Below are 57,439 nucleotides of genomic sequence, written 5' to 3'. Positions count from 1 at the left end.
ATAATCTGCTACATTTTTTAAGTCTTTTTTGTGAACGACCTGTGTTTTTTCTTGAAAACTATGGCGGGACAGCCGCACACAGAGCCATTGTCCCCCGCCGAGGGGATATTCGGCCTGTTTTTCGGGGCAGAAGGGCACGGCTTCCAGAGGGGACGCCGGCGGGGCCGGGGCGTCCTCCTGCCAGAAAAAGCCCTGACCGGCCCGCAGCCGCACCCCGGGGCGCAGCTGGACCGCGCCGGTCCCCTTTTCCACCAGCTGGCACAAAAGGCGGATATACAGCTCCTCCGGGTCCCGATGGGGGGCCACCAGGGCGTGGGCCGCTGCCTCCAGAATCAGAGGGTCGGCCTGCTGGAGCACCTCCAGCCGCCAGACCGGTCCCCCGCTTTCCAGAACTCGGCGGACCGCCGGGGGGCAGTCCTGGGGCTCGACCCGGGCGGCCCGGTCCAGCAGGCCGGCGGCGGCCCGGGCAAAATAGGCGTCGGCCTGGGCGGCCTTTTCGCAGAAGCGGGCCAGATTCCGCTCGGCGCCGGCATTGGCCTGGCGCAGGGCGGGCAGGGCGTCGTGGCGGAGGCGGTTGCGGGCGTAGGCGTCCGAGAGGTTGGTCTCATCGGTGACCCAGCTCTGGCCCCAGGCGGCGCAGCAGGCCTCCACCTCTGCCCGCGTTAAGCAGAGCAGGGGCCGGACATAGAAATCCCGCACCGGGCGGATGCCCCCCGCCCCATGCAGCCCGGTGCCCCGGGCCAGCCGGAACAGCAGGGTTTCCGCCTGATCTGTAACAGTATGGGCCGTGGCCACCCGGTCTATCCCTTCCCGGCGAAGCCGTTCAAAACAGGCATAGCGGAGATTACGGGCTCCCGCCTCCCCGCCATCGGCCAGGGGCAGGCCCTCCTCCCCTGCCCGGAACACCCGCAGCTCCACCTCCAGCCGGGCGCACTGGTCCCGGACAAAGGCTTCGTCTGCGTCGGCCGCAGGGCCCCGCAGCCGGTGGTTCACATGGCAGGCGGTAACGGTGATCCCCAGCGGTTCCGCCAGGACCAGAAGCATCCGCAGCAGGGCCATACTGTCGGCCCCGCCCGACACAGCCGCCGCCACCCGCTGTCCATGCACAAAAAGCCCGGCCTGCCCACAATGGGCAAGCACCCGGGCTTGGGTTGTCTGGAGGATTTCGGCGTCGTTCTGGCTCATATCAGTGCTGGAAATCCACATCCATAAACCGGGTGTGGGCGCCGTCCCAGCCCAGCGGGACGGTACTGGTCTCGCCGTGGCGGTTTTTGGCCACAATACACTCGGCGGTGTCGGCGTCCACCTCTGCGCCGTCGGGCTGCTGGCTGGCGTAGTAGGAGTCGCGGTAGAGGAACAGGACGCAGTCGGCGTCCTGCTCGATGGAACCCGAATCACGCAGGTCGGACAGCTGGGGGCGGTGGCTGGAATTGCTGCCCTGTTTTTCCACCGCACGGGACAGCTGGCTCAGGGCGATGATGGGGACATTCATCTCCTTGGCCATGATCTTGAGGTTTCGGGTGATGGTGCTGATCTCCTGGACCCGGTTTTCGGTCCGCAGACCGGAGGTCATCAGCTGCAGATAGTCAATGACGATCAGGCCGATGTTGGGCCGGCTGGGGTCCTGGTTGATCCGGCGGATCTTGGCTTTCATCTCGGTGATGGTGATGGACGAGGTGTCGTCCATGTAAATGGGGGCATCGTGGAGCTTTTCGGTGGCCAGAGCCAGATACTCCCAGTCCGAGGCGGTCAGAGCGCCGGTGCGGAAGGCCTGGCTGTCGATGCCGGCCTCGGCCGAGAGAATGCGGTTGGTCAGCTGCTCCTTGGTCATTTCCAGGCTGAAAATGGCCACCGGGATGTGCTGTTTCATGGCCACGCGGGTGGCGATGTTCAGCGCAAAGCTGGATTTGCCCATGCCGGGACGGGCCGCCAGGATAATCAGGTCACCCCGGCCCAGGCCGGTGAGGACGGTGTCCAGCAGCCGGAACCCGGTGGGGATGCCCTTGTACTTGTCGGCGTCGGGGCCGCTGATCTTCTGCAGGTTGGTCAGGGTCTCCACCATGCTGGAGGACAGGGGCGTCAACGCGCTGGAATCCCGGCCGGAGCGGATCTCATACAGCCGCTGCTCGGCGGTTTCCAGCAGCATGGAGGCGTCCGGCTCATCGCCGGCATCCTGCAGAATGTCGGTGGCCACCCCCATCAGCTGGCGGACCAGGTACTTCTCCTGGACGATCTCGGCGTAGGCCTTGACGTTGGAGATGCTGGGCACCGTCTCGGCCAGGCCGGTCAGGTAGACCTTGGCCTCGTCGGGGCTGGCGAAAATATTGTCCGAGACCACCGCGTCCAGCAGGGTGACAAAGTCGATGGTCTGGTCGCCGGTGAACAGCCGGATCATCTCGGAATAAATCCGGCCGTTCTGGGTGGCGTAGAACATCTCGGGGCGGACGATTTCCACCAGGTCGGTCAAAACGTCCGGCTTGAGCAGGACGGCGCCCAGCACGCTCTGCTCTGCCTGCATACTGTAGGGCGGCTGGATGCCCATGCTCTCCAGATTCAGCTCACTGCCATAGCGGGAACGGCGGCGTTCCTCCGGCATGGGTACTCCCCCTTTCTACCATAAATGGGCATAAATGGGCCAAACGGGCTGCAGCCCTCTTTCAGCCAAAAAAGCGCCCCCTTTTTGCAGGGAGCGCAGCGGCAGCCGTCGCAGCTTTTACGCCTGCTCGACCTCCACGTTCACTTTAAAGCTGGCCACAACGCCCGGATACAGCCGGACCTTGCCATTGAACACGCCGGCATCCCGGATGTCCTTGATCTCCAGCTCGATTTTCTTCTTGTCCACCGTCTCGCCGGTAGCCTCCGACAGGGCAGCGGCAATTTCCTTGCTGGTGACCTTGCCGAACAGGCGGCCCGATGCGCCGCCCTTGGCCTTGACGGTGACGATGCGGCTGTTGATCTTGGCAGCCAGAGCCTGGGCAGCGGCCACATTCTCCGCCTCATGGAAGTCGGCGGCGGCCTCCTTGCTGCGGGCGATGTTCAGGGCGCTGGCATCGGCCACAGCCGCCAGCTTGCGGGGGAACAGGTAGTTGCGGGCGTAGCCGTCCGAAACCTCATGGATTTCGTCCTTCTTGCCGATTCCCTTGATGTCCTGCTTCAAAATAACCTTCATGGCTGATCCCTCATTTCCGGCCCGGCATCTGCACACCAGGCCCATTTTCTTCCTTTAGTATACCGCATCCCGGCCGTTTCGGCAAGGGCGCGGCGCTTTCTTTGTGACCGGGTGACAAACTGAAACCCGGTCCGCAGCCCCTCAGCCCAGTTCCTTCCGGACGGCCTCCAGGGCGCTCTCGATGACCTTGTCCATATCGTAGTAGCGGTACTCGCCCAGGCGTCCGCCGAACAGGACGTTCTTCTCCCCGTCGGCCAGGGCCCGGTACTGGGCATACAGGGCGCCGTTTTTGTCGTCGTTGACAGGATAGTAGGGCTCATCCCCCACCTTCCACTCGGCGCTGTACTCCCGGCTGATGACCGTCTTGGGCTGGGTGCCGAACTCAAAGTGCTTGTGCTCGATGATCCGGGTGTAGGGGGTCTCGGCGTCGGTGTAGTTCACCACCGCGTTGCCCTGGTAGTTGTCAGTGTCCAGCACCTCGGTCTCAAACCGGACGCTGCGGTATTCCAGCGCGCCCAGGCGATAGCCGAAATAGGCGTCGATGGGGCCGGTATAGACCACGCGGTCGGCCAGGGCGTCCAGAGACTCCTTTTCCTGGAGGTAATCCACCCCCAGGCGGACCTCGGTGCCCTCCAGCATCCCCTCCACCATGGCGGTATAACCGCCGTTGGGGATGCCCTGATAGAGGGCGTTGAAATAGTTGTTGTCGTAGGTGAAGCGGACCGGCAGCCGCTTGATGATGAAGGCCGGCAGCTGGTCGCAGGGGCGGCCCCACTGTTTGCTGGTATAGCCCTTCACCAGTTTCTCATAGATATCGGTGCCCACCAGGCTGATGGCCTGCTCCTCCAGGTTTTTGGGCTCGGTGATGCCGGCGGCAGCCCGCTGGCGCTCGATCTCGGCCTTGGCCTCGGCAGGAGTCACCACGCCCCACATCCGGTTGAAGGTGTTCATGTTGAAGGGCATGTTGTAGATTTCGCCGTGGTAGTTGGCGATGGGGCTGTTGGTGTAGCGGTTGAAGGTGGCAAAGCGGCCCACATAATCCCACACTTCCTTGGAGTTGGTGTGGAAAATATGGGCGCCGTAGCGGTGGACGTTGATGCCCTCCACCTGTTCGGTGTAGATGTTGCCTGCAATGTGGCTGCGCCGGTCGATGACCAGGCAGCGCTTGCCGGCCCGGCGGGCCTCCTGGGCGAAAACCGCGCCGAACAGGCCGGCGCCCACGATCAGATAATCATACTGCTTCATTCCGCTTCTCCTTTGTTCGGGGACGGGCCGGACAGGCCAGCCCGTTGTGCTGAAAAGGCGCGTCTGCTCTGCAGCCGCACCCGTTCAGCGGATGATGGAGGCGCGCCGGGACATCAGTCCTTGGCGCTGCCCTTCTTCTGGGACGCACGGTAGCCGTCGATGGCGGCGTGGAGGCGCTCCCGGGCCTGGTCCAGGGAGGTGTGCTTGAGGACGGTGGCCGCCATGGTCTGATGGCCGCCGCCGCCCAGGCTCTCCATAATGACCTGGACATTGACCTGGCCCATGCTGCGGGCCGAAATCTTGACCATACTGCCGGTCTGAACCGCCACAAAGCTGGCCTGCACTCCCTCGATGCTCAGCAGGTCGTTGGCTGCCTGGGGAACGGCCACCTGGGCCTCCGCCGGCAGTTCGCCGCTGAGAACCACGGCGCAGCCCTTGTACATCTGCGCCTTGGAGACAAGGCCCGCCTTGGAGTTGTACTCGGTCAGGCTGACGTCAAACAGGGACCAGGCGCGCTCGGTTTCGGCTCCGTAGCGGCGCAGGGCCGCGGCCGCCTCAAAGGTGCGCACGCCGGTGTGAAGGCTGAAGTTCCGGGTATCCAGCATGATGCCGGACAGCAGGCCCTCGGCCTCCACCCGGGTGGGCTTGTCGTCCCGGCCGCCCACATACTGGAGCAGCTCGGTGACCAGCTCACTGGCCGAGGAGGCGTAGGGCTCATGGCAGACCAGAACGGCGTTCTCGATATAGCCCACGCCCTTGCGGTGGTGGTCAATGACCGCGACTTTGCCGCACTTGTCCAGAATTTCCTTGCTCTCCACCTGGCCAACCTGGTATGTATCGACCACGATGCAGAGGGTCTCTTTGGTGATGATGGCCAGGGCGCTGCGGGGATCAATGAAGTCGCTCTCCTGGCCGGCGTCCTCAATGGCATGGATCAGGCTGGTGGCCAAAGTGGCCTCCCGCCGGACGGCAATGACCGCCGGCACGTCGCAGATCTTGCAGATCCGCAGCACGCCCTCGGCTGAGCCAATGGCGTCCAGATCGCTCATCCGGTGGCCCATGATGACCACATGGTCCGCCGCCTTGATGAGTTCCACCAGGGCCTCGGCCACAATACGGCTGCGGACCTTGCTGCGCTTTTCCACGCCGTGGCTGACGCCGCCGTAGAAAGTGAAGCCGTCGGGGGTCATCTCGGCGGCCTGGTCGCCGCCGCGGCCCTGGGCCATGTCCAGAGCCTGCACCGCCATCTCCTGGGCCTCATGCAGCGTGGGGGCCCGCCGGCCGATGCCGATGGAAATGGACAGGTTGACGCTGGGCTCCAGGGCGCGGATTTTATCCAGCACGTCGTAGCCCTGCTGGGCAAACTGCTCCAGCTGACGCTCCTCCACCACCGCGATATAGCGGCCATTGGCCACGCGGCGGAGGAAGCCGGTGCCCCGGGCGATCATCCCCTCAATGGTGCGGTTGATTCGCTCCAGCAGGCGGGCGCTCTCGCTGTCCAGCATATCGCTGAACACGTCGTCGTAGCCGTCCACCGAGAAAATCATATAGCCGGGGCGGCTGGCCTTGTATTCGTTCTCGATTTTGCGCAGGGCGGTCTCGTCGTTGAGGACCAGAATGCTGGTTTTCTCCTTCCCCTCGCCGTCCACGGTGGAGGCGTGAATCCGCCACACACCGCTGGCGCAGGCCAGAACCTGGCCGTTGGGGGTGCCGCACTGGGCCAGTTCCAGGCCCGGCAGCAGTTTGTTGACCCGGCCGGCCAGCTGGTCGGCACCGTTCAGCACATAATCCCGGAAGGGGATGTTATACCAGACCACCGTGTCCCCGCTGAGCAGGGCTGCCGGCTGGGACAGGGATGCCAGGCTGTACTGGGTCTTGGAGTTCTCAAAGCTGGTGCCGGTCACCCAGCGCGCCGCCCAGCGGCGCACGCGATACCGGGACACCACCACCAGCACCCCGCACAAAACGACGAGTACCAGCAGCACAGGCCAGACAGCCGGCTGCACCATCAGCAGCAGCAACATCAGCACAGCTGCCAGCAGCGCAAAGCCCGCCGTAAACATTTCCAGCGTCCATCTGGGTTTTTGCTTCATGGCGGATGCCTCTCTTCCCTTCCTCCCGGGGAGGAAAAACTATGCCCGCAGGTCTTGCTCAGACCTCCATCAGAACGGGCAGAATCATCGGGCTGCGCTTGGTACGCCGGTAGATATAGCTGCTGAGAGCCTCGCGCATCCGGGTCTTGACGCTGTTCCAGTCGCGGACGTGCTCCTCGACACAGCGGTTCAGAGCCATCTCGACGGTGCTCTGGGCGCCGTCCATCAGGCTTTCGTTTTCACGCACATAGACAAAGCCGCGGCTCACCAGGTCGGGCCCGGCCAGGACTTTGCCGGTCTTGCTGTCCACGGTGGCCACAATGATGACCAGGCCGTCCTCGGACAGGTGCTTGCGGTCCCGCAGGACCACATTGCCCACGTCGCCCACGCCCAGGCCGTCCACCATCACGGCGCCGGCGGTCACCGGGTCGCCCAGTTTGATCTCGTCCTGGGTCAGGATGACGTTGGAGCCGTTCTCGGCGATGAGGATATTGCTGTGGGGGATGCCCAGGCTGGCCGCCGTCAGGGCATGCTTTTTCAGCTGCTTGTACTCGCCGTGGACCGGCAGGAAGTACTTGGGCTTGGTCAGGGTGAGCATCAGTTTCTGCTCTTCCTGGCAGGCGTGGCCCGAGACGTGCACGTCGTACATGCTCTCGTAGATGACCTCGGCGCCCAGCATCAGCAGGCCGTTGACAATCTTGGTGACGCTCTTTTCGTTGCCGGGGATGGGGTTGGCCGAGATGATGATGAAGTCGCCCGGGCCCACCCGCACCTGGCGGTGGCTGCAGGAAGCCATCCGGGACAGAGCGCTCAAAGGCTCGCCCTGGCTGCCGGTGGTGATCAGCACCACTTCCTCGGGGGCGTAGCGGTTCAGCTCCTCAATGTTGATGAGGGTGCCGTCGGGGATGTGCATATAGCCCAGCTCCTGGGCCATGGCGGTATTATTCACCATGCTGCGGCCGCTGAAAGCCACCTTGCGGCCCTCCTGGACCGCCAGGTCGATGATCTGCTGGATGCGGTAGATATTGGACGCAAAGGTGGCAATGATGATCCGCTTGTTCCGGGCCTGGGTGAACAGGTTGTGGACGCCGGCGGCCACCTTCTGTTCGGTGGCGGTGAAGCCGGGGCGCTCGGCGTTGGTGGAATCACTCAGCAGGGCCAGCACGCCGCGGCGGCCGTATTCAGCCAGGGTAGTCAGATCAGTAGGGCCGCAGGCCAGCGGGGTGTAGTCGATCTTGAAGTCGCCGGTCTGGATGATGACGCCCGCCGGGCTGTCGATGGCAAAGCCCACCGAATCGGGGATGGAGTGGTTGACGTGGATGGGCTCCACTGTGAAGCAGCCCAGACGCAGCTTCTGCTTGGGGGTGATCTCCACAAAGTGGGTGCGGCCCGCCAGGTTGAACTCTTCCAGCTTGTTGCGGATGAGGCCCAGGGTCAGCTTGGTGCCGTACACCGGCAGGTCCATCTTCTGCAGCAGGTAGGGAATGCTGCCGATGTGGTCCTCATGGCCGTGGGTAATCAGCAGGCCCTTGATCTTGTCCTTATTCTGCAGCACAAAGGTGAAGTCGGGGATGACCATATCCACGCCGTACATCTCGCTGTCGGGGAAAACCAGGCCGCAGTCCACGATAATCATATCGCCGCAGCACTCGTAGAGGGTCATATTCTTGCCCACTTCTCCCAGGCCGCCCAGAGGATAAATGTGGATGGGCACGCGGGCGCCGCCCTTCTGGACGTTCTGAGGACGCCGGGGGCGCCGGGTATACATGGGGCGGCGGGGGCGCTGGGTCCGGCCCTCACCGCTGGAATTGTTCCGTCTTGCGTTGCTGGACGGGCTGCCCGTATTCTCTTTTGCCTGTGCCATTTGTACCTCCAAAACAAATGCGGCAGGGTATCTTACCCATGCCGACGGGGAGGCCGCGGCGTTCTGCCCGGTCTCCGGTAAACAATCGTATTATAAAAAGCCGGTCTCCGGCTCTATGATCTTTTTTGTGATCGATGAGATCTTTTTTGCCCCCGGGGCCTTGGGTCAGCCTGCACGGTCCATCTGCTCAATGCGACCGCGGCCAGCCCCCGGGATGGCAGGCGCATGCTGTACATGCACCCTTCCGCGCGTTCTATTTGGAACAATTATAGTATCTGCACCCGCTTTTGTCAATTCAAGCTTGGGCGACGCAGTCACCAAATATACCACCCCCGGGAGCATACAGGGCGGCCCGGGAGGCAAAATGCATCGTATGTGCGACAAAGCCCCGGGGCGGGCGGATGTTTTTTCCAAAAATGCCCAGCGGCTCCCCTGCCCCCTGCTGCGGCCCCGGCCCGCGGCCTGTGCATTTGGGCTTGACAGAACGGGTCCGGTGCCTCTAATATAAGAGGTAGAATGCTCTTTACGTTTTGCAGGAGAACAGGATGAAAAAGGTTGAGATCTACACCGACGGCGCCTGCAGCGGCAACCCCGGCCCGGGCGGCTGGGGAGCGGTTCTGCGGTACCGCAGCGGCGAAAAAGTCTATGAAAAGGAACTGAGCGGCGGGGATGCCGCCACCACCAACAACCGGATGGAGCTGACAGCCTTCATCGAGGCGCTGGGCCTGCTGAAAGAGCCCTGCGAGGTGCGCTACTGTTCCGACAGCCAGTATGTCATCAACGGGCTGGAAAAGGGCTGGGCCAAATCCTGGCGGGCCCGGGGCTGGAAAAAGGCCGACAAGTCCCCCGCGCTGAACGCCGACCTGTGGGCCAAGGCGCTGGAGCTGGCTGAAAAACACACCATCACCTACATCTGGGTGAAGGGCCACGCGGGGCACCCCGAAAACGAGCGGTGCGACCAGCTGGCCGTAGCCCAGAGCAAAGCACATGGCGGGAGGCAGAATTGACATGAACGACGCATTTTTGCCCGGCAACGGGTTCGACACCTACGAGGAGCAGGACAAGGTCCTGGTGGGGATGAGCGGAGGGGTGGACTCCAGCGTGACGGTGCGGGTGCTGCAGCAGCAGGGCTTCGCAGTGACCGGCGCGGTGATCCGCTTCTCCGACGCCCACGCCGGGGCGGTGGAGGCAGCCCAGCGGGCCGCCCAGCAGATGGGCATCGAATGCCTGGTGCTGGACGCCCAGGAGCTGTTTGAGCGAGAAGTGGTGACCCCCTTCTGCGCCGACTACTGCGCCGGCCGCACCCCCAATCCCTGCGTCCGCTGCAATCCGGCGGTAAAATTCACCGCCCTGCTGGCGGCCGCCGACCGTCTGGGCATCCAGTACATCGCCACCGGCCATTATGCCCGGGTGGAGGTGGACGCCGACGGCGTCAGCCGGATTCACCTGCCCGAAAGCATTGCCCGGGACCAGAGCTACATGCTCAGCCGGCTGGACCAGGCGGTCCTCAGCCGTCTGATTCTGCCTCTGGGCGAATTTGAAAAGGACGACGTCCGGGAAATGGCCCGGGACTTCGGCCTGGACTGTGCCGACGCTCCCGACAGTATGGAGATCTGTTTCATTCCCAGCGGGGACTACGCCGCCTACATTGAGGAGCGGGGCCTGTCCGGCAAGGCCGGACGGTTCATCTCCCCCGACGGGGAGGACCTGGGCCCCCACAAGGGCGTCCTCCACTACACGGTGGGCCAGCGCAAGGGCCTGGGCATCGCCCTGGGCGAGCCGGTGTTCATCCGCTCCATCCTGGACAATGGCGACATTCAGCTGGCTCGGGCCGGAGAGGAATATTTCACCACCGTAACGGTGGCCGACCTGGTCACTCCCGACGGCGCTCCCCTGCCTGCCGGAACCTATCAGGTCAAGGTCCGCAGCGCCGCCAAGGCCCAGCCCGCCCGCTTCGACGGGGAGACTGTCCTGGTCTTTGAGGAGCCGGTGCGGGCCCCTGCGCCCGGCCAGACCGCCGCCTTCTATCAGGACGGCGCCGTGGTGGGCAGCGGCTTCATCCTGCGGGCCGAATAATCCGCCGGCATCCAAAACACATCAAAAAAGAACCCCGCCGCTTCCGGACCGAACCGGGCGGCGGGGTTCTTTTCACACTTTCTTATTCCTGCGATCAGGCCTGGGGCGGGTTCACAATACTCCGCCAGTCGAGGTCACCGCGCTCCAGACCGTGGATCAGCACCTCGGCGGTAGCGATATTGGTCGCCATCGGAATATTATGTACGTCGCACAGACGCAGCAGGGTCATTTCATTGGGTTCACTGGGCTTGGCATTGATCGGGTCCCGGAAGAAGATGAGCAGGTCAATCTCATTGCATGCAATGCGGGCCGCGATCTGTTGGTCACCGCCCTGTTTGCCCGACAGAAACCGCTTGACCGGCAGACCGGTGGACTCGGCAATCAATTTGCCGGTTGTTCCGGTGGCCACAAGCTGGTTCTGGCTGAGGATACGGCAATACGCCGTACAGAACTGCACCATCAATTCCTTTTTAGAGTCATGTGCGATCAGCGCAATCGTCATCCGTATCCATCTCCTTTGCCTAGACTCAAAATCAATACCAATCAAATATGCTGCCATTCCAATCATAATGTTACCACATTTTTCTCAGAATAGCAACCGTTTTTATACAGAACCTTCAATTTTTTTAGAATGAGACGAGATTTTTCCTACAGATACGAAAAATTCTTTTATTTTTGTATCCATCACTCCAGCAGCTGACCCTCCTGAACAGGGGTCATTCCGTTGGAACGCTCGAAGAAATAGGCGTTGAAAATATCCGCCACCAGCTCGCCGGTACGGGAACCGCCGCCGCCGTATTCCACCACGATGCCCACCGCAATCTGGGGGTCCTCCACCGGGCCATAGGCGATGATGGTGGAGTTGGTGTAGTAGCTGCCCGAAGGGGTCTTTTCGCTGCGCTGGGGGGTACCGGTTTTACAGGCGATGGTGTAGGGGTAGTTGGCCAGGCCGGCGACGGTCTGGGCCGCGCCCACCATGCCCTCTTCCACGATATCAAAAGCGCCCACGTCGTCCTCGATGATCTCCACAATCTCGGGCTCCACCTCTTCCAGAACCTCGCCGGTGTTGGTGTCCAGCAGGGCCTTCACAAAATGGGTCCGGTACCGGACGCCCTTGTTGGCGATGGTGGCGGCATAGGTTGCCAGCTGCACCGGAGTGACCACCGTATTGCCCTGGCCGATGGCGGCCTGGACTTCCAGAGAGGCGGTGTAGTTGGAGTCCTCCTTGGTGGTCAGGCGGCCGGTGGACTCGCTGACCTCCACGCCGGTAGGCGTGCCCAGGCCCAGGCGATAGGCGTAATCATCGTACACATCGCTGGTGAGCCGGCGGCCCACGTCGTAGAAGAAGATATTGCAGCTCCACTTGATGGCGGTCACCACATCGATGTTGCCGCTGTGGCCGTGACGGGTGCAGCGGGGGTGGTAATCGCTGAAGTAATTGTAAACGCCGTTGCAGTAGACGGTGCTGTTGCGGTCAATGAGCCCGCTGATGAGTGCAGCCACCGCCACCGAGGGCTTATAGGTGGAACCGGGGGTATACAGGCCCTGCAGCGCCCGGTTGTACAGGGGCAGGCCGGGGTCGGCGCTGTACGCGCTGTACTGGGTGCTATAGAGATTCTGGTCGTAGCTGGGATAGTTGGAGCAGGCCAGGATTCCGCCGGTCTTGACGTCGATGACCACCACTGCGCCGGCGCTGGCGTCCACGTTGTAGGTGGCGGCAATCTGCTGGACGTTGCGGGCCAGAGCGTCGTCCACCGCCTTCTGGAACTCGCTGTTGACGGTGAGCATCACCGTCTTGCCGGGCTCCGGCTCGGTGGTGATGCTGGTGTCGATGATGACGCCGTCGCTGTCCCGGGTAATGGTCTCAACGCCGTCCTGGCCCCGGAGCTGATCCTCATAGGCCGATTCCAGGCCCGAGATGCCGATGACGTCGTTCATGGCGTAGCCCTTATCCCGCAGAGGATAGGTCACCTGGCCGTTTTCATCGGTGACGCGCCACATTTCGGCGGTGATTTTGCCCACCCGGCCCAGCACATGGGGCAGAATGGTGCCGTCGGTGTAGCTGCGGACGCTGGTCTCGGCAATCTCCACACCCGGCAGGGTCAGGCTGTGTTCCTTGACGGTGGCCACGGTTTTGTCCGAGACGTTCTCGGCCAGGGTGAAGTTGTTCACGTTGGAAAAAGCTTCCTGCTCCATCTGGTAATGGATTCCTCCCAGAATCCGCTGCCAGGTGGGGTCGTAGCTTTCCAGCTCGTATTTTTCAATCAGGCGGTCCATCACGTCGTTGGCGGTGGCGTACTGCTGGAGGCCCAGGGCCTCCTTCACCGCGGCAATGGCGTTCTGGTCGCTCTGGCTGGCGGGATCTCCGGTAAAGTCGTAGTTCCCCGCCCCGTCGGCGTAGCTGATCAGGAGGCCGTCGTTCCAGCTTTCGCCGTTGGCCTGCAGGATTTCCACCGCCTTGCGGATGGTCTCGTTCAGGTCATTGTCCCCGATCAGCAGCTTGCTCAGCTCCACATTGTAGCAGGTGGTGCTGGTGGCAATCCGGCGGCCGGCGCTGTCCACAATGTCGCCCCGGGCCGCTGTGACGTTGAAGCGGTATTCGGTGGTGCTGGTGGCGCGGGCGGCAAACTCATCCCCATGGACCAGCTGCAAAAAGATCAGCCGCAAAACATACAGCGCAAAGACCGCCAGGGCGACAGCTATCAGCATCGCCAGGCGCCGGGTCACGATTTTATGTTCATCCATGGTGAGGGTCCCCCCTTTCGGCGTTTGGCCGGCCGCGGGCCGGGCGCTAGATGACGCCGTTGTCGATTTTAAACGTCTCGCTGGTCCACCGGACGGCCCGGTAGAGCGGCACCGACAGCACAGCGCTCATCAGGACGGTCAGCGGCACATAGCCCACAAAGCGCTCCAGCATATTGCTGTAGCCCGGCATGGCGTAATAGAACAGAAAGTCACTGCACAGCACCAGCGCCAGCGCCCCGGCAGTCACCAGGGCAAAGTTGGTCTGGGTCAGTTTGAGGTAGAGCTGGCTGGCCACCGACACCCCGAAACTCAGCATCATCAGGGCCAGGGCCAGCAGTCCCACCGTCCGGCCGGCGGTATAATCCCACATCAGGCCGCAGACTGCGCCGAACAGTGCCCCGGAGAACTCATCCTCCCAGACGGCCACGGCCAGGGCCAGCGGCAGCAGAAAGACCGGCTTGGCCTGCCCGAACTGCAAAAACCCCGGCACAGTCTGCAGCACAGTGCAGGCCAGGAGCAGCAGAACATACAGGCCCCACTTATAAAACTGGGAGCGCCTGCGCTTGCGGCGTGATTCCATCAAAGTCCCGCCTTTCTAACGGTGATCCAAAACGGTTGGAAGCTCAGTAGTCGGTGATGATGAAGGCCTGCTTGACCCCCAGCACGTCGGCGTCGGGCTGAATCACCGCGATGACCGATGTGCCGCTGGCCTCCGGCTCGATGCTGACGATCCGGCCCACCAGGATATCCGGCGGATAGACGCCGCCCAGGCCGGTGGTGATGATCTCATCCCCCACCGACGCCATGGACTCGCGGGACAGGTCGGTGAAGACGCACTGCCCCTTGGCGGCGTAGGCCGCGTCGCCGGTGAGGATGCCGTTGTCCCGGGTGCGGGACACCACGCCCGCCGCGTTGAAGCTGGGGTGCAGAATGGTCAGCACCCGGCAGCTGGTCAGGTCGGCTTCAATGACGGTGCCCAGCAGCTGGCCCTCGTCGTCGATGACGGTGTCGCCCCGCTCCACCCCGTGGGCGGTGCCCTTGTCCAGGGTGAAGCCTCCAAAGGCGTCCAGAGCGTCCCGGCCGATGACAAAGGCCGAAACAAAGCTCATCTCGGGGTTATCCTCCTGGATGCCGGCCAGGTTTTTGAAGGCCTCGTTCTCGGCCTTGAGCTGGTCATAGTCCACCAGCTGGCGGCGCAGCTCGGCGTTTTCGGCCCGGAGAGCCTCGTTTTCTTCCATGGTCTCGTCGATGGAGGTGTATTTTTCCCACACCGACGACACCCCGCCGCCCACCAGGGAGGCCACCTTCTGGAAGGGCGCCACCGCCACGCTCAGCAGCTCCTGCGGAGCGGCCGTCAGCCGGCCATTGGCCGCGGCATACGCCATCAGCCCGGCCAGAAAGACCGCCACCGCGATCAGAATCCTGAATTTCCAGGTCTCAAAAAAATCTTTCACGGCCCGCCTCCCCTTCACTGGGTGAAAAAGCGCGGACAGCCGGTGCCATCCGCGCTCTTGTTTTCGCTTTTATGGTTATGCCGGTTTTGGGGCCGGAATATACATCCCGGGCGCTCCGTCCGGCCCAAATGTCTTACATATGATCCCCGTCGGTGTCCAGCACGTCGTGCAGCACATCCACATGGTCCAGCACCGCGCCGGCGCCGGTGGCCACACAATCCAGGGGGTCCTCGGCCACATGGACATCGATACCGGTCTCGCTCTGGATCAGCTTATCCAGGCCGCGCAGCAGGGCGCCGCCGCCGGTCAGGGTGATGCCGCGGTCGATGATATCGGCGCTCAGCTCGGGCGGGGTGCGCTCCAGGGTCTCCTTGATGGCGTCGGTGATCTTGACCAGGCACTCCAGCAGGGCTTCGCGGACGTCCTCGGAGTGAACCACAATGTTCTTGGGCAGGCCGTCCACCAGGTTGCGGCCCTTGATCTCCATGGTCATCTCCTCCTCCAGCTTGTAGGCGGAGCCGATGTCGATCTTGATCTGCTCGGCGGTGCGCTCACCGATCAGCAGGTTATACTTGCGCTTGATGAAGGCGATGATGGCCTGGTCGAACATATCGCCGGCCATGCGGACGCTGCGGGAAGCCACGATGCCGCCCAGAGAGATGACGGCGATCTCGGCGGTGCCGCCGCCGATGTCCACGATCATGCTGCCGGTGGGCTCGCTGATGGGCAGCCCTGCGCCGATGGCGGCGGCCATGGGCTCCTCGATCACCGACACCTGACGGGCGCCGGCCTTGAGGGTTGCCTCACGGACAGCGCGGCGCTCCACCTCGGTGACGCCCGAGGGAATGCAGATGACCACCCGGGGCCGGGCAAACAGGCTGTTGCCGCAGGCCTTCTTGAGGAAGTTCTCCAGCATGTTGGCGGTGATATCAAAATCGGCGATGACGCCGTCCTTCAGGGGACGGACCGCCACGATGCTGCCAGGGGTACGGCCGATGACCGCCTTGGCCTCGGCGCCCACGCAACGAACCTCATCGTTGCGGGTATCCACCGCCACCACCGACGGCTCCCGCATGATGATCCCCTTGCCCTTCATATACACCAGGGTATTGGCGGTGCCCAGGTCAATCCCGATATCCTTAGACAAAAAACTCATAGCGCAGCTAACTCCTTCTAAACTCCAGTTGCCTCAATCTCCCGGCCCAGCCCGGGCCCTGCCCGCGCCTGCCGTTATCTTGGAAGATCCCTCCCGCCACAGGCGGCCGGAGGGTCCAGATGCTTTCCCTTTCCGGCGGTCTGCCCTGCTTTCAGCCCCAGGGCAGGCCAGTCCTCTCATTATTATAGTCACAAAGCCCCGTTTTCACAAGTGCTTTGACAATTTTTCCCCCTTTTTTCATCTTTGAACTGCAAGATTTTTCCCCGAAACCCGTTCCAGCAGCCGGGCCGTCCGGCTGACGGGCAGGCCCATGATGGTGTAATAGTCCCCTTCCAGCCGGTCCAGCCAGAGGGCTGCCTGGCCCTGGATGGCGTAGGCCCCGGCCTTATCAAAGGGTTCCCCGCTGGCAATGCAGCGTTCCATCTCCTCCTCGGAGATGGGGAAAAAAGTCACCTTGCAGGTATCCACAAAGCTCTCGGCGGTTGTGCCGTCCGAGACGCAGACCCCGGTGTGGACCTGATGGGTCCGGCCCGACAGGGCCCGCAGCATCCGGCGGGCGTCGTCGGCGTCTTTGGGTTTGCCGAACACTTCCCCGTCCAGCTCCACCACCGTGTCGCTGCCCACCACCAGGCAGCCGGGGTTCTGGCCCGACACCGCCAGGCACTTGCCCCGGGCCAGAGCTTCGGCCAGGGCGGCGGGGGATTCGGCCTGAATCGCCCGCTCGTCAAAATCGCTGGCGCAGACCTCAAAGTCGGTGGTATACAGGCTCAGCAGTTCCCTGCGGCGGGGACTGCCGGAGGCTAAAATCAGTTTCATGATCCCGCCTCCTCACTTGCCGGTGGAGCCAAAGCCGCCCTCGCCCCGGGCGGTATCCCCCAGGGTCTCGGCCGGAACAAAGGCCGCCGTATACACCGGTGCAATGCACAGCTGGGCCACCCGCTCCCCGGGCTGGATGGTATAGCTCTCCTGGCCCAGGTTCACCATGGGGACCTTCAGTTCGCCGCGGTAGTCGCTGTCGATGACCCCCACGCCATTGGCCATGCACAGGCCATGCTTGATGGACAGGCCGCTGCGGGCATACACCAGGGCCACCGTCTCGGGGCCGGGCAGTTCGATGGCCAGGCCGGTGGGAACCAGGGCCCGCTCCATGGGGGCCAGGGTCATGGGTGCATCCAGCACCGCGCACAGATCGGCGGCGGCCGCTCCGGCGGTGGCATAGGCGGGCACATGGGCCCGGGCGTCCAGTACTTTATATTTTACAGTGACTTGCTGCATGGCAGAACATTCCTTTTCTTCTTGATATTATATAATGTAAGGGCTGCGCCCGCCCGGCCTTTTTCGGGCGGGGCCCAGCGTCTCAGTTGGTGCCTTTGAAATACAGGCCCCGGGTGAACTCCCCGTCAAAGGGTGCAGCCTGGAGAATCTGGTCCAGAACCGTCCCGGCCTCTTCCCGGCTCTCAATGGTGAAATAGGCCACGCCGTAATCCACCGGCAGCAGGCCCGGCTTATCCCCCATATACAGGGGCACCGGGTTATAGACTGTCCGGACGCCGCCTCCGCACCGCACCGGGAACTTCTTGGCTTTCCGGTCGGTGAGGACGCCCTCCCGGCTGCAATGGGCGCAGTCGTGGATATTCTGGAGGGGGCAGGCCCGGGTGAGCATCAGGGGCATATGGCCATAGATCAGGGCCCCGGTGGGCACCGGTTTTCCCCCATGGGTGGGGGCGATAAAGGCCATTTCGCTGTCCTTCACCTCGGGCAGCACCAGCATGGCCGACAGGCCCTGATCCGCATAGAACTGGGCCGCCAGCGGGTTGGTGAGGTTCAGGCCGATGCCGCCGGTGAGGGGCAGGCCCTGACAAATCCGCAGATGGGCAATATTATTGGCCTCAAAGCCGGCAAATCCCATCTCTCTGACCTCGGCCACCCGGCGCAGGGTGTCGGTTTCCATCGCGCCGAACATGGCCCGGGGCAGCTCCAGGATGGTCTTGCCCCGCAGTTCCTCGGGAATCCGGCCCGCCTCGGCGATGGGAAGAATCAGCCGCACCGGCCCATCCGAATCCAGAGCCCGCTGGGGCACCTGCTCCCACTTTTCAAACCGGGCCCAGAGCTGGGGCCGGCCGGGAGCGTTCCGCCGGGTCAGGGGCGGCAATGCCACCGCTTCCACCGTCCAGGGACGGAGGACCTCCCGCTTCTGGAGCAGGCTGTCCAGGGCTGCACGGCGCAGCTCGTTGACGGCGCTGCCCGGCAGATACCAGGGGCCGTCGTCCATCTCAATCTGGATGTCCCCCGCCTCAAAGGGGGTGCCGCCGGTCTTGGACAGGCTGCGGCGCAGGGCGTCGGCGGGGTCGGTGCGGGCCGGCTGGGGCTCGGCCTCCCCGTAGGCAATGCCCCGGTTGCCCTCCGGGTCGGTGACGGTCAGCTTTTCCCCGTCGGGGCTGACCTCAAGCTTCATCTGAACCGGTACCCGGGGCCGTTCCCGGCGGTAAAGTTCCCGCAGGGCCGGCAGGGTCCGGCGGGTCTGTTCAGCATCCGCCTCGCTGCGGGTACCGAACATGGTGCCGTCGATCTTTCCATCCAGATAGCCCGAAGTGAAGCCCGAGCGGCTGAAGGCGTTCTGCAGGACTTCCTGGTCGTAGGCCAGGCCGTCCCGACCCGCCAGGCAGGCGTTGACCGCCGCCGCCACATATTCCGGCGTCCGCAGGCGGCCCTCAATCTTGGCCGAAGCCACGCCTGCCGCCTCCAGCTTGTCCAACTGGTCGATGACCGAATTGTCCTTCAGGGACAGGTGATGCGCCCTGCCGGGGCGGCCCTCGGGCAGGGGGTTGGCGTCAAAAGGCAGACGGCAGGGGCCCGCACAGGAGCCCCGGTTGCCGCTGCGGCCCCCCAGAAAGGCGGACATATAGCACTGGCCGCTCATGCTCATGCAGAGAGCGCCATGGACAAAGCACTCGGTCTCAATGCCGCAGCCCCGGGTGATCTTTTCCATCTCGGGCAGGCTCAGTTCCCGGGCCAGAATCACCCGGCTGAACCCCAGCTCGGCCATCTTGAGGGCGCCCTCCAGGGTGTGGACGCTCATCTGGGTGGAGGCGTGGCGGGGCAGGTCCGGGGCAATCCGGCGGCACAGCTCGGCCACCGCCATGTCCTGGCAGATCACCGCGTCGGCGCCACTGGCCGCCACCGCCCGCACCGCACCGGCCAGGTTGTCCAGCTCGCCGGCATAGACGGTAGTGTTCATCGCCACGTGCACCCGCACCCCGCGGGCATGACAAAAACGGACTGCCTCGCACAGGCTGGCGGCGTCAAAATTCCCCGCGCCGCTCCGTGCGTTGAAGCCCGCAAATCCCAGATAAACCGCGTCGGCGCCGCTGTACACGGCGGCGCGGAGCATTTCTTCACTGCCCACAGGGGCCAGGATCTCAATTCGTGCCATAGTTCTCCTCTGCTTGTGTATGGTGTGCCGCCCGGCTGCCCATCCTCTGGTTACGGCTGGCGGTCCTTGTCTTTCTCTTTGTCCTTGTCGTGGCGGCGCAGGCGGTCCAGCTGTTCCCGCAGGGCCGCCGCCTCCCGGCGCAGGGCCTCGTTCTCGGCCCGGAGCTTGTCCTCCGCCGAGCGGGCCCGGGCCGCGTCGGCAATATAATCCTGAATCTGGCTGCGCATATTCTCCGCGCTGCCGGTGCTCTTCTGATATTCGTCCAGATAATCCATGGCGCAGAACACCGCCGCCTTGGTCACAGGCAGGCTGGGATTGGCCTCCATCAGCTTGCCGATGTCCCGGTCCAGCTTCTCGGCCAGGGAGGTAATGTATTTTTCGGAATCAGTGGTGGCGAAGGCGTACTGCGCCCCCGCAATGTTGACACGTACTTTGTTTACCATAGCAGCCTCGCTTTCCGTTCCTTGCAAACACCGGCCCGGTTCCCGGTTGTGCCGGTCATTTCCCACTCAAAGCGGGGATCTTTCGGGCCAAAAAGGCAGGTTTTTACCGCCTTATTCCCGTTTCTTGTTCAGACAAGATGCGTGCATGGGAGTTTCTCCTGCCATTTCTCCCCGAGTTTCCCTTCTGAACGGGGCGCCCCGGCACGGCAGAAGCCCTTTTGTTTGACCCTATTATAATATAATTGGCCCGCAAGAGAAAGAGCCAATTTGAAATTCCTGCACTTTCAGCACAAACTTTTTCTTGAAAATATGGCGGATACGGAAAAAATACCGCTTTTCCTTGCATTCAACACGGGAAGTGATTATAATAACATTGTTGTGTTATGAACGCGGAATGAACACGGCAAGTTACCGCGGTATTTCCGTTGTTTTTTACTACAGTGTATCTGAAACGGCCATGACGCCGGAAGGCCATCTGTCGTTCCACCAGCTACAGGCTGCAGCGCCGACGCACCGCAAACTGCGGTGTGGCTGCCGCCCGGGGGAAGTCAGGCAGGCTGGAGGGCGCATAGGGCCTTTCAGCCGCACCGAAGGGCGTGCAGCTGGACATCCAGCGCCCGCAACAGGCTCTGAATGCCGCCTTTTTCATCGGCTGCGCCACCTATCTCATATGGACAGGAGATTACACGTATGACAACCAAGGAATTCTCTACCCTTCTGCAGAACAAGCTGACCAGTGAGTACGGCGTGGATCTGTCGGTTGCCTCCAACCAGCAGATTTATCGTGCTCTGGCCCTGATCTGCCGTCAGATGATGAGCGACAACTACAAGAAGTTCCAGTCGAAGGTGATCGGCACGGGCTCCAAGCAGGTGTACTATCTGTGCATGGAGTTCCTGATGGGCCGCAGCCTGAAGGTCAGCCTGCTCAATCTCGGCCTGGACAAGGTCTGCAAGGATGCACTGGCCGCCGCCGACATCAACGTCGACACCATCTATGAGGAAGAACCCGATGCAGGTCTGGGCAACGGCGGTCTGGGCCGTCTGGCTGCCTGCTATCTGGACGGCATGGCCACCACCGGCATCGGCGGCACCGGCTACTCCATCCTGTACGAGTACGGCATCTTCAAGCAGAAGATCGTGGACGGCTGGCAGCAGGAGCGCGCCGACAACTGGCTGCCCGGCGGCCAGGTCTGGCTCAAGAGCCATCCCGAGCAGGCCATCGAGGTCCGCTTTGACGGCGAAATCCGTGAGAACTGGGACCACGGCTTCCACTACGTCCAGCACATGAACTACAACAGCGTCATGGCTGTCCCCTCGGACATGTACGTCCAGGGCTACGACGGATCCGGCGTGGCCAAGCTGCGTCTGTGGCAGGCCAAGGCTCCCGATTTCGATATGTCCAGCTTCTCGCTGGGCAACTACAGCACCGCCATGAGCAAGAGCGCATCAGCTGAGCTGATTTCCAAGGTTCTGTACCCCAACGACAACCACGTGGAGGGCAAGATTCTCCGTCTGCGCCAGCAGTACTTCCTGTCGGCTGCCTCCATCGGCGACATCGTCCAGAACCATCTGTCCACCTACGGCACCCTGGAGAACCTGCCCGACATGGTGGCCATCCAGCTGAACGACACCCATCCCACCCTGGCCATCCCCGAGATGATGCGCATCCTGCTGGATGAGTGCGGCTTTGACTGGGACAAGAGCTTCGAGATCTGCCAGAAGGTCTTCTCCTACACCAACCACACCGTCATGGCCGAGGCTCTGGAGAAGTGGAATGTGGACATCTTCAAGATGACCCTGCCCCGCATCTACCAGATCGTCTGCGAGATGGACCGCCGCTGCCGCATCGACCTGAACAAGGCATTCCCCGGCGACAAGGGCAAGATCGACTATATGGCCCTGATCGGCGACAACCAGATCCGCATGGCCAACATCTGCGCCTACACCTCCAACAGCATCAACGGCGTGTCCAAGCTGCACAGCGAGATCATCAAGCAGAGCGTCTTCCACGACTACTACCTGTACAAGCCGGCCGCCTTCAAGAACGTCACCAACGGCATCGCTTACCGCCGCTGGCTGCTGGGCGCCAACCCCGGCCTGTGCAAGCTGCTGGATGAGACCATCGGCACCGAGTACAAGCACGACGCCTCGGCTCTGAGCAAGCTGAACGCCTATGCCGGCGACAAGACCGTTCTGACCGAGCTGAACAAGATCAAGCTGGCCAACAAGCAGGAGTTCGCCAACTACCTGGCCAAGAGCACCGGCCAGGTCATCGATCCCAACTCCATCTTTGACTGCCAGGTCAAGCGGATGCACGAATACAAGCGCCAGCACCTGAATGCGCTGAACATCGCTGCCCAGTACCTGTACCTGAAGGCCAACCCCAACGCCGACTTCATCCCCAAGACCTATATCTTCGGCGCCAAGGCAGCCCCCGGCTACTATATGGCCAAGCAGATGATCCGCATGATCTGCAAGCTGGGCGACCTGATCAACAACGATCCCGACGTCAACCAGAAGCTGCGCATTGTCTACCTGGAAGAGTACTGCGTCTCCCTGAGCGAGCACCTGATGCCCGCCTCTGAGGTTTCGGAGCAGATCTCCCTGGCCGGCACCGAGGCTTCCGGCACCGGCAACATGAAGTTCATGCTGAACGGCGCCATCACCCTGGGCACCCTGGACGGCGCCAACGTGGAGATTGCCAACGCCGCAGGCAGCGAGAACGAGATCATCTTCGGCATGCTGACCCAGGAGGTGGAGAACCTCAAGCGTGTAGGCTATCACCCCAGCTCCTTCATCACCGGCGACGACATCGCCAACGAAGTGCTAAACTTCCTGGAGCGCGGCTGGAACGGCGAGAACTTCCACGAGGTCACCTCCAACCTGTTCACCAATGACCCCTACATGGTCATGGCTGACTTCAAGGATTACCGCCGCGCCCAGAGCGACCTGCAGAAGCTCTACGCCAACCGCGAGGGCTGGGCCAAGATGAGCCTGAAGAACATCGCCAACAGCGGCATCTTCAGCGCCGACCGTTCCGTCCTGGATTACGCTCGGGACATCTGGCACGCACCCACCGTCAAGTAATCGCATTTTGAACCTTTTTGGGGGAAGTGGTCCCGCGCCCGCGCGCACATGGGGTCTGCTTCCCCCATTTCTGGTTTCTGGCGTCACGCCGGAGACCGGGACTTGATTTTGAAAGGAACGACCGACTTTGGATTGCCTGTTCAACAGCTGCGATACCTATTACAAGCGCCCCTTCGGCGCTCTGCCCGCCGGGCAGACCTTGCATCTGGCCCTCACCATCCCGGAGAATCTGGGTTATGTGGACCCCCATCTGGTCCTCCAGAAGGAAGGACCCGGGGACCAGCCCGTCTACTACCGGATGCAGTTCGACGGCCAGACCCCCGGCCTGAACCACTTTTCGGTGGACGTCCGGGTGGAGGACGTGGGCCTGTACTTCTACTACTTTGACCTGTACACCGACTTCCGCCGGATTTTCCGGGGGAAGATGGGCGAAGGCGTCCTGTCCTGGCAGGACGGCGAGCGCTGGCAGCTCACCGTCTACGACCCGGACTTTGAGACCCCCGACTGCGTCAAGGGCGGCGTCTTTTACCAGATCTTCCCCGACCGGTTCTGCGAGGCGGTGGAGAACAAGCATATGCCCTTCTCGGACCGGATTTACCGGGCCGACAAGCACGCCGAGCCCTTCTGGCAGCCCAACGAGACCGGCGGCCACCTGAACCACGACTATTTCGGCGGCGACCTGAAGGGCATCCAGCTCAAGCTGCCCTATCTGCATCAGCTGGGGGTCACCTATATCTATCTGAATCCCATTTTTGAGGCCCACTCCAACCACCGCTACAACACCGCCAACTATCTGAACGTGGATCCCCTGCTGGGCTCCAACAAGGATTTTGAGGAGCTGTGCCAGGCCGCCGCCCGGTTCGGGATCCGCATCATCCTGGACGGCGTGTTCAGCCACACCGGCTCCGACAGCCTCTATTTCAACAAAGAGGGCCGCTACGGCAGCGGCGGCGCCTATCGGGACCCCAACTCCCCCTATCGCCCCTGGTACGATTTCTCCCCCCAGTACAACGGCGGCTACCGCAGCTGGTGGGGCTTTGACACCCTGCCCGAGGTAAACGAGGAGGACCCCTCCTACGTCGCATTCATCACCGGCAAGGGCGGCGTCATCGACACCTGGCTGCGCCGGGGTGCGGCAGGCTTCCGGCTGGACGTGGCCGACGAGCTGCCTGACGCCTTCATTGAGAAGATCCGCGCCGCCGTCAAGCGGGCCGGCCCCGACAAGCTGCTGATCGGCGAGGTGTGGGAGGACGCCACCACCAAATACGGTTTTGGCCACCGCCGCACCTACCTGCTGGGCAAGGGGCTGGACAGCGTCATGAATTATCCCTTCAAAAACGCTGTGCTGGACTTCGTCTGCGGCAAGCCCGCCGAGGACGCCGCCGACGAGATCCTCTCCATCTGCGAGCACTACCCTGCCCCGGCCCTCCACACCGCGCTGAACTTCCTGTCCACCCACGACACCGAGCGGGCCCTCACCGTCATTGCCGATGAGCCCGCCAACGGCCGGGGCCGGGAATGGCAGAGCGGCCGCAGCGTCACCGGCGAGGCCTATGAGGAGGGTCTGGTGCTGCTGAAGATGGCCTACGCCATCATCTTCACCCTGCCGGGCGTTCCCTGTGTCTACTACGGGGACGAAATCGGGATGCAGGGCTACCGCGACCCCTTCAACCGTGCCTTCTACCTCTGGGACAGCCACGAGGAACGGCTGCGCCCCGTCATTGCCCAGCTGGCTGAGCTGCGGAAAACCTGCGACGCCTTCCGGGAGGGCGACATCCGGGTGCTGCGGGCCGAGGGCGGCATCCTCCACTTCCAGCGGATCGGTGAATACGAGGTGGCGGAGATCATCGCCAACCGCACCGACCACATGATTGTGGAGCAGCTGTCCAGCGGCAAATTCACCGAGGTGAACCCCATGGGCTTCACCATCACGGTGGAGGAAATCGGCCACAACCCCAACCACAGCTACTACGATTACCAGTAAATGCCAGGCGCGGAGGGGTGTTTCTGCCAGGAACTGGAAGAACCTCCCCGCCAAAATCCAGCATTTTTCAAAAAATTGCACGCAATTTCTGCCCGGTGCGCCAAAAAGCGCCGGGCTTTTTTGTATCAAATTCCAAATTTCGGTGCCGGGCCACCCCTTCCATCCAAAAACCCTTGACCTGAATAGGTAAATCGCATATGATAAAGACATGGCACCCGATCTGTGGTGCCGGTCCACCCCATAGCAAAGGAGATACTATGCTTCAGCCAATCGGGTGGCTGATCGCCACCATCGTCCTCCTGTTCGTGGAGGCCTCCACCTTCAACCTGGTGTCGGTCTGGTTCGCTGTGGGCAGCGCTGCTGCCCTGGTCAGCTGCATCTTTACCGACAGCCTCCGGGTGCAGTCGGTGATTTTTGTGGCTGTCAGCTTTGTCTGCCTGCTGGCCCTCCGGCCCCTGGCGGCCAAGCTGCGCAAGTCCCCGGTGCCCACCAACGCCGATCTGAACATCGGCCGCACCGCCACCGTTCTCACCGCCGTCACCGACGACGTGCCCGGCCGGGTGCGTCTGGACGGTGTAGACTGGAACGCCCAGGCCAAACCCGGCGCCTCATTTGAACCCGGCGAACGCTGCCGCGTGGCCGAGATCCGCAGCACCCTGCTGATCGTCGAGCCCGTTCCCCTTGAGACACCCATCCACTGACAGAAAGGAGCGTACATCCATGCCCATCATGACTTTCCTGATTCTGGCCCTGATCCTTGTGGTCCTGGTCATCGTGGTCACCAACATCGTGATCGTCCCCCAGTCCACCGTATATGTGGTGGAGCGGCTGGGCGTCTATGCCGCCACCTGGGAGGCCGGCCTCCACATCAAGATCCCCTTTATGGAGCGCATCTCCAAAAAGGTCAGCCTGAAAGAGCAGGTGGGGGACTTCGCCCCCCAGCCCGTCATCACCCGCGACAACGTCACCATTCAGATTGACACGGTGGTGTTCTTCCAGGTGATGGATGCCAAGCTGTATACTTACGGCGTCAACCAGCCCATTGCCGCGCTGGAGAGCCTGTCCGCCACCACCCTGCGCAACATCATCGGCGAGATGGAGCTGGACCACACCCTGTCCAGCCGCGACGTCATCAACTCCAAGATCACCGCCATCCTGGACGAGGCCACCGACAAGTGGGGCATCAAGGTCAACCGCGTGGAGGTCAAGAACATCACCCCGCCGGCTGAGATCCAGGACGCCATGGAGAAGCAGATGAAGGCCGAGCGTGAAAAGCGGGCCGTCATCCTGAAGGCCGAGGGCGAAAAGCAGGCTTCCATCACCGCCGCCGAGGGCGAGCGCGAGGCCGCCATCCTGCGGGCCGACGCCGTCAAGCAGCAGCGGATTCTGGAGGCTGAGGGCCAGGCTCAGGCCATTCTGGCCATCCAGCAGGCCGAGGCCGACGCCATCCGGCTGCTGAATGAGGCCAAACCCGAGGACAAGGTGCTGGCCCTGCGGAGCCTGGAAGCTCTGGCCAAGGTGGCCAACGGCAACGCCACCAAGATCATCATTCCTTCCGAGCTGCAGAACCTGGGCGCTGTGGTGCCCTCCATCAAGGAGCTGCTCACCGATCCCAAGTAAATCCCATCGCCTTCCCTGCCCCGGCAGCCCCGCTGCCGGGGCATTTTTGGCCCATCCGCCCGAAAAAGGCGCAAAAAATCCCCCGCATCCCGATTTGGGACGCAGGGGTTTTTGTCAGTTGCAGAGATTTTCGCCGGGGTTACAACTTCACCTCATAGAGGTAGTTGGGAATCACCTCGCCGGTGCCTTCCTTGGTGAAGGACCCGGTGGCGATGATCTGCGCCCCCACCTTGCGGGCCAGGGCGTTGGATGCCTCGTTCTCCCGGGCGATGCAAACGGTGACCGCGCCGGCCCGGCGGGCCCGGGCGTAGTCGATCAGGGCCTGGACCATCTCGGTGCCATAGCCGTTGCGCTGGCGGACGGGGTCCACGGCATAGGCCAGGTCGTAGCTGCGGCCGTTGTTCTCGGGCTTAAAGCTGCAGGTGCCGATCCGCTCCCCGCTTTCCCGGTCCACTGCCACCAGATAGCAGCAGTCCATGGCTTCCCCCAGGGTCTCAATGGTCTTGAGGTAGGCGTCCTTGTCGGGGATATCCTCGATCCGCGGGTCGGACAGCCAACGGCCGGTGACGGCATCGTTCCACAGGCTGATGGCAAAGGGCGCATCCTCCGGCATAAAACCGCGCAGACACAGGCGCGGGGTCTCGATGGTTTCGATCTTCATACAACATCCCCTCCCGTTTCAAAGGCCTTTTGAACGTCAGTTCCCGGCAGGCACAGGCCGCATCCGCCCTCCGGCCGTCTCGCCGGAGCGGCCGGGGTCCTTACGCCTCGCCGTCTTCCTCCTCGTCCAAACCGATCAGGAACACAGCCTGCTTGATCTTGCCGCAGCCCTGGGCCTTGATGCCCACCTTATAGGGCTCTCCGGCCAGGAACAGGGCGAACCGCCCCTCCGACAGCATGCCGGCGGCACTGGTGGGGGCGCTGCCATAGGCCGGCGCATCTCCATCGGCCGGCTTCTTGACCGAGAAGTCCCCCAGCGAGACCTCAAACATCTCGCTGCCCACCAGGTCGGTCACCAGGGTCAGGGTGTTTTCGCGGCAGGCGAAATCCACCTTTTCCCCCGGCTGCGGGGTCATGGTGCGCACCTCCACCGCCACGTCGTCCCCGCTGATGCGGGTACGGCCCTCGGCCAGGGTGGTGATATCGCGGGCCATGATGTACTCGATGGCGGCGTCCAGATTGCTGCTCATGCCCAGATAGTTGGGCAGGTTGTTCAGGGTATCAAAAATCATGGTATCCTCCGTTCCTTCCAGAGCGCGCCGCCCTGCGGGCGCTCTATGGGCCAGTATAGCATAAAAACCGACCCGTTTCAACGTTCATTCATCACAAAAAACCGGGCCTTTCCCTGTCGCTGTGCGCGGTGCGGCCGGGCAGACGGGCGGATTTTGGGGCAAAAAGACCGGCAGGGCCCGCACCGGATGCAGCGCCCTGCCGGGAAGATGTTTTACTTGCTCAGGGAGAGGATGGCCTCTTTGATCCGCTGGGCGGCCAGACGGGTCTTTTCGGCGTCGCCGAAGGCGGTCAGGCGGAAGTAGCCCTCGCCGCAGCTGCCGAAGCCCACGCCCGGGGTGCCCACCACGCCGGCATTCTCCAGCAGCCAGTCAAAGAACTGCCAGCTGTCCATGTTGCCGGGGCAGCGCATCCAGATATAGGGGCTGTTGTGGCCGCCGCAGTACCAGACGCCGCACTCGTTCAGGGCGTCGGCGATGACCTTGGCGTTCTGGCGGTAGTAGTCCAGGTTGGCCTGGATTTCCGCCATGCCCTCCTCGGTGAAGATGGCTGCGGCGCCCCGCTGGACAATATAGGGCACGCCGTTGAACTTGGTGGTCTGGCGGCGGAGCCAGAGCTTGTTCAGGTTCATGCCCTCCCGCTCCAGCTGGTGAGGCACCACGGTATAACCGCAACGGGTACCGGTGAAGCCGGCGATCTTGGAGAAGGAGCAGATCTCGATGGCGCACTCCCGGGCGCCCTCCACCTCGAAGATGCTGCGGGCCAGGCCCTTCTCCGACACAAAGCACTCATAGGCGGCGTCGTAGAGGATCACGGCGTCATTGGCCTTGGCGTAGTCCACCCACTGCTTGAGCTGCTCCCGGTTGTAGGCGGCGCCGGTGGGGTTGTTGGGGCTGCAGATATAGATGATGTCAGCCTTGACCGAGGGGTTGGGCATGGCCAGGAAGCCGTTGGCCTCGCTGGTGGGGGCGTAGACAATCCTGCGGCCGTCGGTGACGTTGTCGTCCACATAGGTGGGATAGACGGGATCGGGCACCAGGACGGTGTTGTCGGTGTCGAACAGGCCCAGCACATTGGCCAGGTCGCTCTTGGCGCCGTCGCTGATGAGGATTTCGTCGGCCTCCAGCTGGACGCCGCGCTGAGCGTAGTAGCTCTGGACGGCTTTCCGCAGGAAATCATAGCCCTGCTCGGGACCGTAGCCGTGGAAGCCCTCGGCGGTGCCCATCTCACGGACGGCCTCCTCCATGGCCTTGACCACGCTCTTGGCCAGGGGACGGGTCACGTCGCCGATGCCCAGGCGGATAATCTCCTTGTCAGGGTGAGCCTGCTGGAAGGCGGCGATCCGGTGGTTGATGTCCACAAACAGATAGCTGGCCTTCAGCTCGTTGTAGTGCTGATTCATCTTCATGGTCGTTTCTTCCTCTCTTTTGTTTCAGACTTCGGTTACGCCCTCACAGACGGTGACGGCGGGGCCGGTCATCCGCAGCTGCTGGTCCTCCAGCACCCGGATGATGAGCTCACCGCCCCGCAGCAGGACGTGGATATCCTCCCCCGCCGGGACCAGACCCAGCTCGGTCAGGGCCGCCACCGTGGCACAGGCCCCGGTGCCGCAGGCCCAGGTCTCGCCGCTGCCCCGCTCCCACACCCGCATTTTGACGCGGCAGGGGTCCAGCAGCTGGACAAACTCGGTGTTGATCTGCTGGGGGAAGTTGGGATGCTTCTCAAAGGACGGGCCGATGGCCTCCAGGTTCAGGGCGTCCACGTCCTCCACCACCGTCACACAGTGGGGGTTGCCCACACTGATGCAGGTGACCTGCCAGCTCTGGCCGGCGGCCTCCAGGGTGCAGCGGACCAGAGGTCCCTCCCCCATGTTCACGGCAGGCAGGTCCGCCGCCATGGCGCTGTAGCGCCCCATCTCCACCTGCCACAGCCCCGGGCCGCAGCGGCGCATCTGCTTTTGCCCGCTGAGGGTGTCGATGCGCAGGAGATCCTTGCCGGCGCAGGCCGGCTCATGGGTGTACAGCCACTGGGCCACGCAGCGGATGCCGTTGCCGCACATCATCCCTTCGCTGCCGTCGGCGTTGAAGATCCGCATGGTGGCGTCGGCGTCCGGAGACTGGGGTGCGCAGATACAGATCACGCCGTCCCCGCCAATGGAGAACCGGCGGGCCGACAGTTTCCGGGCCAGGCCGGCGATGTCCTCCGGCAGGCCGGCGGCGCGGCAGTCCAGGTAGATATAATCGTTGGCACAGCCCTGCATCTTGGTAAAGGCCAGCTTCATAGTATCCCTCCCATTGGGTTTGTATCTTTTATCATTATAATGAACCCGGGCCCGTCTGACAAGCACAAAGACGTGTTTTGACCAATTTTCCTGCCCTCTCCCATGGAATCTTAAAACAGGGCTTGACAACAGTGTGGCCTTACGCTATAAAGTAAGAGGAACTTTTGTGCACAGCGGCCCCGGCGGCCGCCGCAGAATTCATAAAAGGAGAGAATGTACGATTATGGAGAATACGTTTGAGAAGATTCGCGGCTTCCTGGCCGAGCAGCTGGGCGTCGAGCCCGAGAAGATCACCATGGACAGCGATCTGCTGAACGATTTCGAGGCCGACAGCCTGGACATCGTGGACATGGTCATGACGCTGGAGGATGAGTTTGGGATCGAGGTACCCGACGACGCCATCGAGAACCTGCACACCGTCGGGGACGTGGTCCGGTACGTTGACAGCCAGCTGGCGTAAACTGCGCTGTTCAGTTCCCGCTTTTGGGGGTTAACCCCGCCGGGCGGGAGCTTTTTATTTACGGGCTCGTGCGGAACGCCGCTGCGTTTGGCGCACGGCCTATGAGGAGGATAAAACAACCATGGCAAAAGAGACGAAAAAGCTCGTACAGGCAATCACCAGCCAGGAGGACAACTTCGCACAGTGGTACACCGACATCTGTGTCAAGGCAGAGCTGGTGGAGTATTCCAGCGTGAAGGGCTTCATCATCCTGCGGCCCTATGGCCAGGCTATCTGGGAGAACATCCAGAAGAATCTGGACGCCCGCTTCAAGGCCACCGGCCACGAAAACGTGGCCATGCCGGTGCTGATCCCCGAGAGCCTGCTGAAGAAGGAAGGCGACCTGGTCAACGGTTTCGCCCCTGAGGTGGCATGGGTCACCATGGGCGGCAGCGACGAACTGGAGGAGCGGCTGGCCGTTCGGCCCACCAGCGAGACCATGTTCTGTGACCACTGGTCCCGGGTCCTGCACAGCTACCGCGAGCTGCCCATGAAGTACAACCAGTGGTGCAGCGTGGTCCGGTGGGAAAAGACCACCCGTCCCTTCCTGCGCAGCCGCGAGTTCTGGTGGCAGGAAGGCCACACCATCCATGAGACCGCCGCCGAGGCCGAGGCCGAGACCATGGCCCAGCTGAACTGCTACGCCAGCTTCTGCGAGGACGATCTGGCCATCCCCGTGGTGAAGGGCCGCAAGACCGACAAGGAGAAGTTTGCCGGCGCCGAGGCCACCTACACCATCGAGGCCATGATGAAGGACGGCAAGGCCCTGCAGAGCGGCACCAGCCACTACTTCGGCGACAAGTTCAGCCGCGCCTACGACGTCACCTTCACCGGCCGTGACAACCAGCTGCACTATCCGTTCCAGACCAGCTGGGGCGTGTCCACCCGTCTGGTGGGCGCCATCATCATGACCCACGGCGACGACGACGGCCTGATCCTGCCCCCGGCCATTGCCCCCTGGCAGGTGGTGGTGGTGCCCATCGCCCCCCACAAGCCCGGCGTCACCGAGAAGGCCGCCGAGGTGGCCGCCTCCATCGCCAAGTACGCCCGCGTCAAGCTGGATGACAGCGACAACGCCCCCGGCTGGAAGTTCAGCCAGTGGGAGATGAAGGGTGTGCCCCTGCGCCTGGAGCTGGGTCCCAAGGATCTGGAGAAGAACCAGTGCGTCCTGGTCCGCCGCGACACCCGCGAAAAGGTCTTTGTCAGCCTGGACGAGCTGGAGACCGCCATCCCCGCCCTGCTGGAGTCTCTGACCCATGACCTGTACCAGCGCGCCCTGGAGAACCGCGAAAAGCGCACCTGGGCTGCCACCACCATGGAGGAGGTCAAGCAGCTGGCCGCCGAGAACACCGGCTACATCAAGACCATGTGGTGCGGCGATCTGGCCTGCGAGCTCAAGATGAAGGAAGAGGCCGGCCTCTCCAGCCGGTGCATGCCCTTCGAGCAGGAAGAGCTGAGCGGCGTCTGCCCCTGCTGCGGCAAGCCCGCCAAGACCATGATCTACTGGGGCGTGGCCTACTGATCCCCCGGCCTGATCCTGTAAACAAATAAAAGAACTCCGCGCTCTGGAATGCACCAGGCGCGGAGTTTTTGTTTTGTTGTTATTCGGTCCAGCCGGTACAGGGCAGAAACTCCTCCACCAGCAAATCCACGCAGGCGCCGTAGCTCTGCATCCCCAGGGTCTGGCCGTAGCTCTCCAGAAAAGCGGTGTACACCGACTCCCCCACCTCCTGGACCGGGCCTTCCCAGCTGGCCCAATAGGCGTTGTTGGCGGTGAAATCCGCCCGGGCCCCTTCGGGCAGCTGGGCGGAACAGGCCGCCGCGGCCTCCGGGTCCACCCGGTAGAGGGCGTTGGACAGATGCAGATAGCCATACAGCCATCCCGAGTAGACATAAGCCTCCCGGCCGCTGGTGATGGACGCCATGATGCCCACGAAGTTGGCCTCCTGTTCGGCGGCCACACCCCGCTGATGGGCAAACTCATGGGCGATGGTCACCGGGAGAAAGACCTCGGGACAGTCCACGTTGAGGGTGCTCTCCCCGGTGAGGGGGCACAGATAGCCGGTGAACCCCCAGGCGCTCATGAGCTTGGAGTAAAAGGCGGGCTTGGCCTTCCGCTCCGGCCCGTCCAGAAAGGACCAGCGCTCGGTGAGGGGGTCGTAGAGGCCGGCAGTCTGGCCGAAAATCTCCTCCCGGCTCACCGCGAAGCAGTTGTTTTCATCCCGGGGAACGGTGTCGGCACAGGCCGCCACCTGCTGGCCGAAATAGCGGGTCACCGCGGCCAGCTGTTCCACCTGGACGCCGGGCACTTCCATGCCGGCCTTCTGGGCGAAGCTGTCGGCGTAGTACTGGGTGCCCCACAAAGCGCACACCCCGAAATACCCCCACAGCACCAGCACCGCCAGGTGCAAAACCCAGGCCCCCAGGGCGTCGGGTCGGCCATGGGCGGCCATCCAGACTGAGCGCCCCAGATAAACCAGAGCTCCCACGATCAACAGGGTGGCCCCCGCCTCGCAGACGCTGAAGGGCAGCGGATTGGTCACCGCTCCCAGCAGCCGCTTGACCGGCATGGATACCCGGTCCACCCAGGCGTTCATCAAAACCCGGTTGGAGCGGGTCAGCCAGAACAGAGCCAGCGCCGCAGCCGCCCCGCCCAGGGCCACAAAGGCCGCCCGATGCGCGGCGGCAAACTCACGCACCGTCAACGGTCGAAGGTGGTGCAGAGGGTGGTCTCCCACTTCTCACCGGGGGCCAGGATGGCCGCCGATGCCCGCTTGGACCAGGAGGGGCCGTCCGCCTCGGCGGCGGGCAGGCTGTGCCAGGGCTCGATGCAGACAAACTTCATGGTGTCGCTCTTGGCACTCCAGATCAGGGTATAGGGATAGCCGGCAATGTTGCAGGTGACGTTCCGGCCGGTGTCCTTCTCATAGATGCCCAGGGTCTCGGACCGCAGGCCCGCCATGCAGAAGCTGTCGTTGTCAAACATGCCGTTCTCCAGCTGGATGTGGTCGGCGTTCTTCCACTGATAATAGCACTTGCCCGACAGCAGGCCGTTGGGACGGGCGTCCAGAATCACCGGGCTCTCGGGCCGGTCAAACCGGAACTCATAGTCGGCGGTGGTGTGGGCATCATCGAAGGGCACCACAAAGGCCGGGTGATAGCCGATGCCGAAGGGCAGCGGCTCCTGGGCATGGGCGGGGTTCTCCACCGTCAGGGTGTGGTGAACCGTCTTGCCCTCCAGGCGGAAGGTGCTGGTGAGGACAAAGTCGTAGGGGAAGCGGGTGGCCTTGATTTCATCGTCTGCCCGAAGCTCCAGCCGGATCACGTTCTCGTCGGCCTGCACCAGGGTGTGCTCCAGGTCACGGGCAAAGCCGTGCTGGCCGCCCTTGTAGCTCTTGCCGTTGTGGGTCAGGATGCCCCCCGCCAGCTTGCCGGTCCAGGGGAACAGAATGGGGGCGTGGCGGCCCCAGACGGACTTGTCGGCCTGCCAGAGCATCTCCTGCCCGGCAGCATTCCGGACGCTGACCGCCTCGGCGCCGTGGGTGTCCACCGTCAAAGTCAGATATTCATTGCGGATGGTTGCCTGCATGGGATAAACCTCCTTTTGATTTGTGTAGGATTGTGTTTCCAGTATACACCATACAGCCAAAAAAGCAACGCTCAATCCCGCAGCGGGCCGCTTTTGCGGTTGGACACCGCCGCCGGGATGGTGTATAATGCACTCAGACAAACCTCGACCCACGGGGCAGCCCCTGCCCCTTTCAGAACATCAGGCCCGCCGGGGCCCGAAAAAGGAGGAGATCCCATGTCTGAATCCACTGCACGCGGGCCTCTGGGCTTTGGCCTGATGCGCCTGCCCCGCAAGGGCCTGGGCATCGACATCGCTCAGACCAGCGAGATGGTGGACCTGTTCCTGGAGGCAGGCTTCACCTATTTTGACACCGCCCGGATTTATTACGGCTCGGAGGAGGCCGCCCGGAAAGCCCTGGTGGAGCGCCATCCCCGGGACAGCTTCACCCTGACCTCCAAGCTCCACGCCGGCCTGGCCCGCAGCGAAAAATCCGCCAAGCGCCAGCTGGAAACCAGTCTGGCCCGCTCGGGGGCAGGGTATTTTGACTACTACCTGCTCCACGCCATCATGGAAAACAACACCGAGCGGTACAACCGCTTCGGCATCTGGGATTTTGTCAAGGAGCAGCAGGCCAAAGGACTGATCCGGCAGTACGGCTTCTCCTTCCACGGCGGGCCCCAGCTGCTGGACGAGCTGCTGACCCAGCACCCCGAAGTAGCGTTTGTTCAGCTCCAGATCAACTACGCCGACTGGGAGAATCCCACCGTCCAGGCCCGAGCCAACTATGAGGTGGCCCGCCGCCACGGCAAACAGATTGTCATTATGGAACCGGTGAAGGGCGGCGCCCTGGCCGACCCGCCGCCGGAGGTCCGCAAGCTCTTTGACGAGGCCGCCCCCGGTGCTTCCTATGCCTCCTGGGCGCTGCGGTTTGCGGCTTCTCTGGACGGGGTGCTGGCGGTGCTGTCGGGCATGTCCACTCCCGGCCAGTTACAGGACAATCTGGCCACCATGACCCATTTCCGCCCCCTGGACAGCCAGGAACAGGCGGTCATCCAGCAGGCCCAGAAGATTCTGGGCCACTCTGCGGCCATCCCCTGCACCGCCTGCGGCTACTGCGCCAAGGGCTGCCCCAAGGAAATCCCCATCCCCCAGATTTTCGCCGCCGCCAACAAGCAGCTGGCCAACGGCCAGCAGGAAGAAGCCCGGGCCGCTTATGCTGCCGCCACCGCCCCGGGCCGACTCGCCTCCGACTGCATCGGGTGCAAGCAGTGCGAAAGCGCCTGCCCCCAGCACCTGCCGGTGACCCAGCTGCTGGACCAGTGCGCCGGCATGCTGGAACGCTGAGCCTTTTTCGGGTTTTCTGCCTCCGCCTTCGGGCGGGGGCTTTTGTTTTCTATAAGGATGCCTCTGCCCTCACCCTCCGGGGGCCGTCCGCATATGCTGGGGCAACCCATATCCTATGTAAAGGAGCATCAGCCTATGGCAACAGGAATTTTGCGCATCCAAACCTTTGCGGCCCGGGAATCGGCGCCGATGCCCGGCGTCACCGTCCAGGTCACCGGCGACGGCTTCGCCACCAGCCGGGTCACCGACAACGGCGGCAGCGTGGCCGACATCCAGATCGAGGCCCCGGCCTGCAGCTATTCTCTGGACCCCAACAACACCACCGTCCGCCCCTACGCCGTCTGCGATCTGGTGGCCGAAAAAGCCGGCTACCGGACGGTGAAGATCGAGGGCATCCAGATCTTCTCGGGCCAGGTCACTCTGGCTCCGCTGGAGATGATCCCCGCCGATGCCCGGGCGGCCGAGCCGGATGAGCCGGTGGTCATCCCGCCCCATCCCCTCTTTGCGGGCGGCGGCGGCAGCGGCCCCGCACCCGCCGCAGACCCCCGGGTCCTGCCGGCGGTGGTCATCCCCAAGAGCATCACGGTCCATCTGGGCACCCCCTCCTCCTCGGCCAAAAACGTGACGGTATCCTTCCGGGATTATATCGCCAACGTGGCCTCCAGCGAGGTCTACCCCACCTGGCCTGAGCAGGCGCTGCGGGCCAACATCCACTGCCAGATTTCTCTGGCCCTCAACCGCATCTACACCGAGTGGTACCCCAGCCGCGGCTACAACTTCAACATCACCAACTCCACCAGCTACGACCAGTACTATGTCCACGGCCGGACCGTCTTTGACGTGATGGTCAACCTGACCGACGACATTTTCAACACCTACGTCCGCAAGGTGGGCACCGTCAACCCCTACTACACCGAGTACTGCGACGGCAAGACCGTCTCCTGCCCCGGCCTCAAGCAGTGGGGCACCGTCACCCTGGCCGAGCAGGGCCGCAACGCCCTCAGCATCCTGAAGTACTACTACGGCAGCAACATCGAGGTGGTCCGCACCTCCAACATCGCCTCCATCCCCGAGAGCTATCCCGGCAGCCCGGTGCGCCGGGGCGACCGCGGCCCCAGCGTCTTTACCCTGCAGCGTCAGCTCAACCGCATCACCAAGGATTATCCCTTCCTGGGGCTTCTGAACGTGGACGGCATCTTCGGCAGCCAGATGGAGGCCACCGTCAAGCGGTTCCAGCAGCAGTTCAACCTGAGCGCCGACGGCGTGGTGGGCCGCCAGACCTGGTACAAGATCAGCTATATTTATGTAGCCGTCAAGGATCTGGCCGAGCTGACCAGCGAGGGCGAAACCGTCTCGGGCGTCCTGTCGGACGGCACCTGGGGCGGCACCACCCTCCGCACCGGCTCCACCGGCGGCGCGGTGGAACAGGTCCAGTTCTGGCTCAACACCATCAGCCAGTATGTCTCCTCCATTCCGTCGGTGACGGTGGACGGCGTCTATGGCGCCGGCACCGCCGCCGCAGTGCGGGCCTTCCAGCAGCGGTACGGCCTGACGGTGGACGGCGTGGTGGGCGAAACCACCTGGAACGCCATCTATGCCCAGTTCCGCAGCATCCAGGTGGACAACGGCATCCCCAACGCCTACCCCGGCGTTCCCCTGCGGGAGGGTGACACCGGCCAGAACGTCCGCCTGATTCAGTTCTGGATGAAGATCGCCCGCACCGTCTACACCGGCCTGAACAATCCCAGCGTGGACGGCATCTTTGGCCCCAGCACCCGCCGGGCGGTGGAAACTTTCCAGCGGTACTTCGGCCTGACCGACGACGGCGTGGTGGGCCGCACCACCTGGAACAAGATGCGGGAGGCCTACACCGACATCGCCAACGACCTGCTGTCCTCCAGCCTGCGGCCCGGCGAGTTCCCTGGCACCCTGCGCCGCGGTTCCAGCGGGCGGGCGGTCCGGGAGCTGCAGTACTACCTCTATCTGATGCACTCCTATGACTCCAGCATCCCCTCGGTGACCATCGACGGCCAGTTCGGCGCCAGCACCGAGGCCGCCGTCCGGGCCTTCCAGCGGGTATTCGGCCTGACGGTGGACGGCGTGGTGGGCCGCGCCACCTGGGATACCCTGTACGCCCAGGTCAACCGGCTGCGCCTGTCGGGCCCGGTGGTCTCCCTGACCCGGATGGATTATCCCGGCACGCCGCTGACGGTGGGGTCCTCCGGCAGCGCGGTGCTCTACTACACCACCATGCTGGCCCGCATCGCCTACTACTACGACGATGTCACCAGCCTGGGCATCCTGGAGACCTACACCGACGAGCTGGCTGAGGACACCCGCAGCCTGCAGGCTCTGCTGGGCCTGCCCGAGACCGGCATTGTGGATGCTGACACCTGGTCTGCCGCCGAGGCCCTGAGCCTGGACCTGATGACCAACGCCATCAGCATCGGCGCCATCCAGCAGGAGACCGGCGCCATTGAGGGGGACTGAGCCATGGCACGCCTACTGATTTACGACGAATACTCCAACCGCATCTACACCTATCCCAAGATCAACGAAAACGACCCCATGCCCTACAGCACCGAGAGCACCCTCAAGGTGCGGGAGTTCCGCGGGGAATCGGGCAGCCCCACCCTCTGGACCACCACCGCGGCCATGGAGGCCTGGAACCTGACCCGCCGCCGGTACGGCAAGGGCATTTATGTGGGCTATGCCTTCCGGCGGATCTGGGAGGGCGGCCACGGCACCCGCAGCCAGCACTACGCCGGCGTAGCCTTTGACGTGGGCCAGAACACCACCAGCGCCAACCGCGCTGAAATCCACAATGCAGCCCTCCGCACCGGCGCCTGGGGTTATGTGGAACCCCTCTCCCAGACCCCCACCTGGGTCCACTTTGCCCGCCGGTACGGCCTGCCCGCCTGCACCAGTTCCGGCACAGGCTATCCCACCCTCCGGCGGGGCAGCCGGGGCTGCTATGTGATGATCCTGCAGGATGCCCTGTCCACCCTGGGTTACTCTACCGGCGCCCAGATCGACGGCATTTTCGGCACCATGACCGAAAACGCCCTGCGGGGCTATCAGCGCCGCAACTGGCTGACGGTGGACGGCGTCTGCGGCTGCAGCACCTGGACCAAGATCACCACCGCCGTCTTGGGGGTGGGCCGCACCGCCTCCACCATCGACTAAGGCGGTTGCATTGGATGGCAAAACATGCTAAAATGGTCAAAACCTAAAGCGGTATAGAAAAAGGAGAGGGAAAAGGATGGAATTTTCAAAGCGGATGAATCTGTTCGGCGACGAGATCTTCGCAGCGCTGAACGAGAAAAAGGTGGCCCTGGAGTCCGAGGGCCGGACGATCTACAACCTGAGCGTCGGCACCCCCGACTTTGCCCCTGCGCCCCACATCCAGCAGGCTCTGCTGGACGCCGCCCGGGACCCCGAGAACTGGAAGTACAGCCTGCGGGATCTGCCTGAGATGCTGGAGGCGGTCTGCGCCTACTACAAGCGGCGGTTTGGTGTGGAGATCACCCCCGACCAGGTGGCCAGCTGCAACGGCAGCCAGGAGGGCTGCGGCCACATCGGGATGGCCCTGTGCGACGAGGGGGACACCGTCCTGCTGCCCAACCCCTGCTATCCCGTCTTTATCGCCGGGGCAAAGCTGGCCGGGGCTGAGCCCTACTACTATCCCCTGGTGAAGGAACACGGCTTCCTGCCCTACGTGGCCGACATCCCCGAGGACGTCGCCCGCCGGGCCAAGTATATGATCGTATCCCTGCCGGCCAACCCGGTGGGCAGCGTGGGCAACCCCGCCCTCTACGAGGAGCTGGTGGCCTTCGCCAAGAAATACGACATCCTCATCATCCACGACAACGCCTACAGCGACATCATCTTTGACGGGGCCGAGGGCCACAGCTTCTTCAACACCCCCGGCGCCATGGATGTAGGCGTGGAGTTCTTCAGCCTGTCCAAGAGCTTTGACGTCACCGGCGCCCGGATCAGCTTCCTGGTGGGCCGGCCCGACGTGGTGGCGGCCTTCCGCCGCCTGCGGGGCCAGATTGATTTCGGCATGTTCCTGCCCATCCAGAAGGCAGCCATCGCCGCTCTGACCGGTCCCCTGGACATGGTCAAGGACCAGTGCGCCGTCTACCAGCAGCGCCGGGACGCCCTCTGCGGCGGCCTGCGTTCCATCGGCTGGAACGTCCCCGACAGCCACGGCAGCATGTTTGTCTGGGCTCCCATCCCCGAGCGGTACGCCACCAGCATGGATTTCTGCATGGATCTGGTGGAAAAGAGCGGCGTCCTGTGCACCCCGGGCTCCAGCTTTGGGCCTCTGGGCGAGGGCTATGTCCGCTTTGCCCTGACCATGCCCGCTGAGCGGATCGCCGAGGCAGTGGCCGCCATCCGGGACAGCGGCATCCTGAACTAAATCCATCCAAAACAGCGCCAGCCGGCAAGGGATCAACCCTGCCGGCTGGTTTTTTTGAAATTTTTTCTTTTCCGTGAAACACTTCGCCCCTGCCGTTCGTCCTACAGACAGAAGGCGGCCAGGAACAGGCAGACAGCCTGGACAGGAGGTGAAACCGCCCGTGTGGGAAACATTATACGACGACTTCTGGGACAAGCTGGTCCGGTTCTGCTGCCGGATGACCCGCGACGAGGACCGGGCCGAAGATCTGGCCCAGGAGACCTTTCTCCGGGCGCTGGGCCACCAGGACCTGCTGAGCACCCTGAGCGCGCCCCAGCTGAAAAGCTGGCTGTTTGAGACAGCCCACAATCTGTTCTGCGACAGTGTCCGCCGCTCGGCCAAAGAGCAGGAGCTGCTGGAACAGTTTGCCCCGCCCCCCGGCGAGGAGCCGGCCGACAATACCGCATTATCCGCCATGGGTCAGGTGGAGCTGGCCAGCCTGCTGGCCCATCTGGCCGACAGTGACCGCGCCCTGTTCACCCTGCGTTACGACGCAGGGTACACCGCCGCCGAGCTGGCCCGGATCACCGGCCAGCCCGCCGCCACCATCCGAACCCGTCTCCACCGCATCCGAAAAACGCTGCAAGATTCACTTGAGGAGGAATAAATCATGAAAAAGCTGAACATCAATGCCGCTGTCTGCGACGCCCGCAAGGTCCAGGAGGAAACCCTGGCCAACTTTGAATCCATCGACATCAACGGGGCCCTGTTCATCACCAGCCCCAACGCCCGGGCCATGATGTCCCGCCACAACGTCCGGATCAACTGCTCCAAGAGCATTGACCTGGACGACGAGACCACCCTCAACACCATCAACGGCAAGACCACCTTCACCGGCCGCAACACCCCCAACGGCCGCCAGTATCTGCTCATCAACGGCACCATGACCATCACCCCCGACGCCGGGGACGCCCTGCGCCAGTATATGGGCATGACCATCAACGGCACCGTCTACTGCCCCGACTTCCTGGCCACCGTCCTGGCCAGCAAGGCCTCCATCAACGGCAAGCTCTACACCTATCCGGAAGGGGCGGTCATCCTGAAAAACAACGCCGTGCTGGATAAATCCTTTGCCCTGCGTGCTGAGCCCCGGCTGTACTGGGCCGCCAAGCGCCTGGTGGCGGTGGACAGCGAGCTGGACGGCGACGAGCTGGCCAGCAAGGGGGTCCGCTTCATGGTTCCCGAGGCCTACGTCAGCGAGACCCTGGCCGAGAGCCTGGCCCCCCTGTTTGACGCCGACACCCGGATGGTGGTGCTGCCCGACGGCACCTCGGTGGTTCAGGACGATCTGACCCTCAGCGCCGCCGGCCTGCGCCGGTACGGCGACAGCCTGGTGGTGCTGGGCGACCTGTACCTGACCCCCGACTGCGCCGAGGCCCTGAGCGATCTGGAATACCTGCAGGTGGAGGGCGACGTCTACCTGCCCGAGGAGATGGCCGACACCCTGGACGCCATTCCCGAGACGGTGCTGGACGGCGAGGTCTTTTATCTGCCGGGCAAGCCCCTGTTCGACAAGATCAAGATGACGGTGGACAAAAACCTGCTGGAGGCCTTCCCCGAAGGTCTGACCCTGGTGGCCTGCCCCAGAGTGACCCTGACCGATGACCTGACCCCCGCCGATGTGCTGGAGCACCTGTCCCTGTTCAACTGCGGCTCCATCTTCTGCAAGTCCGCTCTGGAGAGCGCGGTGCAGGCGGTGGCCACCGGCTCCTTCCATGTGATCACCGACGATGAGGAGGACGAAGAGGTCAGCGATCCCGACACCATGTCGGTCAACGCCGCCATGTACACCCTGTAACACAAAAGCGGTCCCCGAAAGGACCGCTGCAAAAAGTCTCCCTGTTGGCCCTGCCTGCCGCTTGCCCGCGGCGGGCGGGGCTTTTTTGGTTAACGGTTGACGATGTTCTCCCCTGCCCCGGCCAGGAAGGTCTCCAGGTTGCGGGCGGTGATTTCCATCAGGCGCTTGAGGGCCCCGCCGGTGGCCCAGGCCACATGGGGGGTAAAGAGGGTGCGGGGAGCAGTGCGCAGAGGGCTGTCCGCCGGCAGGGGCTCCACCGCAAAGGCATCGGCGGCGTAATAGCCCAGATGTCCGCTGGTCAGGGCCTGGGCCACGGCGGCCTCATCCACCAGGGCGCCCCGGGCAGTGTTCAGCAGAATGGCCCCCGGTTTCATTTTGGCCAGAGCCTCCCCATTCACCAGGCCCCGGGTGACGGGGGTGGCGGGACAATGGAGGCTGACGATATCGCTCTTGGCCAGCAGGGTGTCCAGATCCACAAAGGTCACCCCGTCCTGCGCGTACTCGGGGCGGACGGTGCGGGTCCAGACCAGCACCTCCATCCCGAAGGCCCGGGCCAGGCGGGCGGTCTGGCGGCCGATGTTGCCGTAGCCGCAGACGCCGAAGGTCTTGCCGTACAGCTCCACCTGGGGAAGAATGCCATACCCGGCGGGGATTTCCAGCTGCCAGTAGCCGTCCCGGAGGGCTTTATCCTGCCGTTCGGGGCATTGGCAGATGGCCAGCAGCAGGCTGAAAGCCATCTGGGCCACGCTGTAGGTGGAATAGGCCGGCACGTTGGCCACGCTGACCCCATGCCGGCGGCAGGCCTCCAGGTCCAGATTGTCGGTGCCGGTGGCAATGATCCCCACCCACCGCAGGTTGGGGCATTTGGACAGAATCTCCTCGTCCATCCGGCACTTGTTCAGCACCACCAGCTCGGCGTCCCCGATCCGCTGGGCAATCTGATCGTAGGGGGTGCGGACGTACTCGGTGACATCCGGCACCAGCGCCCGCAGGCCCGACCAGTCCAGGTCCCCCGGTTCCATGACGTAGCTCTCCAAAATAACCAGTTTCATCTTTTGACTTCCCCTCTTGTTGATACGTTGTTATGTTCTGCCTCTCCCGCGGGAGGGGCTGAGCCTCTATGTTTGGGCCGGGATTTACACCGGGCAGAGGGCCAGCGTGGTGACCCCGGCGGTGGTTTCGCTGCCCACCGCCGACCAGCCCCGGCTCAGCAGAGCCGCCAGCCGCGCCCGGTCCGCCAGCGGAACCCACACCGGCTCGGCCCGGTTCATCCCCGGCACCCGGCTGAACAGCCAGCAGGGCGAGAGCCCGTTCAGGGGCCGCAGCGCCCGCAGGACCAGCCCTGCATCCAGATAGGCGGGCAATAAATCCTCGGCGTCGGGTGTGGACTCCAGCACCGCCCACACCGGACCTGCCCCCGCATGGCGGCAGGCCGGCACCAATGCCGCCCCCAAAAGCTCGGGCAGCAGGCTGCGGTCCCCCACCGGCGGAGCCAGCACCGAGCCCCGGCCCAGACCCTGACGGCCCAGAAACTGCCGCAGCGCCGCCGCGGCTTCCACGTCGGCGGTGAGGGGCAGCTCGATCATGGCGGCCAGAGGCTCCCCGCGGGGCCCGCAGACCCCAAAAGCCTGCCCCACCGCCAGCATCCGCAGCACCTCGCTGCGGGGGCGGTACAGGCTGGAGGCCTCCCGCCGGGCCAGCATACAAAATTCCTCGGCCGAAAGGCGGCGCGGCTGCACCGCCGGCTCACAAAGCTGCAACATAATGAATCCGATCCCCTTCCTGCAGGCCGTACGCCTGCACCGGATATTTTACCAGAGAGGACCGGATTCTTTTTGTCAGACGGTGTCGGCGGCGTCCAGGTCGATGTCCTCGCTGAGCACCTGGCCGATGGGCTTGGCGATGCACAGGTCGGCGGAACGGTCGGCCCCGGTGGGCTGCATATTGATCACTACCAAGTGCCGGCCCTGGAAATACCGGATCAGGCCCGCCGCCGGGTAGACCACCAGGCTGGTGCCTCCGATGATGAGGGTATCGGCCCGGCGGATGGCCGCAACGGCCCCCGCCATGGTGGACTCGTCCAGGCATTCCTCATAGAGGACCACGTCGGGCTTGACGATGCCGCCGCAGTCGGTGCACCGGGGCACCCCGGTGCTATTGGCGATGAACTCCACATCGTAGAATTTGCCGCAGCGGACGCAGTAGTTCCGCAGGACGCTGCCGTGGAGCTCATAGACCTTCTGGGAGCCGGCGGCCTGATGCAGTCCGTCGATGTTCTGGGTGACCACCGCTTTCAGCTTGCCTTCCCGCTCCAGTTTGGCCAGCCGGAGATGGGCCGCATTGGGTTTGGCCCCCCGGACAATCATCTTGTTGCGGTAAAAGCGATAGAATTCCTCTGGGTTCTGCTCCCAGAAGGTATGGCTGAGAATGGTCTCGGGCGGGTAGTCGTAGGTCTGGTGGTACAACCCGTCCACGCTGCGGAAATCCGGGATGCCCGACTCGGTGCTGACCCCTGCGCCGCCGAAAAAGACGATGTTTTTACTTTCTGCAAGAATGGCTTCCAGTGCCCTGAGCATAAAACCGCCCCTTTCCAAACAATGTGGTTTGTGCTATGGTAAAAGTATAGCATATTTTCACCAGAAAGGAAGCGGTGTTTTTGGTTCTCTGGCACTGGAACAGTCCCTTTGGCCCCCTCTGTCTGGCCCAGGAGGGGGACGTCCTGGCGGCGGTGAACTTCTGCGCTCCCCTCACCGGGGAGGAAGTCCCCTGCCCCACCCCGCTGCTGGCCGAGGCCCGGCGGCAGCTGGAGGAATATTTTGCGGGCTCCCGCCGGGTGTTTGACCTGCCCCTGGCCCCGAAAGGCACCGCCTTTCAGCGGGCGGTGTGGGAGGCGCTGCAGGCCATCCCCTACGGCGAAACCCGGACCTATGGCCAGATTGCGGCGGCGGTGGGCCGGCCCAAAGCTTCCCGGGCGGTGGGCGGCGCCTGCCACTGCAACCCCATCGGCATCATCATCCCCTGCCACCGGGTGGTGGGCAGCTCGGGCCGCCTCACCGGCTACGCCGGCGGGCTGGACCGCAAGGCCGCTCTGCTGGCCCTGGAACAGCCCAACCCCTGACGCAAAAACAGCGTGCCGTTTTTCTGCGGCACGCTGTTGGTTTTATCGGTCATGCTCTGCGAAGATTTCGCCCAAATCGGCCAGAATGTCGTGGGGAAGCATCCCATACTGACCCAAACGTCCGGCGGTGCGGTCGGCGGCGGCTCCATGGAGCCAGACGGCACAGGCTGCCGCCTCCGGGGCAGGCAGGCCGCAGGCCGCCAGCCCGCTGACCATGCCCGCCAGCACGTCCCCGCTGCCGCCCCGGGAAAGGCCCGCATTGCCGGTGGTGTTCTGCCACAGGCGGCCATCCGGCGCGGCGATCAGGGTGCGGTGGCCCTTCAGCACCAGGGTGCAGCCCCATTGGGCCGCAAAGCGGGTCGCCGTCCCGGCGGGATCGGCGGCAATTTCCGCCATGGTCAGACCGGAGAGGCGGGACATCTCCCCCGGGTGAGGGGTCAAAATCAGGCTGCCCGCCGGGCGGGGCAGGGGTTCCCCGGCCGCCATCAAAGCCGCGGCGGCGTTCAGGCCGTCAGCGTCCAGCACCACCGTTCCCCTGGCCTCTCCCACCAGGCGGCGGACCAGGTTTTGGGTGTGGGTGGTGTTGCCCATGCCGGGGCCCATCAGGAGGACGGCGGCCTTCTGAAGAGCCTGGGACAGGTTGTCCGCCTCCCCGGCGTGGATGCCGCCCTCCTCGCTTTCCCGACAGGGCAGCAGGCAGCATTCGGGCAGGCGGGCGGCCACCGCCGCCAGCACCGGCTCCACCGACGCCAGGGTTACAATACCTGCGCCGGTGCGCAGGGCCCCCTCGGCGGCCAGGCCGGCGGCGCCCCGATAGCGGCGGCTGCCTGCCACCTCCAGCAGGTGGCCGTAGCTGCCCTTATGGCTCTCCTGCGCCCGGGGGGCGATGCAGGAAAAGACGAATTCCTCACAAAGATGCTCCATGGTCACTCCTCCTGGCGGATCAGGGCGCGGATCTCCCGCTCCACCTCATCCACTTCCTCCCGGAACTGACGGGCCGACAACCGGTACGCCCCGTGGCCCAGGATAATCACCTGTTCCATGCCGTCCGAGGTGGCCACCCGGACCCGGCGCTCCCGGCCGATCTCATGGGTGACCCGCTCGATGAACATATCCGCCGTCTCGGCCTCCCGGGTGTAGACCACATGGATGTTGTGGTACTGCTCGATGGAGCCAGGGCTGCCCGGCACCCGGTAGGCGTCAAACACCAGGATCAGCACGCACTGCTTGAACCCCTGATAGTTGCACAGAATGTCCATCAGCTTCTGGCGGGCCGAGGCCAGGTTGTCCCTGGCCAGGGCGGACAAGTCATCCCAGGCAAAAATAATGTTGTAGCCGTCCACCAGCAGATATTCCGGCAGCACCTTCCATTGTTCGGCGTTGAAGTCGGGCCGGTCGTTCTTGACCGGTCGGAAGGCCGCCAGAGGGTCCCGCTTGATGGGGCCATAGGTCTGCTCGAAGATTTTCATCAGCTCGGCGTCGTTTTCCAGGGAGGCCCGGAAGGCCGCCGCCCGCCGCACCGGCTGCGGGTCCTCGGCCCGGGCGGGCTTGGCCTTGCCCCAGCCGCTCTCCACGTGCATATGCTCCCGCACCTTGTCCCAGGGCACCACATACCCGGCGCCGTGGGCGCAGAACACCGAGTCAGCGGGGTTTTCCAGGTCCCGCTCGGGGTCATAGCCCGACGCGGCGATGAGATCGGCGGCGTTGCGGCAGGGGCGGTAGCTGTCGGGGGTGAGGGTCAGGCGGCCCCGGCCATGGGTATAGCCTGCCAGCTCCCGGGGATAACCCCGCAGGCCGCTGACCGGCGCCGAACCCTCCAGAATGGCAGTCTCCCCTTCCTGGTCGGCGGGACCGAAGGTTCCCTCCATCTGCTGGATGTCGTTCATGGCCCGGCCCAGGTTCTGGGCGGGCAGTTCCAGCCGGAAGTGATACCAGGGCTCCAGCAGGACGTTTTTGGTCATCATCAGGCCCTGACGCACCGCCCGCAGCGCCGCCTGGCGGAAGTCGCCGCCCTCGGTGTGCTTGAGGTGGGCCCGGCCGGCGATGAGGGTGATTTTCACGTCGGTGAGGGGCGCGCCGGTGAGGATGCCCCGGTGTTCCTTTTCCTCCAGGTTGGCGATGACCAGCCGCTGCCAGTTCCGGGCCAGAACTTCCTCCCGGCAGTCGATATCGTACTGGATGCCGCTGCCCGGGGGCAGAGGCTCCATCTTCAAATGCACTTCGGCATAGTGGCGCAGGGGCTCATAGTGGCCCACACCCTCCACCGCCTCGGCAATGGTCTCTTTATAAAGGATGCCGCCCTCACCGAAAGTGACGTCCAGCCCGAACCGGCGGGACAGCAGGCTCTGCAGCACTTCCAGCTGAATTTCACCCATCAGCCGAATATGGATCTGGCCCAGAGTCTCATCCCACACCACATGGAGCTCGGGTTCCTCCTCCTCGATGCGGCGGAGGTTGGCCAGGGCGGTATGAACGTCCACTCCCTGGGGCAAAATCACCTGGTAGGTGAGGACCGGTTCCAGCAGGGGGTCCCCGGCATCCCGCTCGGCCCCCAGACCCTCTCCGGGCTTGGCTCCGGTGAGGCCGGTGACGGCGCAGACCTGGCCGGGAACCACCTCATTGGCCAGGGTATACTTGGCTCCCGAATACAGCCGCAGCTGGTCGGCCTTGGCGGACCAGCCCTCTCCCTCGGGGCCGCCGGACAGGGTATCCTTGACTTTCAGGACGCCGCCGGTGACCCGCAGCCAGGTGAGGCGGGCTCCCTGGTCGTCCTGGGAGACCTTGAACACCTTGGCCCCGAAGTGTTCTCCTGCCGGGGCAGGCCGGGTCCAGCGGTCCAGGCCTGCCAGCAGAGCGTCCACCCCATCCACCTTGAGGGCTGAGCCGAACCAGCAGGGAAAGACGTGCCGCCGGGCAATGGCAGTGACGATGTCGGTTTCGGCCAGGGGTTCCCCGGCCAGGTAGGCGTCCATCAAATGTTCATCGCAGAGGGCCAGGGCCTCATTGCGCTGGTCCTCATCGGCGCCGAAATCCACAAAGCCCTCCCCCAGCCGCCGGCGCAGCTGGTCCAGCAGGGCATCCCGGCCGGGGCCGGGCAGGTCCATCTTATTTATAAAGAGGAAGGTAGGCACCCGGCACCGCCGCAGCAGGGACCAGATGGTCTCGGTGTGGCTCTGGACCCCGTCGGGGCCGCTGATGACCAGCACCGCATAGTCCAGCACCTGGACCGTACGCTCGGCCTCTGCCGAGAAATCCACATGGCCCGGCGTATCCAGCCAGGTGATGCAGGCGTTTTCGGTCTCGAACAGGGCCTGTTTGGAAAAAATCGTGATGCCCCGGGCCCGCTCCAGGCTGTCGGTGTCCAGGAAGGCGTCCCGGTGATCCACACGGCCCAGTTTGCGGATGGCCCCGGCCCGGTAGAGCATGGCCTCGGACAGGGTGGTCTTGCCCGAGTCCACGTGGGCCAGCACCCCCACCACCAGGCGCTTTGTCTTGTCTGCCATGGCCGCCCTCCTCACAGAACGCCGGCCAGAAGCCCGATGGCGGTCATGGGGACCCCCAGGATCAGGCTGGACAGCATGCTGCAAAAGGACTTTTCCTCCGGGGACAGCTCGTCAAAGGAGACGATCTTCTCGTCGGCAAAGTCCGCCATGGTGTGGCTGGCGTGGCTGCGGCGCTGTCCGCGTTCCGACGACAGCTTGTCCCGGTCCAGGAAGGGAACCCGGACCCCGTCCAGCCGCAGGTAGCTGAGCCAGGCCCACCCCAGGAAGATCGCCCCCACCGCCAGGCAGGGGGCTTCCCAGATGGTGAAGTGTCCGTCGCTTAAAAAACGTTCCCACAGCAGGCAGACGCACAGGGCGACGGATGCGCGTGTCACCGTTTTATACAGGATCGCGCGGAACATATCCTTTTTATAAATGGAAAAAAGTTTCTTCATGACCAATCGTACCTCATCCTTGGTTTTGCAGCCCGGGCAATGGCCTGCACCACAGCGGCAATGTCTGTATTGTAACACGTTTTGCGCCAAAAAGATAGTCACCCGCCGTCCTGTGCGCCGCGGGCGCACATTTTGTCCTCGTGCATCAAGCACGATTCTTTTGCACATTTTACAGATGCAAGATGAAAGCAGCTCACTCATTTTCACCTTTTTTTCACTCTTTTTCGCCCTGAAGGGGCAATTTGTTGGCCTGAGCGCCGCCTGTTTTCTTGACATCCGCCCTTTATGATGGTAGAATACCTGTGTGTTAAGGATTCTGCGGCGGGGCACAGATACAGACGCTGAGGTCTGTATTTGGGCCTTTTTGTATTCGTTGGCAATACACTGACTCTGCAACCGCCGCAGGAATGGGAACAGGCAAAATCTGCAACTCTTGCCGTGACACGAAGAATAACAGGGAGGATACAACACATGAACGCAAACTATGAACCTCATGCATTTAGCCGCCGCTCCTTTTTGAAGGGCGCAGGCGCTGTGGGCGCCGCTGGTCTGCTGGCCGCATGCGGCAGCTCCAGCTCCACTTCGGGCAGCACCTCGGGCGCTGCTTCGGGCAGCACTGCCACCACCGGCGGCCTGACTGAGGTGTACAGCTACGAGTCCAACGTCCGTGAGATCGAGAGCTGGAACGTCCTGTACAGCCAGAACGCTTCCGACTTCAACGTCCTGACCAACCTGGTGGACGGCCTGCTGAGCGCCGACTGCTACGGCAAGCCCGTGGCCGCCATCGCCGAGAGCTGGGAGCACAACGAGGACGCTTCCGTCTGGACCTTCCACCTGCGCGAGGATGTGGATTGGTGCGACGTCAACGGCGAGGTCAAGGGCCACATCACTTCCAAGGACTTCCTGGTGGGCTCCGAGTGGGTTCTGAACCAGTTCAAGAACTCCGCTTTCAACACCTCCATGCCCCTGCAGACCATCGCAGGCGCTGAGGAGTACTATGAGTACACCGTGGAGCAGGGCGATGCCGCTGCTGACCTGACCTATCAGGACATGCTGGACCACGGCGTGGGCATTGAGGCTCCGGATGATTACACCCTGGTCTTCACCTGCAAGAATCCCTGCCCCTACTTCGACACCGTTGCAGGCTATGTCTGCTTCTACCCCGCTTCGGAGGATCTGATCAACGAGCTGGGTATCGAGGGCTTCCGCGCCGCCACCTACGCTGAGATGTGGTACTGCGGTCCGTACCTGATCGAGGAGTTCGTTCAGTCCAACACCAAGAGCTTCATCCCCAACCCCAACTGGTACGGCGCCAACGACCACAGCCGCTTCGAGCGCGTGGTGGTCACCATGCTGACCGATATGGTCACCGGCTACCAGCTGTACCAGAACCGTGAGCTGGACGAGATCGAGCTGACCGAGTCCACCGTGACCCAGATCCAGAACGATCCCAACAACGAGTTCAACCACCAGCTGTGCGAGCGTCAGCCCAAGAAGTTCAGCTATCAGTTCCACTTCAACTATCAGCGCTTCAACGACGACGGCACTCCCGACGACAACTGGAACAAGGCCATCGCCAACACCGCTTTCCGTCAGTGCTTCATGCAGGGCCTGGATCTGAGCCGTTACTACGCCCGTACCAACCCCATCAACCCCCTGAAGTGCGAGAACGACTACTACACCATGCGCGGCGTCTGCTACAACACCCAGGGTGTTGAGTACACCAGCCTGGTGGGCAAGAAGATGGGCTACGGCGAGTACGACGGCGAGACCATGATCCGTCTGCGCGACAACGGCGGCGACATTTCCGCTCTGAAGAAGCAGGCCATGGAGGAGCTGACCGCCATCGGCGTCACCTTCCCTGTCCACTGCTGGAACTATATCCTGTCCGGCAACACCTCCGCTCAGGACAGCGCTGCCGTCATGAAGCAGGCCTTCACCGACTGCTTCGGCGACGACTTCATCGTCCTGGATGTGGGCGAGTACGTCTCCAGCGTCACCAAGGAGGTCGTCAACGCTCACCGTCACAGCTATATCCAGAACGGCTGGGGCGCTGACTTCGGCGATCCCATCAACTTCCTGGGCCAGGAGACTCTGACCGACGCCAACGCTTACTACAGCTGGAACTACAGCTATATCGCCAAGGTCTTTGAGGAAGGCCCCGCCGACTGGCAGGCTGACCTGATCGCCACCTACCAGGAGTTTGAGCGCCTGGTCCACGAGGCTGACGCCATCGTCGACGACATCGACGCCCGCTACGAGGCCTTTGCCACCGCCGAGGCTTATATGCTGGAGAACTGCCTGACCATGCCGGCTCAGTACGAAGTTCTGCTCTGCCTGACCCACGTCAACGATTACTCCAAGATCAACGCTATGTACGGCATCTGCAACTACAAGTACGTTGACTGGGAGACCTCCGAGGAAGCCTATACCACGGAGCAGTATGAAGAACTCGCGGCTGCTTATGAGGCAGCCATGAAGGCTTAATGCTGAAATACACCGCTAAACGGCTGTTTCAGTCGTTTATCACCATTCTGATCGCCGTTACCGTCGTCTTCCTGCTGCTGCGGATGCTGCCCACGGACTACTACTTCACTGAAGACCAGCTGATGAAGTTCACCCCGGAGCAGAAGAACGCAGCACTGGAAGCCGCCGGTCTTCTGGACCCCATCGGGGAACAGCTGGTCCGCTTTTATGGGCAGTTACTCCACCTGGACTTCGGTACCTCGCGGAGAATTCAAAGCGGCATCGCTGTCACCCGTGTCATCGGCGACCGGTTGGGCGTTTCCCTGCGTCTGGGCGCAATCGCATTCTGCATTTCCTGGGTCTGCGGCATCATCATTGGTGTGGCGCAGGCCGCTTTCAAGGGCAAGTTTGTGGACTGGCTGGGCACGGCGTACACCGTCCTGGTGAACGCCGTCCCGGCGCTGGTCATGTACTCCCTGGTGCTGGTCATCGGCTCCACGGTGTTTGGCATGCCCACGCTGTACTCCACCCGAAACTTGGGGCCGTCCAGCGTGCTGCCGGTCATCTGTCTATCCATGGCTTCCACGGCCAGCTATGCGCTGTGGATGCGCCGTTATATGGTGGACGAGCTGACCCGTGACTATATCAAACTGGCCAAGGTCAAGGGCCTGAGCTACAGCCAGATCATGTTCCGCCACGTGCTGCGCAACGCACTGGTGCCCATGGTCCAGTTCATGCCTCAGTCCCTGCTGCTGACCATCAGCGGCTCGCTGCTGATGGAGCGGTTCTTCTCCGTTCCCGGCATGGGTCCCCTGTTGACCGATGCCATCCAGCGGTACGACACCAGCGTCGTCCAGACTCTGGTCATGTTCTACGCCGCGCTGAGCATCGTGGGCATCTTCCTTGGCGACATTCTGATGATGCTCGTTGACCCGCGCATCACCATCGCAGAGAAAGGGGGCAACCGCTGATGGCAAAAGCATCGGATTTTGCGGGCAAGACCGACGACGAACTGTTTTACGTCGTGGAGTACTCGCCCGAAGAGGCCGAGCGCATCGGTTACTCCAACTATTCCTACTGGGGCTCGGTGTTCCGCAACTTTCTGAAAAACAAGGTTGCAGTGTTTTTCCTGATCCTGTTCCTGGCTCTGGTGGTATTCTCCTTCATCGCACTGGCCATCGGCAAGTACGACTACGCCACTCTGATCCCGGACACTGCGCCGGCTTTCACCAAACCCAACTCGGAGTTCTGGTTTGGTACCGACAACCTGGGCCGTGACTACTGGTGCCAGGTGTGGTACGCCACCCAGATTTCCATCCGCCTGGCCCTGGTCGTGGCCACCGGCGAGTGCATTGTGGGCGTCATCTTCGGTCTGATCTGGGGTTATGTGCGCAAGCTGGACCGGTTGTTCACCGAAATTTACAACCTGTTCGACAGCATTCCCTATATCATCTATATGACCCTGATCGCCCTGATGGTGGGCCAGAGCTTCACCATCATGGCTGTGTCCATGATCTTCATCGGCTGGTTCCAGACGGCGCGCCGGGTGCGCAACATGGTGTTCATGTACCGTGACCGGGAGTACAACCTGGCTTCCCGGTGCCTGGGCACCCCGCTGTGGCGTGTTCTGACCAAGAACATCCTGCCCTACCTGGTGTCGGTCATCATCCTGCAGACGGCGCTGAACATCCCTTACACCATCAACATGGAGTCCACCCTGTCCTATCTGGGCCTGGGCCTGGGCATCGAGACCCCGTCGCTGGGCCTGTTGCTGGCAAAGGTTCGCACCTTCTTCCTGGATTATCCGTACCTGCTGATCTTCCCCGCGTCCATCGTGTCCATCATCTCGGTTTCCTTCTATATCATGGGCAACGCATTCTCGGACGCAGCCGACCCGCGCAATCACGTTTAACAGATGGGAGAGATAAACAACAATGGATAAAAAAGCGATTATCTCTGCCCGTGACGTGGAGATTCAGTTCAGCCTGCGCGGCCGGACGCTGAAGGCTATCCGCAAGTGCTCCCTGGACCTGTACGAAGGCGAGACCCTCGCCATCGTGGGCGAGAGCGGCTCGGGCAAATCGGTCTTTACCAAGACCTTTGTGGGCATGCTGGACGCCAACGGCAAGATCACCGGCGGCAGCATCATGTTTGAAGACCGCGATATGGCCAAGTTCACCGAAAAGGAATGGCTGAATATCCGCGGCAAGAAAATTTCGATGGTCATGCAGGACCCGATGACCAGCCTGAACCCGCTGAAGAAAATCGGCAAGCAGATTCAGGAGAGCATCGAGCTGCACCAGGGCCTGAAGGGCGAAGCCGCCAAGAAGGCCGCCATCGAGATGCTGGGCAAGGTCGGTATCCCCGATCCCGAGCGCCGGTACAATCAGTACCCCCATGAGTTTTCGGGCGGCATGCGGCAGCGCGTGGTCATCGCCATCGCCGCCGCCTGCAAGCCGCAGGTCCTGATCTGCGACGAGCCCACCACCGCGCTGGACGTGACGATTCAGGCGCAGATCCTGCAGCTGATCCGTGATCTGCAGAAGGATCTGGGCATGTCGGTCATCTACATCACCCATGACCTGGGCGTTGTGGCCAACGTGGCCGACCGTGTGGCCGTCATGTACGCCGGCCAGATTGTGGAGTACGGCACCGTGGAGGAGATCTTCTACGACGCATGGCACCCCTACACCTGGGCTCTGCTGCAGGCTCTGCCGCAGCTGGGCGTCAAGGGCGAGGCTCTGCCCACCATCGACGGCACCCCGCCGAACCTCTTCAACGAGATTCACGGCGATGCCTTCGCACCCCGGAACAAGAAGGCTCTGGCCATCGACTTTGTCAAGGAGCCTCCCTTCTTTGAGGTTTCGCCCACCCACGCCGCCAAGACCTGGTATCTGGACCCCCGGGCCCCCAAAGTGGAGCGCCCCCACTCGATCCAGAACCTGCGCAAGAAAATGATGGAGGACCACACCAATGGCTGAGAGAGAAAAGCTCATTGAGATCAAGGACCTCCAGATCTCCTTCGGCTCGGGGCGCAAGAAGTTCGTGGCCGTTGACCACGTCAATTTCGACATCTACAAGGGCGAGACCTTCTCCCTGGTGGGTGAGAGCGGCTCGGGCAAGACCACCATCGGTCGCGCCATCACCCGCATCAATCCCACTTCGGCCGGCGACATCCTGTTCAAGGGCCGCAAGATCAACGGCAAGATCCCCAAGGAGCTGGACCAGGAAGTCATCCGCAAATGCCAGATGATCTTCCAGGACCCCATGGCCTCGCTGAACGAGCGCGCCAAGGTGGAGTATATCATTGCCGAGGGCCTGCTGAACTTCCACCTGTACAAGGACCAGAATGACCTGCACGAAAAGGTTATGGCTGCCCTGCACGAGGTGGGCCTGCTGCCCGAGTTTGCATCCCGTTTCCCCCACGAGTTCTCGGGCGGCCAGCGCCAGCGCATCGGCATTGCCCGTGCTCTGATCATGGAGCCTGAGTTCATCGTGGCAGACGAACCCATCTCGGCGCTGGACGTGTCGATCCGTGCTCAGGTGCTCAACCTGCTGAACAACCTCAAGGCGTCCCGCGGGCTGACCTACCTGTTCATCGCCCACGACCTGTCGGTGGTTCGGTTCATCTCGGACCGCATCGCCGTCATCAGCAAGGGCCGTATCGTGGAGCTGGCCGAGACGGAAGAACTGTTCCGTCATCCGCTGCACCCCTACACCAAAGCCCTGCTGTCGGCTGTGCCCATCCCGGATCCCAGCCTGGAGAAGAAGAAAAAGCTGCTGGTGTATGATCCGTCGATTCACGACTACAGCACCGACAAGCCCGTTTGGCAGGAAATTGCCAATGGTCACTTCGTCTACGGCAACGAGAAGGAGCTGGAGGGTTACCGCAAGGAGTATGAAGCTACCCGCTGATTCCCCTGCCCCCTGAAAGCCTCATAAGCACAAAAAGACCCCGCGGCTTCCGGTGTTCACCGGGAGCTGCGGGGTTTTTGTTGTGCTGCGGCGGACGCCGCCCTCATGGGGCCAGTGGAGGCCCTACAGAGGTTTTTTGCGGGAGGGCATAAACTTTTCCGGGGCCAGGGCAAAGCGCGCAGGACGCCCCCAGGAGGCGCTGTGCGAAGGCTTCCCTGCCCCATGAGGCTTTCGGCTGCTATAACACAGGCCCGGACCGGCAGGTTTTGGCTCCGGACGGTCCCCTGCCCTGCGGGCGGAACCTTCTCACCAAGCACAAAAGAGCCCCGCGGGCGGTGCGTCGCTGGACGCAGGCCTGCGGGGCTCTGTGCTGTGTTTTATGCGGGGATGCGGGACTTTATCAGTTCCGGACGATCAGGCTCTTGCCAGTCATTTCCTTGGGCTGAGGAATGCCCATCAGCTCAAACATGGTGGGAACCAGATCGCTCAGGACGCCGCCCTCCCGGAGGGTGAAGTCGTTGCCTGCGCCGATCACCACACAGGGCACCGGGTTGGTGGTGTGGGCGGTGAAGGGGGTGCCGTCGGGGTTCTTCATCTTGTCGGCGTTGCCGTGGTCGGCGGTGAGGATGACCTTGCCGCCGGCGGCCAGAACTGCGTCGATGACCTTGCCTGCGCACTGGTCCACGGCCTCCACAGCCTTGACAGCGGCATCAAAGACGCCGGTGTGACCCACCATGTCGCAGTTGGCGAAGTTCAGGATGATGACGTCGTACTTGCCGCTCTCAATCCGCTTGACGCACTCCTCGGCAACCTCGGGGGCGCTCATCTCGGGCTTCAGGTCGTAGGTGGCTACCTTGGGGCTGGGGATCACGCAGCGATCCTCGCCGGCAAAGGGCTCCTCGCGGCCGCCGTTGTAGAAGAAGGTGACGTGAGCGTACTTCTCAGTCTCGGCGATGCGCAGCTGGGTCATACCCAGGTCGGAGATATACTGGCCCATGACGTTGGTCAGGTCCACGGGAGGATAAGCCACCTCGCAGTTGGGCACGGTGGCGTCGTACTCGGTCATGCAGACGTAGTGCACCGGGAACCGGCCATAGCGGCGCTCAAAGCCGTCGAAGGCGTCGTCCACAAAGATGCGGGTCATCTGGCGGGCACGGTCGGGGCGGAAGTTGATGAACACCACGGTGTCGCCCTCCGAGACGCGGCCGCCCTCGCAGGTGACGCAGGGCACCACAAACTCGTCGGTCACGCCGTTGGCGTAGCTGCGCTCGATGCATTCCTTCCAGCCGTTGGCCTTCTCGCCCTCGCCGTAGACGAAGGCAGCGTAGGCCTTCTCCTCGCGGTCCCAGTTCTTGTCGCGGTCCATGGCGTAGTAGCGGCCGGTGACGGTGGCAATCTTGCCGATGCCCAGCTTGTCCAGCTCGTTCTGGACGTTCTGCAGGAAGCCCTCACCGTCGTGAGGGTCGGTGTCACGGCCGTCCATGATGGCGTGGACATAGACGTCCTTGGCGCCCATGGCCTTGGCCATCTCCAGCAGGCCGAACAGGTGCTCCTCGTGGCTGTGAACGCCGCCGGTGCCCATCAGGCCCATGAAGTGGATGGCCTTGCCGGCGTCGATGGCGGCCTTCATGTTGCGGACCAGGACGTCGTTCTTCTGCATCTCACCGTCACGGATGGACTTGGTGATGAGGGTCAGCTGCTGGTAGACGATACGGCCGGCACCAATGTTGGTGTGGCCCACCTCCGAGTTGCCCATCTGACCGTCGGGCAGGCCGACGCTCATGCCCGAGGCACCGATGGTGACGTTGGGGCAGGTGGCAAACAGGTGGTCGATATAGGGAGTCTTGGCGGCGACGATGGCGTTGCCATCCACTTCGTCCGGCACCCAGCCGAAGCCGTCAAGGATGCAGAGCATCATGGGTTTCTTTGCCATAGTTTTTTCTTCCTCAGTTTCTATTGATTTGTCCGGGGCTCAGCCCTTGGAAGCAGCGTTGACAATCACTGCAAAGTCGGCAGCCTTCAGGGAGGCGCCGCCGATCAGGCCGCCGTCCACGTTCTTCTTGCTGACCAGCTCCTCGCAGTTCTTGGCGTTCATGCTGCCGCCGTACTGGACGGTGGTAGCCTCGGCCACGGCCTCGCCGTACAGCTCGCCGATGACCTTGCGGATCTGGGCGCAGACCTCCTCGGCCTGGTCCGAGGTAGCGGTCTTGCCGGTGCCGATGGCCCAGACGGGCTCATAGGCGATGACCACGTTGGCCATCTGCTCGGCGGTGACGTCACGCAGAGCAATCTTGGTCTGCATGCGGACCAGCTCCTCGGTGACGCCCTCCTCGCGCTGCTGCAGGCTCTCGCCCACGCAGACGATGACCTTCAGGCCGGCGTTCAGAGCGGCCAGGGTGCGCTTGTTGACGGTCTGGTCGGTCTCTGCGAAGTACTGACGGCGCTC

General features: G+C 63.0%; 50 protein-coding genes (2 of these 50 running past the window's edge). 21 read left to right on the top strand and 29 right to left on the bottom strand.

What is annotated here, in order from left to right:
• The 6 genes from tilS to B5E67_RS02935 all read right to left on the bottom strand — a co-directional run.
• Positions 1-1,185, bottom strand: the 5' portion of a protein-coding gene (gene tilS / locus B5E67_RS16020; protein WP_087382690.1) for a tRNA lysidine(34) synthetase TilS. It extends 288 nt beyond the left edge of the window; 1,185 of the gene's 1,473 nt are visible here — the first part of the coding sequence; it begins with the start codon at positions 1,183-1,185; its stop codon lies off the left edge, out of view.
• A 1-nt stretch (position 1,186) separates the two neighbouring features.
• Positions 1,187-2,596, bottom strand: coding sequence for a replicative DNA helicase (dnaB, locus tag B5E67_RS02955; protein ID WP_087245514.1), 1,410 nt, complete (start codon positions 2,594-2,596; stop codon positions 1,187-1,189).
• A gap of 117 nt (positions 2,597-2,713) precedes the next feature.
• On the bottom strand, positions 2,714-3,169 hold the full coding sequence (gene rplI, locus B5E67_RS02950) for a 50S ribosomal protein L9 (protein ID WP_087382686.1): 456 nt from the start codon (positions 3,167-3,169) through the stop codon (positions 2,714-2,716).
• A gap of 141 nt (positions 3,170-3,310) precedes the next feature.
• Positions 3,311-4,414, bottom strand: a complete 1,104-nt coding sequence (glf, locus tag B5E67_RS02945) for a UDP-galactopyranose mutase (protein ID WP_087364288.1) — start codon at positions 4,412-4,414, stop codon at positions 3,311-3,313.
• Between the two features lie 113 nt (positions 4,415-4,527).
• Positions 4,528-6,507, bottom strand: a complete 1,980-nt coding sequence (locus B5E67_RS02940; protein WP_242956738.1) for a DHH family phosphoesterase — start codon at positions 6,505-6,507, stop codon at positions 4,528-4,530.
• Positions 6,508-6,565: 58 nt separating this feature from the next.
• Entirely contained in the window at positions 6,566-8,371 is a 1,806-nt protein-coding gene (locus B5E67_RS02935) for a ribonuclease J (RefSeq protein ID WP_087382683.1), read from the bottom strand.
• A 545-nt stretch (positions 8,372-8,916) separates the two neighbouring features.
• Between B5E67_RS02935 and rnhA the strand changes: the two genes are divergently transcribed.
• On the top strand, positions 8,917-9,378 hold the full coding sequence (gene rnhA, locus B5E67_RS02930) for a ribonuclease HI (RefSeq protein WP_087245506.1): 462 nt from the start codon (positions 8,917-8,919) through the stop codon (positions 9,376-9,378).
• Between the two features lies 1 nt (position 9,379).
• Positions 9,380-10,447 carry a tRNA 2-thiouridine(34) synthase MnmA gene (mnmA, locus tag B5E67_RS02925; RefSeq protein WP_087382681.1) on the top strand — a complete coding sequence of 356 codons (1,068 nt, stop codon included), beginning with the start codon at positions 9,380-9,382 and terminating at the stop codon, positions 10,445-10,447.
• 94 nt (positions 10,448-10,541) lie between these two features.
• Here mnmA and mgsA read toward each other — a convergent pair whose 3' ends face one another.
• The 9 genes from mgsA to B5E67_RS02880 form a co-directional block, all read right to left on the bottom strand.
• Positions 10,542-10,949, bottom strand: a complete 408-nt coding sequence (mgsA, locus tag B5E67_RS02920) for a methylglyoxal synthase (RefSeq protein ID WP_087245502.1) — start codon at positions 10,947-10,949, stop codon at positions 10,542-10,544.
• A gap of 182 nt (positions 10,950-11,131) precedes the next feature.
• The gene (locus tag B5E67_RS02915; protein WP_087382678.1) at positions 11,132-13,192 is read right to left on the bottom strand and encodes a penicillin-binding transpeptidase domain-containing protein; all 2,061 of its coding nucleotides are present in this window, start codon (positions 13,190-13,192) and stop codon (positions 11,132-11,134) included.
• 46 nt (positions 13,193-13,238) lie between these two features.
• Positions 13,239-13,772 carry a rod shape-determining protein MreD gene (mreD, locus tag B5E67_RS02910; protein WP_087245497.1) on the bottom strand — a complete coding sequence of 178 codons (534 nt, stop codon included), beginning with the start codon at positions 13,770-13,772 and terminating at the stop codon, positions 13,239-13,241.
• Positions 13,773-13,815: 43 nt separating this feature from the next.
• The gene (gene mreC / locus B5E67_RS02905; RefSeq protein ID WP_242956736.1) at positions 13,816-14,646 is read right to left on the bottom strand and encodes a rod shape-determining protein MreC; all 831 of its coding nucleotides are present in this window, start codon (positions 14,644-14,646) and stop codon (positions 13,816-13,818) included.
• A 133-nt stretch (positions 14,647-14,779) separates the two neighbouring features.
• Entirely contained in the window at positions 14,780-15,802 is a 1,023-nt protein-coding gene (locus B5E67_RS02900) for a rod shape-determining protein (RefSeq protein ID WP_087245495.1), read from the bottom strand.
• Positions 15,803-16,039: 237 nt separating this feature from the next.
• Positions 16,040-16,621 (bottom strand): Maf family protein, encoded by a 582-nt coding sequence (locus B5E67_RS02895; RefSeq protein ID WP_087382674.1) that lies wholly within the window; start codon positions 16,619-16,621, stop codon positions 16,040-16,042.
• 9 nt (positions 16,622-16,630) lie between these two features.
• On the bottom strand, positions 16,631-17,077 hold the full coding sequence (dut, locus tag B5E67_RS02890) for a dUTP diphosphatase (RefSeq protein ID WP_087245491.1): 447 nt from the start codon (positions 17,075-17,077) through the stop codon (positions 16,631-16,633).
• Positions 17,078-17,159: 82 nt separating this feature from the next.
• A complete protein-coding gene (locus B5E67_RS02885; protein ID WP_087382672.1) occupies positions 17,160-19,235 on the bottom strand; it encodes a U32 family peptidase in 2,076 nt (691 codons plus the stop codon).
• 50 nt (positions 19,236-19,285) lie between these two features.
• Positions 19,286-19,678 (bottom strand): cell division protein ZapA, encoded by a 393-nt coding sequence (locus tag B5E67_RS02880; protein WP_087245486.1) that lies wholly within the window; start codon positions 19,676-19,678, stop codon positions 19,286-19,288.
• A 690-nt stretch (positions 19,679-20,368) separates the two neighbouring features.
• Between B5E67_RS02880 and B5E67_RS02875 the strand changes: the two genes are divergently transcribed.
• The 4 genes from B5E67_RS02875 to B5E67_RS02860 all read left to right on the top strand — a co-directional run bounded on the left by B5E67_RS02875 (position 20,369) and on the right by B5E67_RS02860 (position 26,369).
• Positions 20,369-22,765: a glycogen/starch/alpha-glucan phosphorylase gene (locus B5E67_RS02875; RefSeq protein WP_087245484.1), complete on the top strand. Its 2,397-nt coding sequence runs from the start codon at positions 20,369-20,371 to the stop codon at positions 22,763-22,765.
• Positions 22,766-22,892: 127 nt separating this feature from the next.
• On the top strand, positions 22,893-24,749 hold the full coding sequence (locus B5E67_RS02870) for a glycoside hydrolase family 13 protein (protein WP_087382670.1): 1,857 nt from the start codon (positions 22,893-22,895) through the stop codon (positions 24,747-24,749).
• 257 nt (positions 24,750-25,006) lie between these two features.
• Entirely contained in the window at positions 25,007-25,450 is a 444-nt protein-coding gene (locus B5E67_RS02865; protein ID WP_087382667.1) for an NfeD family protein, read from the top strand.
• A gap of 19 nt (positions 25,451-25,469) precedes the next feature.
• Positions 25,470-26,369, top strand: coding sequence for an SPFH domain-containing protein (locus B5E67_RS02860; protein ID WP_204246515.1), 900 nt, complete (start codon positions 25,470-25,472; stop codon positions 26,367-26,369).
• A 139-nt stretch (positions 26,370-26,508) separates the two neighbouring features.
• Here the strand turns inward: B5E67_RS02860 and B5E67_RS02855 are convergent, their stop codons facing one another.
• The 4 genes from B5E67_RS02855 to dapF all read right to left on the bottom strand — a co-directional run bounded on the left by B5E67_RS02855 (position 26,509) and on the right by dapF (position 29,880).
• Complete coding sequence (locus tag B5E67_RS02855; protein ID WP_087382665.1) at positions 26,509-27,030, bottom strand: GNAT family N-acetyltransferase; 522 nt, start codon at positions 27,028-27,030, stop codon at positions 26,509-26,511.
• 100 nt (positions 27,031-27,130) lie between these two features.
• On the bottom strand, positions 27,131-27,601 hold the full coding sequence (locus tag B5E67_RS02850; protein ID WP_087364304.1) for a YhcH/YjgK/YiaL family protein: 471 nt from the start codon (positions 27,599-27,601) through the stop codon (positions 27,131-27,133).
• A gap of 212 nt (positions 27,602-27,813) precedes the next feature.
• On the bottom strand, positions 27,814-29,007 hold the full coding sequence (locus B5E67_RS02845; protein WP_087382662.1) for an LL-diaminopimelate aminotransferase: 1,194 nt from the start codon (positions 29,005-29,007) through the stop codon (positions 27,814-27,816).
• Positions 29,008-29,031: 24 nt separating this feature from the next.
• Complete coding sequence (gene dapF, locus B5E67_RS02840) at positions 29,032-29,880, bottom strand: diaminopimelate epimerase (protein WP_087245472.1); 849 nt, start codon at positions 29,878-29,880, stop codon at positions 29,032-29,034.
• Positions 29,881-30,103: 223 nt separating this feature from the next.
• Between dapF and acpP the strand changes: the two genes are divergently transcribed.
• Both acpP and proS read left to right on the top strand, forming a co-directional pair.
• Positions 30,104-30,340, top strand: a complete 237-nt coding sequence (acpP, locus tag B5E67_RS02835) for an acyl carrier protein (protein ID WP_087245470.1) — start codon at positions 30,104-30,106, stop codon at positions 30,338-30,340.
• Between the two features lie 121 nt (positions 30,341-30,461).
• Positions 30,462-31,901, top strand: coding sequence for a proline--tRNA ligase (gene proS / locus B5E67_RS02830; RefSeq protein ID WP_087382660.1), 1,440 nt, complete (start codon positions 30,462-30,464; stop codon positions 31,899-31,901).
• Between the two features lie 79 nt (positions 31,902-31,980).
• Here the strand turns inward: proS and B5E67_RS02825 are convergent, their stop codons facing one another.
• Both B5E67_RS02825 and B5E67_RS02820 read right to left on the bottom strand, forming a co-directional pair.
• The gene (locus tag B5E67_RS02825) at positions 31,981-33,078 is read right to left on the bottom strand and encodes a DUF3810 domain-containing protein (RefSeq protein ID WP_087382653.1); all 1,098 of its coding nucleotides are present in this window, start codon (positions 33,076-33,078) and stop codon (positions 31,981-31,983) included.
• 2 nt (positions 33,079-33,080) lie between these two features.
• Positions 33,081-33,968 carry an aldose 1-epimerase family protein gene (locus tag B5E67_RS02820; protein WP_087245464.1) on the bottom strand — a complete coding sequence of 296 codons (888 nt, stop codon included), beginning with the start codon at positions 33,966-33,968 and terminating at the stop codon, positions 33,081-33,083.
• Between the two features lie 216 nt (positions 33,969-34,184).
• Between B5E67_RS02820 and B5E67_RS02815 the strand changes: the two genes are divergently transcribed.
• The 6 genes from B5E67_RS02815 to B5E67_RS02790 all read left to right on the top strand — a co-directional run bounded on the left by B5E67_RS02815 (position 34,185) and on the right by B5E67_RS02790 (position 41,557).
• Entirely contained in the window at positions 34,185-35,294 is a 1,110-nt protein-coding gene (locus B5E67_RS02815; RefSeq protein WP_087382649.1) for an aldo/keto reductase, read from the top strand.
• Positions 35,295-35,429: 135 nt separating this feature from the next.
• Positions 35,430-37,784 carry a peptidoglycan-binding protein gene (locus B5E67_RS02810; protein WP_087382647.1) on the top strand — a complete coding sequence of 785 codons (2,355 nt, stop codon included), beginning with the start codon at positions 35,430-35,432 and terminating at the stop codon, positions 37,782-37,784.
• 3 nt (positions 37,785-37,787) lie between these two features.
• Entirely contained in the window at positions 37,788-38,480 is a 693-nt protein-coding gene (locus B5E67_RS02805; protein ID WP_087382644.1) for a peptidoglycan-binding domain-containing protein, read from the top strand.
• Positions 38,481-38,556: 76 nt separating this feature from the next.
• Positions 38,557-39,720 (top strand): aminotransferase class I/II-fold pyridoxal phosphate-dependent enzyme, encoded by a 1,164-nt coding sequence (locus B5E67_RS02800; RefSeq protein ID WP_087382641.1) that lies wholly within the window; start codon positions 38,557-38,559, stop codon positions 39,718-39,720.
• A 160-nt stretch (positions 39,721-39,880) separates the two neighbouring features.
• Positions 39,881-40,366: an RNA polymerase sigma factor gene (locus B5E67_RS02795; protein WP_087382638.1), complete on the top strand. Its 486-nt coding sequence runs from the start codon at positions 39,881-39,883 to the stop codon at positions 40,364-40,366.
• Between the two features lie 3 nt (positions 40,367-40,369).
• Positions 40,370-41,557, top strand: coding sequence for a hypothetical protein (locus B5E67_RS02790; RefSeq protein ID WP_087366433.1), 1,188 nt, complete (start codon positions 40,370-40,372; stop codon positions 41,555-41,557).
• A gap of 89 nt (positions 41,558-41,646) precedes the next feature.
• On the opposite strand, the gene B5E67_RS02785 is transcribed toward B5E67_RS02790, so the two are convergent.
• The 3 genes from B5E67_RS02785 to B5E67_RS02775 form a co-directional block, all read right to left on the bottom strand.
• Positions 41,647-42,609 (bottom strand): D-2-hydroxyacid dehydrogenase, encoded by a 963-nt coding sequence (locus B5E67_RS02785; RefSeq protein WP_087382635.1) that lies wholly within the window; start codon positions 42,607-42,609, stop codon positions 41,647-41,649.
• Positions 42,610-42,693: 84 nt separating this feature from the next.
• Positions 42,694-43,320, bottom strand: a complete 627-nt coding sequence (locus B5E67_RS02780; RefSeq protein ID WP_087382632.1) for a hypothetical protein — start codon at positions 43,318-43,320, stop codon at positions 42,694-42,696.
• Between the two features lie 75 nt (positions 43,321-43,395).
• On the bottom strand, positions 43,396-44,133 hold the full coding sequence (locus B5E67_RS02775) for an NAD-dependent protein deacylase (protein ID WP_087382628.1): 738 nt from the start codon (positions 44,131-44,133) through the stop codon (positions 43,396-43,398).
• 80 nt (positions 44,134-44,213) lie between these two features.
• On the opposite strand from B5E67_RS02775, the gene B5E67_RS02770 reads away from it, so the two are divergent.
• Positions 44,214-44,675 carry a methylated-DNA--[protein]-cysteine S-methyltransferase gene (locus B5E67_RS02770; protein ID WP_087382626.1) on the top strand — a complete coding sequence of 154 codons (462 nt, stop codon included), beginning with the start codon at positions 44,214-44,216 and terminating at the stop codon, positions 44,673-44,675.
• A 42-nt stretch (positions 44,676-44,717) separates the two neighbouring features.
• On the opposite strand, the gene B5E67_RS02765 is transcribed toward B5E67_RS02770, so the two are convergent.
• Genes B5E67_RS02765 through B5E67_RS02755 form a run of 3 tightly spaced genes read right to left on the bottom strand, consistent with a single transcriptional unit; the run spans position 44,718 to position 48,612 of the window.
• Positions 44,718-45,599, bottom strand: coding sequence for an NAD(P)H-hydrate dehydratase (locus tag B5E67_RS02765; protein ID WP_087382623.1), 882 nt, complete (start codon positions 45,597-45,599; stop codon positions 44,718-44,720).
• A 2-nt stretch (positions 45,600-45,601) separates the two neighbouring features.
• A complete protein-coding gene (locus tag B5E67_RS02760) occupies positions 45,602-48,178 on the bottom strand; it encodes a TetM/TetW/TetO/TetS family tetracycline resistance ribosomal protection protein (RefSeq protein WP_087382620.1) in 2,577 nt (858 codons plus the stop codon).
• A gap of 11 nt (positions 48,179-48,189) precedes the next feature.
• Entirely contained in the window at positions 48,190-48,612 is a 423-nt protein-coding gene (locus tag B5E67_RS02755) for a hypothetical protein (protein WP_087245439.1), read from the bottom strand.
• Between B5E67_RS02755 and B5E67_RS15385 the strand changes: the two genes are divergently transcribed.
• The 6 genes from B5E67_RS15385 to B5E67_RS02730 all read left to right on the top strand — a co-directional run bounded on the left by B5E67_RS15385 (position 48,611) and on the right by B5E67_RS02730 (position 54,993).
• Complete coding sequence (locus B5E67_RS15385; protein WP_143405373.1) at positions 48,611-48,901, top strand: hypothetical protein; 291 nt, start codon at positions 48,611-48,613, stop codon at positions 48,899-48,901. The two genes, B5E67_RS02755 and B5E67_RS15385, sit on opposite strands and share 2 nt — an antisense overlap.
• A gap of 182 nt (positions 48,902-49,083) precedes the next feature.
• The gene (locus B5E67_RS02750; protein ID WP_087382617.1) at positions 49,084-51,099 is read left to right on the top strand and encodes an ABC transporter substrate-binding protein; all 2,016 of its coding nucleotides are present in this window, start codon (positions 49,084-49,086) and stop codon (positions 51,097-51,099) included.
• A complete protein-coding gene (locus B5E67_RS02745; RefSeq protein WP_087382614.1) occupies positions 51,099-52,049 on the top strand; it encodes an ABC transporter permease in 951 nt (316 codons plus the stop codon). Before B5E67_RS02750 ends, B5E67_RS02745 begins: the two co-directional genes overlap by 1 nt.
• Complete coding sequence (locus B5E67_RS02740) at positions 52,049-52,990, top strand: ABC transporter permease (RefSeq protein ID WP_087366404.1); 942 nt, start codon at positions 52,049-52,051, stop codon at positions 52,988-52,990. The genes B5E67_RS02745 and B5E67_RS02740 overlap by 1 nt, the downstream gene beginning before the upstream one ends.
• 22 nt (positions 52,991-53,012) lie before the next feature.
• Entirely contained in the window at positions 53,013-54,059 is a 1,047-nt protein-coding gene (locus B5E67_RS02735; RefSeq protein ID WP_087245432.1) for an ABC transporter ATP-binding protein, read from the top strand.
• Positions 54,052-54,993, top strand: coding sequence for an ATP-binding cassette domain-containing protein (locus B5E67_RS02730; protein ID WP_087245429.1), 942 nt, complete (start codon positions 54,052-54,054; stop codon positions 54,991-54,993). The genes B5E67_RS02735 and B5E67_RS02730 overlap by 8 nt, the downstream gene beginning before the upstream one ends.
• Before the next feature lie 400 nt (positions 54,994-55,393).
• Here the strand turns inward: B5E67_RS02730 and gpmI are convergent, their stop codons facing one another.
• Both gpmI and tpiA read right to left on the bottom strand, forming a co-directional pair.
• Entirely contained in the window at positions 55,394-56,926 is a 1,533-nt protein-coding gene (gene gpmI, locus B5E67_RS02725; protein ID WP_087382611.1) for a 2,3-bisphosphoglycerate-independent phosphoglycerate mutase, read from the bottom strand.
• 39 nt (positions 56,927-56,965) lie between these two features.
• Positions 56,966-57,439: the 3' portion of a triose-phosphate isomerase gene (gene tpiA, locus B5E67_RS02720; protein WP_087245425.1), read on the bottom strand. Its footprint extends 297 nt past the window's final position; only the last 474 of its 771 coding nucleotides appear in the window; its start codon lies beyond the right edge, outside the window; the stop codon is at positions 56,966-56,968.

The organism is Faecalibacterium sp. An122, assembly GCF_002160895.1.
In the GTDB taxonomy this organism is placed as follows: domain Bacteria; phylum Bacillota; class Clostridia; order Oscillospirales; family Ruminococcaceae; genus Faecalibacterium.
The sequence above is the reverse complement of the archived record's forward strand: the minus strand, read 5'-3'. Positions and strand labels throughout refer to the sequence as shown.

What these genes read in the sequence shown, in the direction of transcription:
- dnaB (WP_087245514.1), bottom strand. Translation starts at nt 2,596, where the DNA reads ATGCCGGAGGAACGCCGCCGTTCCCGCTATGGCAGTGAGCTGAATCTG.
- rplI (WP_087382686.1), bottom strand. Translation starts at nt 3,169, where the DNA reads ATGAAGGTTATTTTGAAGCAGGACATCAAGGGAATCGGCAAGAAGGAC.
- glf (WP_087364288.1), bottom strand. Translation starts at nt 4,414, where the DNA reads ATGAAGCAGTATGATTATCTGATCGTGGGCGCCGGCCTGTTCGGCGCG.
- B5E67_RS02940 (WP_242956738.1), bottom strand. Translation starts at nt 6,507, where the DNA reads ATGAAGCAAAAACCCAGATGGACGCTGGAAATGTTTACGGCGGGCTTT.
- B5E67_RS02935 (WP_087382683.1), bottom strand. Translation starts at nt 8,371, where the DNA reads ATGGCACAGGCAAAAGAGAATACGGGCAGCCCGTCCAGCAACGCAAGA.
- rnhA (WP_087245506.1), top strand. Translation starts at nt 8,917, where the DNA reads ATGAAAAAGGTTGAGATCTACACCGACGGCGCCTGCAGCGGCAACCCC.
- mnmA (WP_087382681.1), top strand. Translation starts at nt 9,380, where the DNA reads ATGAACGACGCATTTTTGCCCGGCAACGGGTTCGACACCTACGAGGAG.
- mgsA (WP_087245502.1), bottom strand. Translation starts at nt 10,949, where the DNA reads ATGACGATTGCGCTGATCGCACATGACTCTAAAAAGGAATTGATGGTG.
- B5E67_RS02915 (WP_087382678.1), bottom strand. Translation starts at nt 13,192, where the DNA reads ATGGATGAACATAAAATCGTGACCCGGCGCCTGGCGATGCTGATAGCT.
- mreD (WP_087245497.1), bottom strand. Translation starts at nt 13,772, where the DNA reads ATGGAATCACGCCGCAAGCGCAGGCGCTCCCAGTTTTATAAGTGGGGC.
- B5E67_RS02900 (WP_087245495.1), bottom strand. Translation starts at nt 15,802, where the DNA reads ATGAGTTTTTTGTCTAAGGATATCGGGATTGACCTGGGCACCGCCAAT.
- dut (WP_087245491.1), bottom strand. Translation starts at nt 17,077, where the DNA reads ATGCAGCAAGTCACTGTAAAATATAAAGTACTGGACGCCCGGGCCCAT.
- B5E67_RS02885 (WP_087382672.1), bottom strand. Translation starts at nt 19,235, where the DNA reads ATGGCACGAATTGAGATCCTGGCCCCTGTGGGCAGTGAAGAAATGCTC.
- B5E67_RS02880 (WP_087245486.1), bottom strand. Translation starts at nt 19,678, where the DNA reads ATGGTAAACAAAGTACGTGTCAACATTGCGGGGGCGCAGTACGCCTTC.
- B5E67_RS02875 (WP_087245484.1), top strand. Translation starts at nt 20,369, where the DNA reads ATGACAACCAAGGAATTCTCTACCCTTCTGCAGAACAAGCTGACCAGT.
- B5E67_RS02865 (WP_087382667.1), top strand. Translation starts at nt 25,007, where the DNA reads ATGCTTCAGCCAATCGGGTGGCTGATCGCCACCATCGTCCTCCTGTTC.
- B5E67_RS02860 (WP_204246515.1), top strand. Translation starts at nt 25,470, where the DNA reads ATGCCCATCATGACTTTCCTGATTCTGGCCCTGATCCTTGTGGTCCTG.
- B5E67_RS02855 (WP_087382665.1), bottom strand. Translation starts at nt 27,030, where the DNA reads ATGAAGATCGAAACCATCGAGACCCCGCGCCTGTGTCTGCGCGGTTTT.
- B5E67_RS02850 (WP_087364304.1), bottom strand. Translation starts at nt 27,601, where the DNA reads ATGATTTTTGATACCCTGAACAACCTGCCCAACTATCTGGGCATGAGC.
- B5E67_RS02845 (WP_087382662.1), bottom strand. Translation starts at nt 29,007, where the DNA reads ATGAAGATGAATCAGCACTACAACGAGCTGAAGGCCAGCTATCTGTTT.
- dapF (WP_087245472.1), bottom strand. Translation starts at nt 29,880, where the DNA reads ATGAAGCTGGCCTTTACCAAGATGCAGGGCTGTGCCAACGATTATATC.
- acpP (WP_087245470.1), top strand. Translation starts at nt 30,104, where the DNA reads ATGGAGAATACGTTTGAGAAGATTCGCGGCTTCCTGGCCGAGCAGCTG.
- proS (WP_087382660.1), top strand. Translation starts at nt 30,462, where the DNA reads ATGGCAAAAGAGACGAAAAAGCTCGTACAGGCAATCACCAGCCAGGAG.
- B5E67_RS02820 (WP_087245464.1), bottom strand. Translation starts at nt 33,968, where the DNA reads ATGCAGGCAACCATCCGCAATGAATATCTGACTTTGACGGTGGACACC.
- B5E67_RS02815 (WP_087382649.1), top strand. Translation starts at nt 34,185, where the DNA reads ATGTCTGAATCCACTGCACGCGGGCCTCTGGGCTTTGGCCTGATGCGC.
- B5E67_RS02810 (WP_087382647.1), top strand. Translation starts at nt 35,430, where the DNA reads ATGGCAACAGGAATTTTGCGCATCCAAACCTTTGCGGCCCGGGAATCG.
- B5E67_RS02805 (WP_087382644.1), top strand. Translation starts at nt 37,788, where the DNA reads ATGGCACGCCTACTGATTTACGACGAATACTCCAACCGCATCTACACC.
- B5E67_RS02800 (WP_087382641.1), top strand. Translation starts at nt 38,557, where the DNA reads ATGGAATTTTCAAAGCGGATGAATCTGTTCGGCGACGAGATCTTCGCA.
- B5E67_RS02790 (WP_087366433.1), top strand. Translation starts at nt 40,370, where the DNA reads ATGAAAAAGCTGAACATCAATGCCGCTGTCTGCGACGCCCGCAAGGTC.
- B5E67_RS02785 (WP_087382635.1), bottom strand. Translation starts at nt 42,609, where the DNA reads ATGAAACTGGTTATTTTGGAGAGCTACGTCATGGAACCGGGGGACCTG.
- B5E67_RS02780 (WP_087382632.1), bottom strand. Translation starts at nt 43,320, where the DNA reads ATGTTGCAGCTTTGTGAGCCGGCGGTGCAGCCGCGCCGCCTTTCGGCC.
- B5E67_RS02775 (WP_087382628.1), bottom strand. Translation starts at nt 44,133, where the DNA reads ATGCTCAGGGCACTGGAAGCCATTCTTGCAGAAAGTAAAAACATCGTC.
- B5E67_RS02765 (WP_087382623.1), bottom strand. Translation starts at nt 45,599, where the DNA reads ATGGAGCATCTTTGTGAGGAATTCGTCTTTTCCTGCATCGCCCCCCGG.
- B5E67_RS02760 (WP_087382620.1), bottom strand. Translation starts at nt 48,178, where the DNA reads ATGGCAGACAAGACAAAGCGCCTGGTGGTGGGGGTGCTGGCCCACGTG.
- B5E67_RS15385 (WP_143405373.1), top strand. Translation starts at nt 48,611, where the DNA reads ATGACCAATCGTACCTCATCCTTGGTTTTGCAGCCCGGGCAATGGCCT.
- B5E67_RS02755 (WP_087245439.1), bottom strand. Translation starts at nt 48,612, where the DNA reads ATGAAGAAACTTTTTTCCATTTATAAAAAGGATATGTTCCGCGCGATC.
- B5E67_RS02750 (WP_087382617.1), top strand. Translation starts at nt 49,084, where the DNA reads ATGAACGCAAACTATGAACCTCATGCATTTAGCCGCCGCTCCTTTTTG.
- B5E67_RS02745 (WP_087382614.1), top strand. Translation starts at nt 51,099, where the DNA reads ATGCTGAAATACACCGCTAAACGGCTGTTTCAGTCGTTTATCACCATT.
- B5E67_RS02740 (WP_087366404.1), top strand. Translation starts at nt 52,049, where the DNA reads ATGGCAAAAGCATCGGATTTTGCGGGCAAGACCGACGACGAACTGTTT.
- B5E67_RS02735 (WP_087245432.1), top strand. Translation starts at nt 53,013, where the DNA reads ATGGATAAAAAAGCGATTATCTCTGCCCGTGACGTGGAGATTCAGTTC.
- B5E67_RS02730 (WP_087245429.1), top strand. Translation starts at nt 54,052, where the DNA reads ATGGCTGAGAGAGAAAAGCTCATTGAGATCAAGGACCTCCAGATCTCC.
- gpmI (WP_087382611.1), bottom strand. Translation starts at nt 56,926, where the DNA reads ATGGCAAAGAAACCCATGATGCTCTGCATCCTTGACGGCTTCGGCTGG.